The sequence below is a fragment of the Paraburkholderia sp. RL18-101-BIB-B genome, from assembly GCF_046026985.1.
Taxonomy (GTDB): Bacteria; Pseudomonadota; Gammaproteobacteria; order Burkholderiales; family Burkholderiaceae; genus Paraburkholderia.
The window spans coordinates 1-50576 of the sequence record NZ_JARESV010000056.1; the positions used below are offsets into that span (position 1 = coordinate 1).

General features: G+C 61.7%; 45 protein-coding genes. 29 read left to right on the top strand and 16 right to left on the bottom strand.

Annotated elements, in window-relative coordinates:
• Window positions 1-244: 244 nt before the first annotated feature.
• On the bottom strand, window positions 245-688 hold the full coding sequence (locus tag P0D73_RS39780; protein ID WP_408289484.1) for a CBS domain-containing protein: 444 nt from the start codon (window positions 686-688) through the stop codon (window positions 245-247).
• A gap of 270 nt (window positions 689-958) precedes the next feature.
• Here P0D73_RS39780 and ribA point away from each other — a divergent pair, with 270 nt between their 5' ends.
• Complete coding sequence (gene ribA / locus P0D73_RS39785) at window positions 959-1609, top strand: GTP cyclohydrolase II (protein WP_116121574.1); 651 nt, start codon at window positions 959-961, stop codon at window positions 1607-1609.
• A 128-nt stretch (window positions 1610-1737) separates the two neighbouring features.
• Here the strand turns inward: ribA and P0D73_RS39790 are convergent, their stop codons facing one another.
• Entirely contained in the window at window positions 1738-1941 is a 204-nt protein-coding gene (locus tag P0D73_RS39790; RefSeq protein WP_408289487.1) for a hypothetical protein, read from the bottom strand.
• A gap of 14 nt (window positions 1942-1955) precedes the next feature.
• Window positions 1956-2873, bottom strand: coding sequence for an NmrA family NAD(P)-binding protein (locus tag P0D73_RS39795; RefSeq protein ID WP_408435472.1), 918 nt, complete (start codon window positions 2871-2873; stop codon window positions 1956-1958).
• Between the two features lie 205 nt (window positions 2874-3078).
• Between P0D73_RS39795 and P0D73_RS39800 the strand changes: the two genes are divergently transcribed.
• A complete protein-coding gene (locus P0D73_RS39800; protein ID WP_408289493.1) occupies window positions 3079-4017 on the top strand; it encodes a helix-turn-helix domain-containing protein in 939 nt (312 codons plus the stop codon).
• 89 nt (window positions 4018-4106) lie between these two features.
• Here the strand turns inward: P0D73_RS39800 and P0D73_RS39805 are convergent, their stop codons facing one another.
• The 3 genes from P0D73_RS39805 to P0D73_RS39815 all read right to left on the bottom strand — a co-directional run bounded on the left by P0D73_RS39805 (window position 4107) and on the right by P0D73_RS39815 (window position 6322).
• Window positions 4107-4934: an anti-sigma factor family protein gene (locus P0D73_RS39805; protein ID WP_408181906.1), complete on the bottom strand. Its 828-nt coding sequence runs from the start codon at window positions 4932-4934 to the stop codon at window positions 4107-4109.
• Window positions 4931-5449 (bottom strand): sigma-70 family RNA polymerase sigma factor, encoded by a 519-nt coding sequence (locus P0D73_RS39810; RefSeq protein WP_012426855.1) that lies wholly within the window; start codon window positions 5447-5449, stop codon window positions 4931-4933. The genes P0D73_RS39805 and P0D73_RS39810 overlap by 4 nt, the downstream gene beginning before the upstream one ends.
• A 150-nt stretch (window positions 5450-5599) precedes the next feature.
• Window positions 5600-6322, bottom strand: coding sequence for an anti-sigma factor family protein (locus tag P0D73_RS39815; RefSeq protein WP_408181905.1), 723 nt, complete (start codon window positions 6320-6322; stop codon window positions 5600-5602).
• Between the two features lie 280 nt (window positions 6323-6602).
• Here P0D73_RS39815 and P0D73_RS39820 point away from each other — a divergent pair, with 280 nt between their 5' ends.
• The 3 genes from P0D73_RS39820 to P0D73_RS39830 all read left to right on the top strand — a co-directional run bounded on the left by P0D73_RS39820 (window position 6603) and on the right by P0D73_RS39830 (window position 8612).
• The gene (locus P0D73_RS39820) at window positions 6603-6872 is read left to right on the top strand and encodes a DUF4148 domain-containing protein (RefSeq protein WP_408181903.1); all 270 of its coding nucleotides are present in this window, start codon (window positions 6603-6605) and stop codon (window positions 6870-6872) included.
• A 112-nt stretch (window positions 6873-6984) separates the two neighbouring features.
• Complete coding sequence (locus P0D73_RS39825) at window positions 6985-8076, top strand: catalase family peroxidase (protein ID WP_408289498.1); 1092 nt, start codon at window positions 6985-6987, stop codon at window positions 8074-8076.
• Entirely contained in the window at window positions 8073-8612 is a 540-nt protein-coding gene (locus tag P0D73_RS39830) for a cytochrome b (protein ID WP_408289501.1), read from the top strand. The genes P0D73_RS39825 and P0D73_RS39830 overlap by 4 nt, the downstream gene beginning before the upstream one ends.
• Before the next feature lie 7 nt (window positions 8613-8619).
• On the opposite strand, the gene P0D73_RS39835 is transcribed toward P0D73_RS39830, so the two are convergent.
• Window positions 8620-11115: a GcvT family protein gene (locus P0D73_RS39835; RefSeq protein WP_408435474.1), complete on the bottom strand. Its 2496-nt coding sequence runs from the start codon at window positions 11113-11115 to the stop codon at window positions 8620-8622.
• Between the two features lie 273 nt (window positions 11116-11388).
• On the opposite strand from P0D73_RS39835, the gene P0D73_RS39840 reads away from it, so the two are divergent.
• From P0D73_RS39840 to P0D73_RS39860, 5 genes are all read left to right on the top strand, one after another.
• Complete coding sequence (locus tag P0D73_RS39840) at window positions 11389-12171, top strand: DeoR/GlpR family DNA-binding transcription regulator (protein ID WP_132383069.1); 783 nt, start codon at window positions 11389-11391, stop codon at window positions 12169-12171.
• 124 nt (window positions 12172-12295) lie between these two features.
• Window positions 12296-15754, top strand: a complete 3459-nt coding sequence (locus P0D73_RS39845) for a DEAD/DEAH box helicase (protein WP_132383071.1) — start codon at window positions 12296-12298, stop codon at window positions 15752-15754.
• Between the two features lie 239 nt (window positions 15755-15993).
• Window positions 15994-16212 (top strand): hypothetical protein, encoded by a 219-nt coding sequence (locus tag P0D73_RS39850; protein ID WP_408289513.1) that lies wholly within the window; start codon window positions 15994-15996, stop codon window positions 16210-16212.
• A gap of 319 nt (window positions 16213-16531) precedes the next feature.
• Window positions 16532-17344, top strand: a complete 813-nt coding sequence (locus tag P0D73_RS39855; RefSeq protein ID WP_408435477.1) for a peptidoglycan DD-metalloendopeptidase family protein — start codon at window positions 16532-16534, stop codon at window positions 17342-17344.
• A 100-nt stretch (window positions 17345-17444) separates the two neighbouring features.
• Complete coding sequence (locus tag P0D73_RS39860; protein WP_408435479.1) at window positions 17445-18059, top strand: septal ring lytic transglycosylase RlpA family protein; 615 nt, start codon at window positions 17445-17447, stop codon at window positions 18057-18059.
• Between the two features lie 504 nt (window positions 18060-18563).
• Here the strand turns inward: P0D73_RS39860 and P0D73_RS39865 are convergent.
• Window positions 18564-21302 carry an MGH1-like glycoside hydrolase domain-containing protein gene (locus tag P0D73_RS39865; RefSeq protein ID WP_408435481.1) on the bottom strand — a complete coding sequence of 913 codons (2739 nt, stop codon included), beginning with the start codon at window positions 21300-21302 and terminating at the stop codon, window positions 18564-18566.
• A gap of 794 nt (window positions 21303-22096) precedes the next feature.
• Here P0D73_RS39865 and P0D73_RS39870 point away from each other — a divergent pair.
• From P0D73_RS39870 to P0D73_RS39885, 4 genes are all read left to right on the top strand, one after another.
• Window positions 22097-22363, top strand: coding sequence for a hypothetical protein (locus P0D73_RS39870; RefSeq protein WP_408435483.1), 267 nt, complete (start codon window positions 22097-22099; stop codon window positions 22361-22363).
• Between the two features lie 148 nt (window positions 22364-22511).
• Window positions 22512-23960, top strand: coding sequence for a DUF3300 domain-containing protein (locus tag P0D73_RS39875; RefSeq protein WP_408435485.1), 1449 nt, complete (start codon window positions 22512-22514; stop codon window positions 23958-23960).
• 12 nt (window positions 23961-23972) lie between these two features.
• Entirely contained in the window at window positions 23973-24887 is a 915-nt protein-coding gene (locus P0D73_RS39880) for a DUF2950 domain-containing protein (RefSeq protein WP_408289529.1), read from the top strand.
• On the top strand, window positions 24887-25228 hold the full coding sequence (locus P0D73_RS39885; protein ID WP_408181887.1) for a hypothetical protein: 342 nt from the start codon (window positions 24887-24889) through the stop codon (window positions 25226-25228). Before P0D73_RS39880 ends, P0D73_RS39885 begins: the two co-directional genes overlap by 1 nt.
• A gap of 88 nt (window positions 25229-25316) precedes the next feature.
• Here the strand turns inward: P0D73_RS39885 and P0D73_RS39890 are convergent, their stop codons facing one another.
• A complete protein-coding gene (locus P0D73_RS39890) occupies window positions 25317-27053 on the bottom strand; it encodes a SulP family inorganic anion transporter (RefSeq protein WP_408181886.1) in 1737 nt (578 codons plus the stop codon).
• A gap of 37 nt (window positions 27054-27090) precedes the next feature.
• Window positions 27091-27906 carry a polyphosphate kinase 2 gene (gene ppk2 / locus P0D73_RS39895; protein ID WP_408435487.1) on the bottom strand — a complete coding sequence of 272 codons (816 nt, stop codon included), beginning with the start codon at window positions 27904-27906 and terminating at the stop codon, window positions 27091-27093.
• A 647-nt stretch (window positions 27907-28553) separates the two neighbouring features.
• Between ppk2 (P0D73_RS39895) and P0D73_RS39900 the strand changes: the two genes are divergently transcribed.
• The 4 genes from P0D73_RS39900 (at window position 28554) to P0D73_RS39915 (ending at window position 33673) form a co-directional block, all read left to right on the top strand.
• Window positions 28554-30146: an aspartate:alanine exchanger family transporter gene (locus tag P0D73_RS39900; protein ID WP_408181883.1), complete on the top strand. Its 1593-nt coding sequence runs from the start codon at window positions 28554-28556 to the stop codon at window positions 30144-30146.
• Window positions 30147-30199: 53 nt separating this feature from the next.
• Window positions 30200-31195 (top strand): 2-hydroxyacid dehydrogenase, encoded by a 996-nt coding sequence (locus P0D73_RS39905; RefSeq protein ID WP_408181882.1) that lies wholly within the window; start codon window positions 30200-30202, stop codon window positions 31193-31195.
• Window positions 31196-31280: 85 nt separating this feature from the next.
• Window positions 31281-32315, top strand: coding sequence for an amino acid ABC transporter substrate-binding protein (locus P0D73_RS39910; RefSeq protein WP_408435489.1), 1035 nt, complete (start codon window positions 31281-31283; stop codon window positions 32313-32315).
• Window positions 32316-32332: 17 nt separating this feature from the next.
• Window positions 32333-33673 (top strand): ArsB/NhaD family transporter, encoded by a 1341-nt coding sequence (locus tag P0D73_RS39915; RefSeq protein WP_408435491.1) that lies wholly within the window; start codon window positions 32333-32335, stop codon window positions 33671-33673.
• A gap of 761 nt (window positions 33674-34434) precedes the next feature.
• On the opposite strand, the gene P0D73_RS39920 is transcribed toward P0D73_RS39915, so the two are convergent.
• Both P0D73_RS39920 and ppk2 (P0D73_RS39925) read right to left on the bottom strand, forming a co-directional pair.
• The gene (locus P0D73_RS39920) at window positions 34435-36018 is read right to left on the bottom strand and encodes a DUF3300 domain-containing protein (RefSeq protein ID WP_408435493.1); all 1584 of its coding nucleotides are present in this window, start codon (window positions 36016-36018) and stop codon (window positions 34435-34437) included.
• Window positions 36019-36305: 287 nt separating this feature from the next.
• Window positions 36306-37121 carry a polyphosphate kinase 2 gene (gene ppk2, locus P0D73_RS39925; RefSeq protein WP_408289542.1) on the bottom strand — a complete coding sequence of 272 codons (816 nt, stop codon included), beginning with the start codon at window positions 37119-37121 and terminating at the stop codon, window positions 36306-36308.
• A 446-nt stretch (window positions 37122-37567) separates the two neighbouring features.
• On the opposite strand from ppk2 (P0D73_RS39925), the gene P0D73_RS39930 reads away from it, so the two are divergent.
• From P0D73_RS39930 to P0D73_RS39955, 6 genes are all read left to right on the top strand, one after another.
• Window positions 37568-38248 (top strand): hypothetical protein, encoded by a 681-nt coding sequence (locus tag P0D73_RS39930; protein ID WP_408181875.1) that lies wholly within the window; start codon window positions 37568-37570, stop codon window positions 38246-38248.
• Window positions 38249-38875: 627 nt separating this feature from the next.
• Window positions 38876-40333, top strand: coding sequence for an ATP-binding protein (locus P0D73_RS39935; protein WP_408289546.1), 1458 nt, complete (start codon window positions 38876-38878; stop codon window positions 40331-40333).
• The gene (locus P0D73_RS39940; protein WP_342960743.1) at window positions 40330-40953 is read left to right on the top strand and encodes a response regulator transcription factor; all 624 of its coding nucleotides are present in this window, start codon (window positions 40330-40332) and stop codon (window positions 40951-40953) included. Before P0D73_RS39935 ends, P0D73_RS39940 begins: the two co-directional genes overlap by 4 nt.
• Window positions 40954-41118: 165 nt before the next feature.
• Complete coding sequence (locus P0D73_RS39945; protein ID WP_408181871.1) at window positions 41119-41505, top strand: response regulator transcription factor; 387 nt, start codon at window positions 41119-41121, stop codon at window positions 41503-41505.
• A 318-nt stretch (window positions 41506-41823) separates the two neighbouring features.
• Window positions 41824-42585: a bestrophin-like domain gene (locus tag P0D73_RS39950; RefSeq protein ID WP_408181870.1), complete on the top strand. Its 762-nt coding sequence runs from the start codon at window positions 41824-41826 to the stop codon at window positions 42583-42585.
• Between the two features lie 248 nt (window positions 42586-42833).
• Window positions 42834-43118 (top strand): hypothetical protein, encoded by a 285-nt coding sequence (locus P0D73_RS39955; protein WP_408181868.1) that lies wholly within the window; start codon window positions 42834-42836, stop codon window positions 43116-43118.
• Between the two features lie 177 nt (window positions 43119-43295).
• Here the strand turns inward: P0D73_RS39955 and P0D73_RS39960 are convergent, their stop codons facing one another.
• The 4 genes from P0D73_RS39960 to P0D73_RS39975 form a co-directional block, all read right to left on the bottom strand.
• Window positions 43296-44087, bottom strand: a complete 792-nt coding sequence (locus P0D73_RS39960; protein WP_408314136.1) for a hypothetical protein — start codon at window positions 44085-44087, stop codon at window positions 43296-43298.
• Between the two features lie 11 nt (window positions 44088-44098).
• Window positions 44099-44971: a DUF2092 domain-containing protein gene (locus P0D73_RS39965; protein ID WP_408183706.1), complete on the bottom strand. Its 873-nt coding sequence runs from the start codon at window positions 44969-44971 to the stop codon at window positions 44099-44101.
• Between the two features lie 46 nt (window positions 44972-45017).
• Window positions 45018-45314: a hypothetical protein gene (locus tag P0D73_RS39970; RefSeq protein ID WP_132383115.1), complete on the bottom strand. Its 297-nt coding sequence runs from the start codon at window positions 45312-45314 to the stop codon at window positions 45018-45020.
• Window positions 45315-45524: 210 nt separating this feature from the next.
• A complete protein-coding gene (locus P0D73_RS39975) occupies window positions 45525-45692 on the bottom strand; it encodes a hypothetical protein (RefSeq protein ID WP_408435496.1) in 168 nt (55 codons plus the stop codon).
• Between the two features lie 1309 nt (window positions 45693-47001).
• Between P0D73_RS39975 and P0D73_RS39980 the strand changes: the two genes are divergently transcribed.
• The 5 genes from P0D73_RS39980 to P0D73_RS40000 all read left to right on the top strand — a co-directional run bounded on the left by P0D73_RS39980 (window position 47002) and on the right by P0D73_RS40000 (window position 50429).
• Window positions 47002-48147 carry a sensor histidine kinase gene (locus P0D73_RS39980; protein WP_408183549.1) on the top strand — a complete coding sequence of 382 codons (1146 nt, stop codon included), beginning with the start codon at window positions 47002-47004 and terminating at the stop codon, window positions 48145-48147.
• A gap of 5 nt (window positions 48148-48152) precedes the next feature.
• Complete coding sequence (locus P0D73_RS39985; RefSeq protein ID WP_132383119.1) at window positions 48153-48788, top strand: response regulator transcription factor; 636 nt, start codon at window positions 48153-48155, stop codon at window positions 48786-48788.
• 163 nt (window positions 48789-48951) lie between these two features.
• Window positions 48952-49338, top strand: coding sequence for a response regulator transcription factor (locus P0D73_RS39990; RefSeq protein WP_408183547.1), 387 nt, complete (start codon window positions 48952-48954; stop codon window positions 49336-49338).
• Window positions 49339-49490: 152 nt separating this feature from the next.
• The gene (locus tag P0D73_RS39995) at window positions 49491-50066 is read left to right on the top strand and encodes a lipid-binding SYLF domain-containing protein (RefSeq protein WP_408183545.1); all 576 of its coding nucleotides are present in this window, start codon (window positions 49491-49493) and stop codon (window positions 50064-50066) included.
• An 87-nt stretch (window positions 50067-50153) separates the two neighbouring features.
• Window positions 50154-50429 (top strand): hypothetical protein, encoded by a 276-nt coding sequence (locus tag P0D73_RS40000; protein WP_408289565.1) that lies wholly within the window; start codon window positions 50154-50156, stop codon window positions 50427-50429.
• Window positions 50430-50576 lie beyond the last annotated feature (147 nt).

The window sequence follows — 50576 nt, forward strand, 5'->3', positions numbered from 1 at the left end:
CCGGCCCCCATGCTGTTTCCGGGCGTTCCCCCCCGGCGCGCCCCTGGCCGGCCCCCCACGCTTCCGATCGTCGAATTGATTCGAGCGCGACGCGGCAGCAGCGCCGCGAGCGCCACAAGACAGCCGGGCCGCGCGAGTCGCGGCCCACAAGTCAAGGAACCTCCGCTGCCGCAAGGTAGCTTCGCCCAACCGTTTCACGGATTGGGCTTTTTTTGCGCGTCGGTTCCGCGGCGTGCGTATCAGGTCAGGGCCGCTCGCCGTGAATATAGAACTCGAGCTGCTGAATGGTGAACTGCTGTTCGGCGATGATGTTCTTCACCAGGTCGCCGATCGATACCATGCCGACCAGCCGGTCATTGTCGATCACGGGCAAGTGGCGCATGCGCCGCTCTGTCATGAGGGCCATGCAGTCGTCGGTGGTCTGATCGGGGCGGACAAAGCGCACGGCCTTGCTCATGATGTCGCGCACCGGCGTGGCCTTCGACGAGCGGTCCATCAGCACGACCTTGCGCGCATAGTCGCGCTCCGTGACGATTCCGGCGATGCTCTCGCCGTCCGTGACGACCAGCGCGCCGATGCCCTTTTCGGCCATCAGCTTGATCGCTTCGTAGACTGAGTCGTCGGCCCCGACAGTGAAAACAGTGGTGTTGTTCGGTTTCGTTTTAAGAAGCTGTGCAACGCTTGTCATGGAGCGGCTCCGTTTCGCAGTGCAGCACGCCGGCGCGGCGCGCTGTCGTGAGGGACAGGCCATTCCAGTATAGGCGTGACGCGCCACCGGGGTACTTCGGGAATACCTGTGGCGCGCGCTGCGTTTAACTCGGGTAGCGGCGCACCGCGACAGCGGTTCCGTGCTCCATGCAAGGGCATACGGGTGCGGCAGGCCGATTAGCGGTAAACTCCCAGTCCGTACCTTATTCCCGGTTTGATCGGGTTCATGTCAGCACCATTGTCTAACGCCATGCTCACGTCTCACGATCCGTCGCCCGCAGTAGACGGCGCACCCAACGGCGAATGCGTCATTCTCGACGCCACCGCCACGCTTCCTACGCGCTACGGCACGTTCACTTCCTACGTGTTTCGCGTATGCGAGAGCGGCGCCGAACATCTCGCGCTCGTGATGGGCGACGTCGCCAACCAGTCGTCCGTGTTGACGCGCCTGCATTCCGAGTGCCTCACCGGCGACGTGCTCGGCTCGTACCGCTGCGACTGCGGCGAGCAGCTCGACCTCGCGCTGCGCTACATCGCGGCGGAAGGCTGCGGCGTGCTGCTGTATCTGCGCGGCCACGAAGGGCGCGGCATCGGCCTGTCGAACAAGATTCGCGCGTATGCGCTGCAGGAGCAGGGGCGCGACACCGTCGAGGCCAATCTCGATCTCGGCTTGCCGGACGACTCGCGCGAATACGATTCGGCCGCGGGCATTCTGCGCACGCTGAAGGTCACGTCCGTGCGTCTGATGAGCAACAATCCGGAGAAGTTCGACACGCTGTCCAAGCATGGCATTCCGGTGTGCGAGCGGGTCGCGCTGGCGATTCCGATGCGCGAGGAAAACGAGCGTTATATCCGCACCAAGCAGGTGAAGTTCGGTCATTACTTCGACGAGAACGAATGAACCACGTGCCTGTGCCGGCCGCCGTGTGTGAACGGCAGCCGGCGTTGTAGCGGCGGATTCGTCGATATCTTGCGCCCGGCATGCCGGGCGCTTTGCTTTGCGCCTTCGATACATCGAAGCGCGGCGGATCAGAACAGGCTGAAGTCGTCGTTGCTGTCGGGAATTGCGTTGAGCACGTCTTGCAGCGCGCGCCAGCCTAGCCATCCCACAAGACTTGCCGATATCGCCAGCCAGCGGTGCGCGCGCGTGTTCATGCGCGTCGATCGCGTTCGATGTTGGGACGCGACCTTGCGCGCGTCGACCGATGTACGTAGCAAAGGGCAGGTATGCATGCGGTCTCTCCTCTCTAACGAGCGGTGCCGTCGGCGGTTGCCGCAGCCGTGGCCACGCGCGGCAGAATCGCTGCCAATACTTCACCTAGCGTCGTCGCGCCAAAGCGACGTTCGCTGATATCCGCTTCGACATCGATACGACCCGCGTTGTGCGCGTCGTAGAGATCGGTGATCAAACGCGCGTGGCCTTCGCCGAGCCCCGCGCCTTGCAGCACCGTGGCCCATTCGCCGCGCGGCACTTCGCGTGCTACAACGGCACGGCCTGCCAGTTCGCTGATCGTGCGCGCCACGTCCAATGCGCTGATGCGCTCATCGCTTTCGATGCTCACGACACGCGGCGAGACCGGCTGCACTCGATCGTCGAGCAACAGTTCGGCGGCCAGCACGCCCACGTCCTGTGCGGCGACGGTGGGAAAGCGTTTGCTCAACGGATGATGCAGACTCGGCAGCGCGCCTTTCGCGAGCGCGATCGGCAGCACGCGTGCCCAGTTATGCATGTGTTCGGCGGCGCGCAGAAACGTCAACTGCGAGTCCACCGTTCGCAGTTGCGTTTCAAGCTCGTGAAACAGCGTGGTGATGCCCGTGCCGGCCGCATGTTCCGCGCCGTAGTCGGAGAGCGCGAGAATGCGAGAGGGCGGATCGGCGCGCAATGCCGCGACGCTCACGTCGATCATGCGCCGCATCGCCTGTGCGGGATCGGCGTGTCCCCGTGGCAACGGACACAGCAGTTGGACGGCATGCGCACCTTCGATTGCGCGCGCCACCGTTGCGGCGTCGAGCAGATCGGCAACGGCGATCTCGCAGCCGATCCCGGCGAGGAATTCGCCCTGTTTTTTATCGCGGACCACCGCACGCACGTTGCGGCCCGCCCGGCGCAATGCCGCCGCGCTCACTGTGCCGACATTGCCGGCTGCTCCAAAAATCACGAACACGTTGCGCTCCTTGTTGGCTCGGTACGGCCTTATCTTAGAGGCGCGGCAGCGGGGAAACGCGCGGGCAAGGATCACACCGCGCAGATTCGGATGACGGTTTTACCTGCCGCGCCGCAGCAGACGCGTTGAATCTCGTAGAGTCGAGCGAAGCGGCGCGAAACGTCGCACAATGCAGGCACACTCGAAGTCATCCACGAGGGCAGCAATGAATGCAGTGACACCGATACCTGGACTGCAACCGCAGCCGCATAGCGGTTCCCGCGTCGTATTGCGTTCGAGCAGGCTGCTCGGCTGGCAAGGCTTCGGCGCGGAGCTGGTCAACGTGTCGGCCGGGCTGCACCGTATTCCCGCGTTCAAATATCACCGGGTGGGCGTGCATGTCGGCGCGCCCGTCAAGGCACGCTGCCTGTGCAACGAGCGCCGCTACTCGCGAATCCAGGCGCATGGCGACGCCGACGTCATTCCCGCCGGACTCGACGGGCAGTGGAGCGATGAAGCCGCCTGCACGATTTTCAGCGTGTGGATCAGCGAAGCGTTCGCGCAGCGGACCGTCGAGCAACTGTCGCTGAAATCGAGCGATGCGCAACTGCGCCCGCAATTCCAACTGCGCGATCCGCGCTTTCAGCATCTCGCCTGGGCCTTACGCGCCGAACTCGAAGCGGACGAGGCATCCGATCCGCTCTACGCCGAAAGCCTGTGTACGGCGATGGTGGTGCGATTGATCGGCGGTGCGCCGACGCTCGATAACAAGCGGCGCACGCTCGCGCCGAAAACGGCCGCGCGCGTGATCGAGTTTATCGAAGCGCATCTGGACCAGCGTCTCACGCTGAGCGAACTGGCCGCACTCGCCGAGTTGAGCGTGCCGCATTTCAAGGTGCTGTTTCGCGAGACGCTCGGCATGCCGGTGCATCAATACGTGGTGCAGCGGCGCGTGGAGCGCGCGCGAACGCTGCTGCTGCAAGGCAAGCTCAACGCGAGTCAGATCGCGCTCGATACGGGCTTCGCGCATCAGAGCCATATGGCGCATTGGATGGGCCGCTTGTTGGGTGTGACGCCGCGCGAGCTGATCAGGTCGAGTGCGAACTCAGGCAGCATTGTCGAGTTCGATTCGAGCCATTCCCGCCGCATTGCTACGCCGCGCTAGACCCTCGCAACGACGTTATGCGCGCGGCCTCACTGGATCGAGGCCGCGCGCCGGGAAGCTGAAACGCACACCGTAGTGCAGGGCACCGATCAACCCGGCGCTGCGCCCGTCAACTGCGAATAGACGTCATGCGACAGTTGCAGCAACTGCTTGCGGTCGATTCCGCCCGACACCGCATAGCCGAAATCGCCGTCGATCCAGTAGAACACGTTCACTGGGCCGTCCTGATACAGCTTGAACGCGGTCGTGTTCGAGTTCTGCTGGCGACGCGAGATGCACAGCGTGACGCGCTCGCCGTTCGGCCCGCGATACATGAACTGCGCGGTCGGTCCGTCGGCGCCGGGCAGCAGCCGTCCGCCCGAGAGATTGAAACCGCTCTTCGACAGAATCGGCGGATGCACGTTGGTGCCGAGACGGTTGGAGAGCCACTGCACGAAATCCTGTTCGTGATCGTCGGTGCTCATCTCGGTCGGCCGGTCGACGGCGGGCATGTAGACCACATGCGCCACCGCCGCCTGCCGCGCGAACATTTCCGAGCTGTCCGCGCTGACAGGCCGCGTGTCCGAGTGGCCACTTGCAACCGGCGCGATCACGTCCTGTCCCATATGCGTGCCCACGCCGATGCCCACGCCCATCACCAGCGCCGCCGCCATTCCGGCGAATTGCGGCCAGTTGGCGGCAATTCGCCAGCGGCGCGGCGCAGGCGCCTGCAGGCGCTTCGGCACGGGCTCACTCAGCACGCGGTCGTAGCGCTCGTGGAACATACTGTTCAGCGAAAAATAATCGCTGACGCGCGCGGCCAACTCCGGGTTCTGTTCGAGCGCGCGCTCGACATCGGCACGGCGTTCGTCGGACAGCGTGCCGTCCACGTACGCATGCAGGTCTTCTTCGCCGATCGGCATAGTTTGGTCGCTCATCGCACCACCTGTAATTTTGCACCGGGCTGCGTGCCCGCCATCAACGCCCGCAACCGTTCGCGTCCGCGCGACAGCCGCGACATCACCGTGCCGAGCGGAATGTTCAGCGCGAGCGCCACGTCGGCGTAGCTCATTTCCTCGAGCCCCACCAGCAGCACGACTTCACGCTGCTCCATGGGCAGGCGCTGCAGCGCGTAGTCGAGGTCGCGCATTTCCAGCGAGCGGGTCTGCTCGGAGGGCACGGCGAATTCGCTCTCGGACACGCTTTCGTCGTCGACCGCCACGTGGACGGCGCGCGCCGAAGCCTTGCGCGCCTGATTGGCGAACACGTTGTGCATGATCGTAAACAGCCACGCGCGCAGGTCGGTGCCCGGCTGGAACATGCCGGTGCGGCCGAGCGCGCGTTCGAGCGTGTCCTGCACCAGATCGTCGGCGAGGTCGCGATTGTTGATCAACGCTCGTGCATAGCGCCGCAAACGCGGTACATGCTCCATCAACTCGTCACGGACATCCATTTTGTATCCCAATCGTGGAGTTTTTCCGCGGGCAAGAAGGCGTTCTCTTGCCGCGCGAAAAGACGCATTCGAGATGCGAACACACGTGCGCGCATTTTATTCCGCCGTGGTGTCTGAGAGCGTGAAATGCGTGCCGCACTCAACACCCCGTCATCGCATGGTCATCGCGTCGGCGGCGCGCATCAGGCCGTGGGTGCGGGCGTCGCCGGCGACCACGAAACGCTGCCGCTGCGCGGTCCACAGCAACAGGCGAATCTCGCCGATGCGTCTCGCGGACCACTGCGCCTGCGCCGGCGCGAACAATGCCAAAGCCGACAGCAGCACCACCGGTTGATTGTCGCCGTTCAGATAGATGAATTCGCTGACCCGCTGAAGCGGGCCCAGCGCCACCACTTTTTGGTCCACGAGGCGCAACCCGATCGCCGAAAGATTTGGCGCGGACGGATCGGCGCGCGTTGGCGACGCAGCGGAAAACTGCCCGGCGGCGCTTTCGGCCAATGCCATCACCGCGGCGTTGTTCAGCGCCTGGGCGGACACCTGAGTCGCGGCGAGCCAGCCGCTTGCCACCGCCAGCGTCAGCGCGAGCGCCGCCAGCGTGTTGACCACCTTGCGGGTCCGTTTTCCCGTGTTGATGCGCTCCAACACGCGGCGCCATCCTTTGACGCGGCCCGGCACGGGTTCGTCAGTTGTTTGGAAAGCCTGCTGAATCTGCGCGTTCAGCCTGCCGTAAAACGCCACCCGGCGCGCCTCCGCTGGATCCTTGCCCAGATAGTCCCGCAGAAATGCCGCGCGCTCAGGCGTCAGCGTGCCGTCGGCGTAGGCCTGAATGTCCGCTTCGGAAAGCGGCGAATCGGAAGGGGCGTCAGTGGTCATGATGTCGGCGTGCGAGGGAGTTCGGCTAGCGAAGGGGCGAACACGCACACACCCAAGTTTATTCCATATGTTCGCACGCCAATTTCAACGCCGCAGGGCGGCCGCGAGCGCACATTCATGCGCCCCTCAGCGCGCTGCCGAAGCACGAGCTAACCCGATTGCGCGCCGGTTTATTCCCGCTTCCGGATATGTTTTTTCTGACGCTTCGAGGCAGGAATAAAAGCCATGGACCCGTGGTTCTCCCTCATGCAAACCCGCACAAAACTCACTGGAGTTCATCATGAAGAAGATCGCTTTTGCCGCATTGTCCGTTGCTGTTCTCGCTGCTTCGTCGAGCGCTTTCGCGCAAGGCAAGACGCGTGCTGAGGTGTACCAGGAATTGATCCAGGCCCAGCAGAACGGCCTGAACTACGTCACCGATGCATCGTATCCCGAAGTGAGCCCGGTGTTCGCGCAGCAGGTCGCGCAGCACAAGGAAGCACTCGCCAAAGAAGCGGCGGCCGCCAACCATGTTGCGAGCCAGGACGCGCAGGCAGGCAGCGTCAATTGAAGTGCCGATACCCCGGCGCGCGACTGGAACGGGCGCGCCGGATATCGAATGGAATAGATCGCTGCATCGCGTGTTAGCCCGGTAAGCGCATCTATCCGAGAGAGGAGTTTTCGTGGCAAAACCATCCGTTCCCAATCCCGGGCCTGTCTGCGTGCCCTGCCGACTCATCGCGATCGGCGCGGCCGTGCTGGTGCTCGCCGGCGGCTTCGCCTTCACGGCGGGCTGGCTGACGCCGGCGCGTCTCACCGCACCGCGTTTCATCAACACATTCGAGGCCGTGGCCGGCCAGCCGCATCCCGGTTATCGGCGCAATCATGCCAAGGGCCTGTGTATCGAGGGCTATTTCGACAGCAACGGCGATGGCGCGGCGCTGTCCAGCGCGGCCGTGTTCGCGCCCGGCCGCACGCCGGTCACGGGCCGCTTCGCGGTGCCCGGCGGCAACCCGTCCGCGCCGGATACCAGTTCGCCCGTGCGCAGCCTCGCATTGCTGTTCCAGTTGCAAAACGGCGAGCAGTGGCGCACCGGGATGAATTCGACGCCCGTTTTCGCGGTGCACACGCCCGAGCAGTTCTATCAGCAACTGGTGGCCGCCAAGCCCGACCTGGCGACCGGCAAACCGGACCCCGCGAAACTCAAAGCGTTTTACGCGGCGAATCCCGAGACCCAGCCGTTTCAGGCGTGGGTGAAGGCCCATCCGCCTTCGTCGAGTCTGGCGAATGCCGCGTACTACAGCATCAACGCATTCCGCTTTACCGACGGCACCGGCAATACGCATGCCGTGCGCTGGGCGATGGTGCCCGAGACGCCGTACGCGCCGATCACGGACGCCGAAAAAGCCGAGAAGAATTTTCTCGAAGCCGACCTCGATCAGCGCCTGCAAAACGGCCCTCTGCGCTGGCATCTGATCCTGACCGTCGCGAAGCCCGGCGACCCCACCAACGACGCCACGCTGCAATGGCCCGACGATCGTCAACAAGTCGACGCCGGCACGCTCGTGATCGATCACACGACGCCGCAGGCAAACGGCACGTGCCGCGACGTCAACTTCGATCCGACGATCCTGCCGGCCGGCATCAAGCCGTCGGACGATCCCTTGCTGGCCGCACGCTCGGCCGCGTACGCACTATCCTACAAGCGCCGCACACGCGAGGAAGCGTCGCATCCCGCGGTTCATCAAGCCCAGACAAACGGAGACCACTCATGAGGCCGACGCGCACCCATTTCAGTCCGCTCGCGCGCCTGTTGCATTGGACGATGGCGCCCCTGATTATCGCGATGCTGTTCATCGGCGTGGGCATGGTCGCCACCGTCTCGAGCGCGCACAACACGCTGATCGCGATTCACCGGCCGCTCGGCATTGCGTTGCTGCTGCTGGTGGTGCTGCGTGCGGGCGTGCGCCTCACACGCGGCAGCCCGCCGTTGCCCGACGATATGCCCACGCCGCAGCGGTTCGCGGCGAAGGCTTCGCATCTGGTGCTCTATGTGTTGATGGCGGCAATGCCGTTGATCGGCTGGGCGATGCTGTCCGCCGCGGGTTATCCGGTCACGCTCTACGGTCCGCTGCACTTGCCGCCGATCGCGCCGCATAACGTCGAGTTGTTCGCCTTGCTGCGCGCGTTGCACACGTGGCTCGCGTTCGCCTTGTTCGCCACCGTGCTGCTGCATCTCGCGGCGGCACTGTTTCATGGGCTGATCCGACGCGACGGCGTGTTTTCGAGCATGGCGCGCGGCGAGCGTTAGTTCTTCTTTAGCGCTTCACGCGTTCCGAGCGCGGATCGTAAGGCGCTTTCAGATGCAGCGTTGCCGGCAGCAGTTCGCCGGCGACGTCGATCGCATAGCTGCCGCTGTTCAGATAGGCGGCATCCGCTGCGCCCTCGGGATTGTTCACATAGCCCATCGCCACAGGACAGCCGAGCGTGTGGCCGAACGCCGCCGAACTCACGAAGCCCACCGGCTTACCGTCGCGCAGAATCGCTTCACCGCCCCATAGCATGCGATCCGCGGCGCCGTCGGCGGTCAGCACGACCATGCGTCTGCGTGGCGGTTCGGCGCGCAATTTCAGCAGCGCGTCGCGGCCGCGAAACGCAATGTTCTTGTCGAGCTTGCACGCGAACGACAGTCCCGCTTCGAACGGATTCGTATCCGGCGTGAGTTCGCGGCCCCATGCGCGATAACCTTTTTCGATGCGCAAGGAGTCGATTGCATAGTAGCCCGCGTTGACGAGGCCGAACGCTTTACCCGCGGCGCGCAGCGTCTCGTACACGCCTACCGCGAATTCCACCGGCACATACAGTTCCCAGCCGAGTTCGCCGACGTAGGTGAGGCGAGTGGCCCGCACCGTTGCGTAACCGAGGTCGACCTCGCGGCTCTGGCCGAACGCGAACGCTTCGTTGCTCCAATCCGCTTTCGACACGCTTTGCAGCAGTTCGCGCGAACGCGGGCCCATCACGGCGAGCACGGCATACTGGCCGGTCACGTCGACGAGCGTGCAGTGTTTGTCGTGTGGAATGGCCTTGTCGATCATGTCGAAGTCGCGCGTGGTTTGCGCGGTGCCGGTGACGAGCAGGTATTGATCGTCGGCGAGGCGCGTGAGCGTAAAGTCCGATTCGTAGCCGCCGCGCTCGTTGAGCATGGCGGTGTAGACGGTGGTGCCGGTCGGCACATCCACGTCGTTGGCGACGATGCCTTGCAGCACGCTTTGCGCGTCGCGTCCCTTGACGAGAAATTTGGAGAACGACGTCATGTCGAACAGCGCGACGCCTTCGCGGCACGCGCGGTGTTCGGCGCCGCTCCAGGGCAGCCAGTTCTGCTGGCCGAATGCGTACTCGATCCTGGCCTCTTGCGGCGAAGGCGCAAAAAAGTTGGCGCGCTCCCAGCCCATCTTGCTGCCGAAACACGCGCCTTCGTCACGCAGCAGCGAATACAGCGGCGAGCGGCGAAACGGCCGCGCGCTGTCGAGTTCGCGATTCGGCCACGGCATCGCGTAATGCAGGCCGAGCGTTTCCTTCACGCGGTCGTGCAGCCACGTGTCGTTGCCGTTGAAGCGCGCGAAGCGGCGAATGTCGACCGGCCACAGATCCATGGTCGGCTCGCCCGCCACGATCCATTCCGCGAGTGCCATGCCGGCGCCGCCCGCCGAGGCGATCCCCATCGAATTGAAACCCGCGCCGACGAAAAAGCGCCGCAGTTCGGGCGCTTCACCGAGCATGAAGTTGTTGTCCGGCGTGAACGATTCGGGACCGTTGTAGAACTGCTTCACCTGAGCCGTTTCGAGCGCGGGCACGCGCTGCAGCGCATTTTCCATCAGGATTTCGAACTGATCCCAATCGTCCGGCAGCAGTTGAAACTCGAAATTCTCGGGGATGCCGTTCATGCCCCACGGCTTCGCATCCGGTTCGAAACCGCCCATCACGAGGCCGCCCACTTCTTCCTTGAAGTAGATGAAGCCGTCCGGGTCGCGCATCACCGGCAGGTCCGGATGCACGCCAGCAATCCGTTCTGTCACGATGTAGTAGTGCTCGGCCGAGTGCAGCGGCACGGTCACGCCGCACAAGCGTCCGACGGCCTTGGCCCACTGACCCGCGCAATTCACCACGATGTCCGCGCCGAGCGTGCCTTCCTCGCCATCCTTGTTGCGCCACGCTAGGCCGCTGACTTCGCGCGCGCCGCTCGTTTTGCCGTCTTGCGCGGTGCGCGTGTGGATCGCCGTCACGCGGGTGTTTTCGACGATGCGCGCGCCGCGCTGGCGGGCGCCGCGGGCGAGGGCCTGGGTCAGATCGGTGGGATTCGCCTTGCCGTCGCCGGGCAGCCAGACCGCGCCGAGCAGGTCGTCGGTGCGCATGACCGGCCACTGGTCGCCGGCTTCGCGCGGGCTGATCACGTCGCAGGCCACGCCGTAGGCGCGCGCGACGGCGGCGGTGCGTTTGAGCTGCGTCATCCGCTCGGACGTGCGGGCCACCGAGAGCGAGCCGCATTGCTTCCAGCCGGTGGCGAGGCCGGTGTCCGCTTCGAGTTCGGCGTACAGCGCGGTCGAATAGCGGATCAGCTTCGTCATGCTCTCCTGGGCGCGCAACTGGCCGACGAGCCCGGCCGCATGCCAGGTCGTGCCGCACGACAGTTGGCCCTGTTCGAGCAGCACCACATCGGTCCAACCCAGCTTCGTCAAGTGGTAGGCGACCGAGCAGCCGATGATCCCGCCGCCGACAATGACGACGCGAGCGTGAGTGGGAATGGATGTGGACATGTGTGGATATGCGTGGATCGGGTGCGTGTAGATTGCCGTAAAAAGACACGAAATGCAACGAATACACAGCCTTGTTGTGATTCGGGCGGCGTCATGCGGCGGTCATACGACCGTGCGCCTTCCGGAAGGGTACGACTGCTTCGGCCTTGTTTCAGAAGGAGAAAGCTCATAGTGCGCCTTAAAAATGTGGTTTTAGTTGGAAATGTGTGGCTATTCAATCCGTAAAACTGTGCCTTTTGCTAGACTGCAGTGAATCCTCACCGCCCAATCGCCATGTTCTCCAACCAGCGCCAAGCCGAAATCCTGCGACTCGTCCGCGAGCAGCGCACCTGCACGATCACCGATCTCGCCGGCCGTTTCGCCGTCTCCGACGAGACCATCCGCCGCAACATCAAGCCGTTGATCGCGGACGGCCTGCTAATCAAAGTTCACGGCGGCATCATGCTGCCGGAGCGTCTCGACGAGCCGCCGTTCCAGCGGCGCATGACGGCGAGCCTCGAGGGCAAGCGGGCGATCGGCGCGCGGATCGGCGAACTGGTGCGGGACGGCGATTCGCTGATCCTTGAAGGCGGCACGACGTGCCTGCATATTGCACAGGCGCTCGCTGCCCGTTCGCGGCTCACGGTCGTGACCAATTCCATCGAAGTCGCGCGCGTGCTGGCGCCGCGCAACGGCAACCGGGTGTTCGTCGCGGGCGGCGAGCTGCGGCCGGACGACTGCGCCGCGGTTGGCGACAGCGTGCTGGCGTTCCTACGCCAGTTCCACGTGCGCTACGCGATCGTCTCGGTCACCGCGATCGACATGCAGGGACGTTTCATGGACGCGCTGCCCGCCGACGTGGCGTTTTCGCTGGCGGCCTTCGCCCAGGCCGAACGGCGCGTGGTCGCGGCGGATCACGCGAAGTTCGGCCACAGCGCGCTGGTGCACGCGTTCGGCGCGGACGCCGTCGATCTGCTGGTGACGGATGAAGCACCGGCGCCCGCATTGGCTCAGGTGTTCGCGGCGGCGGGGGTGGATGTGGAAGTGGGCACACAGCCAATTTCGTCCAACGCGTAAAATGGCCGGTTATCACAGGCAATCGATGCCGCACAGACATTCACCGGCCGGCGCCAGCCGCGCTCTGTCGAGCTGATTCTGTCCGCGCGCTTGCCCAAGCCGGCTTGAATAGGATTGGACGCTGATGTCGTCAGTTTTCTTTGATCGGGAACGGATTGCAGAATGGCTGGGGGACCACACCGTCGCCAAAGCGCGCTCGGTCGGCCCCATCGCCAATGTGAAATGGCACGGCGCCACGCTGAGCGGCGACGTGCAGGGCACGCGGACGCTTCCCTACAAAACGCGGGTACGGTTTCGCACCGACGGCGGTTCCCCTTGGGCGCAGAGCGACTGCACGTGTCCGGTCGGCCGCAACTGCAAGCATGTCGCCGCGCTGCTGCTCGCCGAGCTCGACTATCACGACGAGATGGACCACATCACCCATGTCGAACTCGACGACGGCGACTCGGCGCGCGACCTGCCGCCGAAGCCGATGGCGCACATGGGACAGCCTTCAGGCGTGCGGCCCGAACTGGTCAGTTGGCTCGAACGTTTTCGCGCCCGCGCCGAGGCTGCGGATGCCGACGCCCAGAAGGCGAGCGCCCCGCGCACCCAGACGCTCGCATACCGGCTGAACTGGTCCAACTTCCACATGCGCCACGAGGTGGTGCTGTACCGCGCGCGCTGCAATCCGGACGGCGCGGTTGTCGAAGTGGACGAACCTTGGGGCAATGTCGAGACAGCGCTGCTCAAGCAGCCGAAATTCGTCTCCGACGAAGATCTGTCGATCCTGCGCGGCCTGTGGCTCGGCCGCTCCCGTGAGGACTTCGGCCAGTTCATCCTGCGCGGCACGAGCGGCGCGGAGATGCTGCAGAAACTGATCGCGACGGGGCGGCTTTTCGTCGACTTCAATCCCGCGCCCGGTCAAGCAGGACCAACAGCGCTCTCGCGCGGCGCCGACCGGCCCGGCCGGATCGAATGGGAGCCGCTCGCCGACGAGCGCCTGCGGCCCGTGCTGTGCACCGAGCCGCGCGCCAGCATGGTGCTGCCGACCGAGCCGGTCTGGTACGTGGACGGCGTCGCGAATGAGGCGGGCATCGTTCAGTCGTCGCTGCCGTTCCAGCAGTTGCCCGACTACCTCGCCATGCCGCCGATCTCGCTCGCCGAAGCGCCGTTGGTCGCCTCGGTGCTGCGCGAGATCGCGCCCGAGTTGCCGCTGCCGCCCACGCACGACGCGTCCGCTATCCGCGTGATCGACGTCGAGCCCGTGCCGGTGCTCTCGCTCAACAGTCATGCGCTGCCGTCGTCGGCGAGCAAGGCGGGGCTGCGTCAATCCGGAGCGGTCGAGTTGGCCGGCGTGAGTTTCGATTACGACGGCGTGAGCATCAACGTGGACAGCAGCGTGACGCTCGTGCCGATGCCGGGTGGCGACGTGATTCATATCCGCCGCCGCTACGAGGCCGAGAAAAAACGTCTGCTCGAACTGCGCAAGACGGGTTTGCAGAAGGTGCCGACCAGCCGGGTCTACGCATCGCGCCTGCTGCCCGACACCATGCTCGGCCTGCCCGATGCCGAGGCGTGGTCAGCGTTCGTCAACGACGCCGTGCCCGACCTCGTGAGCAAAGGCTGGCGCGTGACGATGGCGCCGGAGTTCCGCTACAACGTCATCGAGATCGACGCGATCGAAGGCACCGCGCATCAGGCCGGCGACGGCTGGTTCGATCTGGAGATGGGCATCCGCATCGGCGAGCGCAACGTGCGGCTCGAGCCGCTGCTCGCCGACCTGTTCCGGCGCGACCGCCGCTGGCTGAGCGGCGCGCTCGAAAGCATCGCCGACGACGAACCGATCGAGCTGAAGACCGAGGAGAACAAGCGTCTGCGCTTGCGCGCCAACCGTCTGAAGCCGGTGGTGCGTGTACTCGTCGATCTGTTCGACGCGCTAGGCGGCTCGCTCGCGGAGGGTGCGCCGCTGCGCGTGGCATCCGTCGACGCCGGTCGACTGGAAGCGTTGAACGGCACGGGCCGCTGGCAATTTCGTGGCGAAGATTCGATCCGGCAACTCGCGCAGCGTCTGCAAGCCGGGCCGGGTTTGCGCGAGGTGCCGGTGCCGCGCGGCCTGAAGGCCGAACTACGGACCTATCAGCACCAAGGCCTGAACTGGATGCAGTTTTTGCGCGAGCAGAACCTCGCCGGCGTGCTCGCCGACGACATGGGTCTGGGCAAGACCGTGCAGACGCTCGCGCATATCCTCGCGGAAAAAGAAGCGGGCCGTCTGACGCGGCCGGCGCTGATCGTCGTGCCGACCACGCTCGTGCACAACTGGCGCGAAGAAGCGCGCCGCTTCGCACCCGAACTCAAGGTGCTGGTGCTCAACGGTCCGCAGCGCAAGGAGCGCTTCGAACAGATCGCCGGGCACGAACTGATTCTGACCACGTACGCGCTGCTATGGCGCGATCAGAAGGTGCTCGCCGAGCATGACTATCACTTGCTGATCCTCGACGAAGCGCAGTACGTGAAGAACGCCACCACCAAAGCCGCGCAGGCGATTCGCGGGCTGCGCGCGTCGCATCGGCTGTGTCTGACGGGCACGCCGCTGGAGAATCATCTCGGCGAGCTGTGGTCGCAGTTCGATTTTCTGTTGCCGGGCTTTCTCGGCAGCCAGAAAGACTTCACCAAACGCTGGCGCAATCCGATCGAGAAGAATGGCGACGGCGTGCGCCGCGCGTTGCTGGCGCGCCGCATCCGGCCGTTCATGCTGCGCCGTCGCAAGGACGAGGTCGCCAAGGAGCTGCCGGCCAAGACCACGATCCTGTGCTCGGTGGACCTGGAAGGCGCGCAACGCGATCTCTACGAAACCGTGCGCACGGCGATGCAGGAGAAAGTGCGCGCCGCCGTCAGCGCGCAAGGTCTCGCGCGCAGCCACATCATCGTGCTCGATGCCTTGCTGAAGCTGCGCCAGGTGTGCTGCGATCCGCGACTTGTCCGGACGCTCAAGGCGGCCGGCGAGGCGGGTGAGGCAGGCGAGAAACGCGACAGAACGGACCGGGTCGAGAAGGGCGCGCGCGCCATGCGTTCGGCCAAGCTCGACCTGCTCCTGTCGATGCTGCCGGAACTGATCGAGGAAGGGCGCCGCGTGCTGCTGTTCTCGCAGTTCACGGGCATGTTGGCGCTGATTGCTGAAGCGCTCGAAGAAGCCGCGATTCCCTATGTGATTCTCACCGGTGACACGACAGACCGCGTCACGCCGGTCGAGCGTTTTCAGCAGGGCGAGGTGCCGCTGTTCCTGATCAGCCTCAAGGCGGGCGGTGTCGGCCTGAACCTGACCGCCGCCGACACGGTGATCCACTACGACCCGTGGTGGAATCCGGCGGCAGAGAATCAGGCAACCGATCGCGCGCATCGGCTCGGGCAGGACAAGCCCGTGTTCGTCTACAAGCTGATTGCGGCGGGCAGCATCGAGGAAAAGATCGTGGAGTTACAGGAGCAGAAGGCCGGGCTTGCGGACAGCATTCTTTCCGAAGACGCCGCCGGCGCCGCCAAGTTCTCGGACGACGATCTCGACGCGCTGTTCGCGCCGATGCCTGAGATCGAAGGCGGCCGGTAAGAACGGGCGTTCCAGAATCCATCTCGAAACGTCCGGCGCGCATGCCGCGCCGCGCGACGTTACGCCCGTTCGCGGGCGCTCAAATATCTCCAATTTTGATGGTGCCGTGAGCGAAAGCGTGACAAGTGGTCAAGGAACGTCCTGTTCCCGGCGATGCCGTCAACGCTTTGTCCTGACACTCGTTGAACACGCGGCCGTGAAGCGGTCAGTCAACGCAGTTCGTTAAGGAAATACCATCCATGAAGAAGCACATTTTCGCCGTTACCGTCGCGGGTCTGTTCTCTATCGGCGCATTCGCCCAGGCATCCACGCCGGTCGACGCATCGTCGCAAGCAGGCGTGGCTACGCAGGAAGCCTCGGCGCCGGCTGCGAAGCATCACCACAAGAAGAAGCATCACAAGCACGCGCATCGCCATCAGGCTGCGTCGAATGACGACGCGGCGCCAATCAAGCCGTAAGCATCGGCCGACGATGTGAGGATGCGGGCCGATGCAGGTCGTCGGCCCGTCCTTCATCGCTGTTGGAATCGCGAGGCGTGAGGCGAAAGATCAGCGGCAAATCGATGCGAGCTGCAATCACGCATCGCTTGCACGCGCGCCGCTTGTTGCCCGTTGGACCACGCGACGAACCACGGATGCCGATGCTTTGCGAGAACCGTCACGCGCGCCACCGAATGAATAGCTGGCCGCAATAGCAACGCACGCCGACACCACACCGCATGCCTGCAGTCGCGGCAAGCGCGGCTAGCCACCCACGCGATTTACCCGGATCTCCCCGATGAAAATCTGTTCGTCCCGCTTTGCCAAATCGGGCTCTTCCATGCTATTCGCGCTGTTGCTGGCCGCGTCGTTGGCGGGTTGCGCGCTGGCCAGACCGGGAGCACAGCCGGCCGCTCCGGTCTATGCCGTTGACGCGCCGGCGCGCGTGTCCGCGCCTGCGCCTTTTCCTACGCCCGCATCCATTTCGCAAGTCCCTGCCGGCTTCTACCGCGTCAATCCCGGCGACACGCAGATCGGCGTTTCCAAGGCGTTCGGTCGCGAGGCTTCGGCACTCGCGCAGTGGAACCGCTTGTCGCCCGCTGACGGCCTGCGTGTCGGCCAGGTGCTGCGCGTCGCGCCGCCGCTGGGTGCCGGTGCCTCGCCCGCAGCCAGCGCGCCATCGAACTCACTCGCGCAAGCGCGCGCGCTCTTCGCGGATAGCCCGAGCGAGGCTGCGTCCACAAAGGCACGACTCGCGTGGCCCGTGAGTGGCGCCGTGACCGCGCCGTTCGTGTCGGGCAAGACGAAGGGGATCGTGATGGGCGGGCGCGTCGGCGAACCGGTGCGGGCGGCATCGGGCGGCCGCGTGGTTTATGCGGGAGGCCGGATCGCGGCGTACGGCAAGCTGATCATCATCAAGCACGACGCGCATGTGTTGACCGCATACGGCAACAACCGCGCGTTGCTCGTCAAGGAAGGCACGGACGTCAAGGCAGGCGAGGTGATCGCAGAAATGGGCGCGGACGACAAAGGCCAGGCATCGCTGCGCTTCGAAGTGCGCGCGGACGGCAAACCGGTCGATCCGCTCAAGTACCTCCCGAAACGCCAGTAACGCGGCGCGTTCGCGGCCTCGCCGCTCATCTGACCTTGACCTTGAACTCGAACGCGACGCGGAGCCTGCCGCATGCAGTGCGCCGCGCGACGTGATGCTTATGAATTTCTATCTACATTGCTTTGGCACGGGCCGGCGCGCGTCGACAGTCTTGCTGCTCGGCGCGTTGCTCATGCTTGCCGGATGTGCGCAGCCCGGTGTCGGTCGCGAATCGCTCAGTGGCGGCGCTGCCGCCGCACGCAATGGTCAACGTGCAACAACACCACATGCGGCACGAACCGGCGACATCGACACATCGCGCGCATCGGACACTGCGAGCGAGGGATCGTCACCTGGTCCTTTGGCGAACGACGATGCCGCATCGACCACGCCCGTCTGCGCGTGCGGCAACACTTTCCGGCAAACGGGCATAGCAACGTGGTACGGCAAGCGGTTCCACGGACGCCGCACCGCGAGTGGCGAGCGCTACGACATGCACGCGCTCACCGCGGCGCATCGCACTCTGCCGTTGGGCGCCTGCGTGCGCGTGACGGCGCTCGGCGGCGCGCGCTCGGTGATCGTTCGCATCAACGATCGCGGCCCGTTCGTGCGCGGACGGATCATCGATCTATCGTATGCCGCCGCGCAGGCGCTTGGCGTCGGTTCGGCGGGCAACGCGCAGGTGACGCTGGAACGCGTCGTTGCGGCACGCCGCTGCATGGAAACCGGCGCCTGATGCTGATCGTGATTACGAGAGAAGGGAAGCCCGAACATGTGGCCAATTGATTAAAGGCCGTCGTCGTATTGCGAGCACCGCGTCGACTGTAACAAAACCTCTGCGTATGTAAATTATCAGTTGCGGGCGCTTCAATTCATACGATTTTCAGCGCAGATGGCGCAACGTTTCTATTCGGCCGCGGTTTACGTCCGACGTAATAACTACCTGGCCGCCAGTTACAAAAGCAGTTCTTTCATCTTGAGGTCAATTTTCTGACCGGCTAATTTGTGTTCACTCGTGCGGCTAGACCCCCGCGAGCGTGTGATGTTTTGAGCGGCGTCGGCCTCCGGATTGAGACGACGCCGCATTTTTTTGACTGGATCGCGAGCCTGGTGGATTAGCAATCTTTCAACAATTGTGCAGCGCCTTTTTGAGCAACGATGCGCGAGATAACGCACTGAATCAGATACGTGTACTGGCTAAGACAACGCCCGGAAACGTACGTCGGAAATGGTTGCTCCGTCACCTTTGATTTGCGGCTTCTCCGCCAATCTGTTCTTTGACGACTCTTGCCATTAGCTGCACGCGTTCTGTTTCAAGCAGAGACTTTGCATCGATGCGTCCAAACAGATCGAGGAGAGGGGCCGCCAGCCCCGTCCATCCGGTCTGGTGGCTGGCGCCAAGGCCCGCGCCGTTGTCACCGTGGAAGTACTCGTAGAACAGGATCAGATCGCGCCAGTGCGGATCGTGCTGAAATTTCGCCGATCCGCCATAGACCGGCCTTTGTCCATGCTCATCTCGCAAGAACGTGCCGGTGAGCCGCCGAACAATCTCCTGGGCTACCTCGAACAGTGTCATCTGTGGCCCGGTACCCGTGGGACATTGAACCTTGAACTCGTCGCCGTAGAAGCTGTACAGATTCACCAGCGCCCGAACGATGAGCATATTGACCGGCATCCAGACCGGACCGCGCCAGTTGGAATTGCCTCCGAACATGCCGGTATTCGATTCGGCAGGCAGGTACTGTACTTTGTATTCCTGCCCACCGACATTGAGAACGAACGGATGCTCCAGGTGATAGCGCGAGAGCGAACGAATGCCGTGTGGCCCAAGAAATTCGTTCTCGTCGAGAAGATAACCGAGCACACGCTCGAGTTTCTTTTTATTGAGGATAGACAACAGGCGCCTTTCCTTATAGCCGATGAAACCCGCTTCCGTCGGGGCAATCTGGGCAATCAACTCGGGGTGACGTGTTCGAAACTGAGCCATCAGTTCCATCAGCTTCGGATAGCGAGTGGCGGAATCCGCTTCGAACACCGTCGACGCGCACAGCGGCAACAGTCCTACCATCGACCTCACTTTCAAGCGGGTCGCCTGGCCGTCAGGGAGGCGCAGTAGATCATAGAAAAAGCCGTCTTCCTCGTCCCACATCTCGTCGTGATGTTCGCCGCGGCGGTCCATCGCATAGGCAATCCACATAAAATGCCGGACAAACTTGAAGGCGATCTCTTCGTAGATGGGATCGTACTCGGACAGGATGATGGCCATCTCCAGCATGTTCTGGCAATAAAACGCCATCCACGCCGTGCCGTCCGCCTGCTCCAGCACCCCACCGGTCGGAAGCTGCGCGCTGCGGTCGAAGACACCGATGTTGTCGAGACCGAGAAAGCCGCCGGCGAAGACGTTGCGTCCGCTGGGGTCCTTGCGATTGACCCACCAGTTGAAATTGAGCATCAAACCCTGAAACGATCGCTCGAGGAACCGCGGATCAGCCCGGCCCAGCTGTTTCTCGTATTTGTATAGCCAGAGTGTCGCGGCGGCGTGCACCGGCGGATTCACGTCGCTGAAGTTCCACTCGTAAGCCGGAATCTGCCCGCTCGGATGGAAGTACAGGCTTCGCAGCATCAGCAGCAGTTGCTCCTTGGCGAAATCGAAATCCACCAGCGCCAGCGAGATAGTGTGGAAGGCCAGATCCCAGGCCGCGTACCAAGGATATTCCCACTTGTCCGGCATGGAGATCACGTCGGCGTTCAACATGTGGAACCAGTCTGTGTTGCGCACATCGCGACGGGCGGTCTCGAGCAAAGGATGGCTCTTGTGCTCACGCAGCCACTTGTCCAGATCGAAGTAGTAATACTGCTTGCTCCATAACATGCCTGCCAGCGCCTGGCGGTGCACTCGGCGTTGATCGTCTGTCAGCGATTTTGGTGCAATCCGTTGGTAAAACTCATCGGCGTCGGCGATCCGGCTCTCGAATATCCCGTCGAAACCGTCGAAGGGCTCGTTCATTCTGGTTGCCGTCAGCCGTAGGCGGAGCGTCCTGCTTTCCCCACCAGCCAACTCGACGATATAGTGAGCGGCGGCCTTCGTTCCCGTCTTTGCTGGACTTACCGCGTCGGTCTGCTTCGAGATAATGTAGTTGTGAAAAGCATCCTTGACGTAAGGAGACGCGTTGGGCTCGCCCCACAGATGCTGCGCATTACTCTCGTTCTCGGTAAACAACGACTCCGGATCTCCCTCGCAATAGAGCCAGTACTGGCCCAGTTCATGATGGGTTCCGCAAATCGTACCCGCTCCATCTTCACACAGCGACGGCTTGCGGGCATCGTCTCCCCAGGACCAGGTATTGCGGAACCATAGCGTTGGCAATACTCTTAACGGGACGCGCTCCGGCCCGCGGTTGTGCACCGAAATCCGGACAAGGATGTCGTCAGGATCTGCCTTTGCGTATTCGACGAATACATCGAAATACCGGTCATCGTCGAAGACACCGGTATCGAGCAACTCGTACTCAAACTCTTCCCGTGAACGCTTCCCGTTGGTCTCGACCAGGTCCCGGTAGGGATACTCCCGCTGCGGGTACTTGTAGAGGTACTTCATGTAGGAGTGGGTGGGCGTGCTGTCGAGGTAGAAGTAATACTCCTTGACGTCCTCTCCATGGTTGCCCTCGCCATTCGTGAGGCCGAAGAGGCGCTCCTTCAGAATCGGGTCGCGCTCGTTCCATAGCGCCAGTGCAAAGCACAGCCGTTGCTGGTCGTCGCACAGTCCGCCGAGTCCGTCCTCTCCCCACTTGTAGGCGCGTGAGCGCGCCTCGTCATGAGTGAAGTAATTCCAGGCGTCGCCGTTATCGCTATAGTCCTCTCTGACCGTTCCCCACTGCCTCTCACTTAGATAAGGCCCCCACTTTTTCCACGGGATTTGTGCCTCGCGCGCTTCGTTCAAACGTACTTGCTCCGTCACATCCACAACTTCCGCGGCCATGGCTTTTCCTCCGCTACGGGTGAACGAATCCGGCTCGACATCCCAAGAAGATCAGGGCGTTTCAGGCGAACGTACGGCATGCCGGCCAGCGCCGGTCTCGTTGACCCCGACGATTGCGTTCGAACTCGATCTAAAGGCTTGCGGAACGCTGATCGTCGAGGCTTTCCATACTTAACCGGATTGGTGTCGCTTGAATGACACGGGCCTGCGAACTGAATGACACAGGCGTCTCGCTACCATGAAAAAAAACAGTCGCGATGCCGTTCATCCGAATGGTCGTTGAATCCATTTAGATTCCTAAATGATCAACCATGACGTGGGTACGGACAATAAGACTTTGGTCGCACGGTTTATCGAATATTTCAGTTCCCTTCCATCGAGAAGCGGCAGCATTTCCGAAGTGGGACGAGGCGATCAAAAAAGCGGATCGACCAGGAAGGGCGACGTCTCGCTGCAACGCAGAATCGCAGATTGGCAGGCCGTACGAACCGTCCCGCAGGATCTGTTTCCTGGGACTGTGCGCAAAGCTGCGTACTGTGGCAGCCAACTGATCCTTACATTTTGCGTCGGGCCAGTATGGGACCAAAGGCTCATTGTCACTGAACAATCCCGTGTCCGATAATGAAGTGTGAGAGGCCCGCGAGGCAAAAAGATCACGCGGTTCGAAATTACGTTTCCATACAGGTGACTGACGTCCGTCGTTCTGGCGGTCGAAGTCATGGTTTTCACCTGGCGGAGCGAATTTGGCCGGTCGGCCTACCGTCGCCCTGCAACCCGTCCAGTTCGAGGTTCCCGTGAAGAAAATCATTGCAACGTTCCTGCTGTGCACCGGCGTGCTTGCCACGACGAGTTGGGCACAGACTGCCAGTGGGCCCGCGGCGAACGCGGCATCAGGCGGCAATTCGGATGAGATCGTGAAGATGCATCAGCAGGTTGCCGCAGCCAACAGAGCGTATGACCGGAAAGTCAGCGCAGCGAAAAGAGTCTACAACGAGCAGAAGGCAGCTGCGGCAAAGGTCCGCGACGAAGCCATTGCTGCGGCCCATAGCGGCGTGGATTAATAGACCAGTTCGGTTGCCGCTCAGCGACCCGTCATCTATCCATCGAAGGGGAAAAGTCCACAGCTTCGAAAAATAACACTACCCCGTGCCAGGCATGGGCGATGCAAACGACCGATGTTCGCGCGGTTGTGGGTTGGAGGGAGTAGCCATGAATCGGTGGAGTGAAAGACTGTCGCAAGCGGTCTGCATATGGTTCGTCGCTGTCGTGATGATGGGTTCGAGCGGGGTGAGCGCCCAGAGTCCACCGCAGCAGCCGACCTTCAAGCCAGAGGAGATCGAGGCGCTGGTTGCACCAATCGCACTCTATCCCGACTCTCTTTTATCTCAGGTACTGATGGCCTCCACCTATCCACTGGAGATCGTGCATGCCGCGCGCTGGGTCAAGTCCAATCCGAACATCAAAGGTGACGCCGCAGTGAAGGCGGTAGAGGGGCAGCCTTGGGATGTCAGCGTGAAATCGCTGGTCGCGTTTCCGCAGGTACTCGAGCCGATGAACGACAAGCTCGACTGGACCCAGAAACTGGGCGACGCCTTCCTCGCGCAGGAAAGCGACGTGCTCGCTGCGGTACAGCGACTGCGCTCGCGCGCTGAGAAATCGGGCAACCTGAAGTCCAATGAGCAACAGAAGGTGATCTCGGAGCCTGCGCCGGCGGGTGGGCAAGCCGCGCAGACCATCGTGCGCATCGAACCGGCGAACCCGGAGGTGATCTACGTGCCGGCCTACAACCCGACCGTTGTGTACGGCGCATGGAGCTATCCGACCTATCCTCCGTACTACTGGCCACCGTCCCCGGCTTACTATCCCGGCGCCGCACTCGCCACTGGATTTGCCTGGGGCGTCGGCCTTGCCGCGGCGGGAGCAATCTTCGGCAACTGCAACTGGGGTGGTGGAGACGTCAATATCAACGTCAACAAGGCCGCCAATATCGATCGCAACTTTGATCGCACCAAAGTTCAGGGCGGCGGCAAGTGGCAGCATGATGCCAGCCATCGTCAGGGCGTCGCCTACCGGGATAACGCGTCCCGCGAGAAGTTCGCCAATAATGTCTCCGGCGCCGACGCGCGCGGTGACTTCCGTGGCCGCACCGGTGACGCAGGCGACCGGGCCGGCGCCGGCAACCGCGCGGGCGGCGCGAACAATGCCGGCGTAGGCGACCGCGCAGGTGGCGCGAACAACGCCGGCGTAGGCGACCGCGCAGGTGGCGCGAACAACGCCGGCGTAGGCGACCGCGCAGGTGGCGCGAACAACGCTGGCGTAGGCGACCGCGCAGGTGGCGCGAACAACGCCGGCGTAGGCGACCGCGCAGGTGGCGCGAACAACGCCGGCGTGGGCGACCGCGCTGGTGGAGGGCCGACTGGAGGCGTCGGCAATCGTGCTGACGGAGGGAATACTGCCGGTGCCGGCAATCGCGCGGCAGTGTCCGATCGGGCCGGTACCGGAGCCGGGCGCGACAGTGCCTTCCAGGGTGTGGGTGGCGGTGGCGCCTCACAGCGAGACTTCAACCGGGGCCAAGCCAGCGCGCGGTCTTCGGGCTTCAACAGATCGGGCGGCGGGGGCGGGATGCGCTCGGGTGGTGGCGGACGTGGCAGACGCTAGGGAGGCACGAGCATGAAGTCATTACTACGATTTCCTGCGGCTCGGCTCGCCGCGATCGGCGGTTCAGTCGTGGTTGCGCTGGCACTCTGCTTCGGGGCGCCTCCTGCTGCATACGCGCAGACGGACTTCAAGTCGCCGGAAGAGGCGATGACGGCGTTCGGCCACGCTGTTGCCAATAACGACGAGGCAAGTTTAAGGGCTTTGCTGGGCGTCGACTTTCGGGAACTCATCCCTCCGGTCGGCGCCGAGATCCGAAGCCGCTTTCTGAAGGCTTGGGACACGTCGCATGCGATTCAGGCGACGGACAGCGAACGTGCCGACATCCTGGTGGGCAACGATGGCTGGACTCTGCCCATCCCCATCGTGAAATCGGCCAAAGGCTGGCATTTCGACACGCGCGCCGGAGTCGAGGAAATGCGCTTGCGCCGCATTGGCCGAAACGAGCTTGCCGTCATCCAGACAATGCTGGCGGTCTACGATGCGCAGCGCGAATACGCCGAGACGGACCATGACGGCAGTGGCGTGCTCGCCTATGCGAAGAAGCTGTCGAGCTCGCCCGGCAAGCAGGACGGCCTGTACTGGCCAACCGGCCCCGATGACAAGCCAAGCCCGCTTGGGGCCGCCTTCGTGACGGCGGGCGCGCGCACCGGGCAGGCAGGCTATTACGGCTACCACTACAAGCTGCTCACGTCGCAGGGCCCTCACGCCCTTGGCGGGGCGTACGACTACGTTGCCAAGGGCAAGCTCTTTGGCGGCTTCGCCGTCGTTGCCTGGCCTGTTCGCTACGGGGATACCGGCATCAAGAGCTTCATGGTCAGTCACGACGGGCAGGTCTACGAGCGTGATCTTGGCCCCGACAGCGCGAAGAAAGCTGCGGCGATGCAGTCATTCGACCCCGGCCCCGGGTGGGCGCAGGTGGCACATTGATGCGCCTTCTTCTACTCGCGGCTGCCTGCGGCGTGCTCGTCGCGCTATCGGCATGCCCTTACTACGCGGTCCCCGCCGGCACGGTGGTGATGACGCCAGCCAGTTACGATCGCTCGTTTGCCGCCGCGGCAGGCGCCATGCGCGACGAAGGCCTGGCCATTACCGTACAGGATCCGGCGAACGGCACCGTCGTTGGAAATTTCGGCAGCGTCATCGTGACGGCCGGCGTGCGCCAGCAGGCCGATGGGAGCGTACAGGTGCGGTTCGACTCCAGTGACGCACGCGACCCGACTTTGCTTCAGCGCATCTCGCGCAGCTACGACCGTCGTATGGGACGATGAGCGAGGCCAGGGTAGGGCGAAGCCTCGCGCCAAGCACGCGACGTGCGGTCAATCTAACGTGTCGCTTTCTCGATTTGGATGGGTGGTGTTAATCGTGAGCCTGGTCGGTCTGATACCTGGCAACCGCCATGTCCATATTGAAAAACATCCTGTCGTTCCCGAGCGCCTCTCCCAGCGGACAGCGCCGCACCATCGCAAGCACGTCGGGATTGAGACCGACGAGCCAGAGCACGACTCCCTGCTCCTCACGAATTTTCCTTTCCGCATCGGTCAGCATCTTTAATGCCGTGTATTCGAAGTCGAATACAGCAGAGAGATCGAGCACCACCACTTTCGGTTTGGGCTCGGCAATTAGCAGTCTCAGCTTCTCTCCGACGCGCATGGCATTGGCAAAGAAAATGCGTCCCTGCGGCCTCAGCATCAGTAGGCCGGGGAAGGTCTCGTCGGCGGGGTTGTCGGTCGAGCGCGGACGGAAGACGTTCGTGCCGGGCTTCCTGCCCAGTACATAAACCGGCGGGTCCGACATCTGATGAGCGAGCGCGGCCAGCGACACGATGATCGCGACGACAATCCCTTCGAGCGTGCCGACCACGGCCACGCCGACCAGCGCGACCAGCGCCCAGATGAACTCCGTGCGACGTACCTTGAGGATCTCCCGGAATTCAGCCGGCTTGATCAGTCCGATCGAATAGACGATGACCACCGCTGCCAGTGTCGCCTCCGGCATCAACCCGATGAGCGGTGCCAGAACGAGCATTGTGCCGAGCGCGGCTAGCGAGGTGACCAGTCCGGAAAGTTGGGATCGCCCACCCGAGAGCCGGTTCACCGCGGTCTGCGTCGTCCCGCCGCCAGCGGCCATGGCGCCGAAGAAAGCGCCGCCGAGGTTTGCCAGTCCCGTCGACAGCAATTCCCTGTTCGGCTGTGGAGTCGGCTCGCCGCTTTGCGCAAACGCCCGTCCTGCCGCGATGGATTCGGTAAAGCTCATGAGTGCTATGCCCAGCGCAGGGGGCCAAAGCATCGTCACCATCTGCAGATCCGGCGGCGTAAAGGGAGGCAGTCCCGTGGGGACGTGGCCCACCGTCGCCACACCATACGCCGGCAAGGCGAACAGTTTCACGGCGGCAATGCCGGCCGCCACCGCGACCAGGGGTGCGGGCGCACGGGGGAGGAAGCGCTCCATGGCGACCAGCAGGACGATCATGACCGCGCCGACGGCCACTGTTGCCCAGGACGTTTGCGGGATCTCATGAACGATGGCGAGCAGGTTGTGAAACAGCGCGCCTTTCTGAAAATGGATGCCGAGTAGCTTCGGCACCTGGTCCACGACGATGACAATTCCGATGCCGGCCTTGAAGCCAATGAGCACCGGTTCGGAAATAAAATTCGCGATGAAGCCCAGCCGCAGCAGTCTCGCTACGATAAGAATCGCCCCTACCAGGCATGTCAGCGTCGCCGAAGCCGTCAGCAGGCTGGCCGGATCGTTCGCGGACGCCACACCGCCGAGTGCCGCCGCGACCAGGATTGCGATCGTGGTCGTCGTACTCACGCTGAGGACACGCGAAGATCCCAGCAAAGCGTAGATCAACATGGGAACGAAGGCGGTGTATAGCCCGACCTGAACCGGAAGGCCGGCAATGGTCGCATACGCCAGTGCCTTCGGGATCACCACCGCGGCTAGCGTCAGGCCGGCAATGATGTCGGGCCTCAGCCACGCTGCCCTGTAGTCGCCAATCCATTCCGGGAAGGGCAGGCGGACGCTGCCGGCCGACCGCCTTAGTGGAGGTCCATTTCGCTTTTCCCGGCGGGACGACTGTTCCTGTTTCATGGCAACGATGGCCTTCGTCTACAGTGAGCTCCCGAGGTCAGAATCGCTCAGCGATGTACTTGAACGGATAGTCCGGTTCCTCATAGCCTTCCGTTTTTTGCCGCTTGGGAAGCGTCACTTTCTGGCGAGGCATCGCCGCGTAGGGAATCCGGTGAAGCATATCGCTGATGATGTTGAGCCGCGCGCGACGTTTGTCATTCGAATTCGCCACGTACCACGGAGCGATCTCGGTGTCCGAGGCCTCGAACATTGCGTCGCGCGCACGCGAGTAGTCATACCAGCGGCTATAGGATTTCAGGTCCATATCCGTGAGCTTCCACACCTTGCGCCCGTCGTGGATGCGTGCTTCAAGACGGCGGGTCTGTTCCTCGGGGCTGACTTCGAGCCAGTATTTGAGCAGGATGACGCCGGATCCGACGATCGCCCGTTCGACGAGCGGCACCGCCTTGAAGAAGCTCTGCACGTCCTCATCGGAGCAGAAACCCATCACCCGCTCGACTCCCGCGCGGTTGTACCAGCTGCGGTCGAAGATCACGACTTCTCCAGCGGCGGGCAGGTAGGGCAGGTAGCGTTGCACGTACATCTGGCTCTTTTCGCGCTCGCTCGGCGCGGGCAGCGCGACGACGCGAAAAATGCGTGGACTCACACGCTCGGTGATCGCCTTGATGGTGCCGCCCTTGCCCGCGCCATCGCGTCCTTCGAAAACGATGCAGATCTTGCTGCCTGTTTGAATCACCCATTCCTGGAGCCTGACCAGTTCGACATGCAACTGGAACAACGCCTTCCGATACTCCTTGTAGGAGAGCGTTTTGTCTGCCCCGGACGGGTCTTTTTTCGCTTGTGTCTTCGCCATTACCATGTCTCCATGCGCACGTTGACCTGAGTAATTTTCCGAAGATCCCCTACCAATGTAGGCTTCGGCGTGAAGCAACGCCATACAACCTTGGTCCAATATCGTCGCCACATCGAACGCCGTATGCTGCAAGCGTCTGCTCGTAGTCAGCCGATCCGAAGGTCGCCATGTCACCGGCATGGTTCGGTTCGATCGCCGCCATCGCACCAGGCACACGCCGCTCGATGTGGCATTTCCAGCGGCTGTCGGAACACCGGGCGCCGGTGTTGCCGTATTGGAATGTTGGCGGGCTTGTTCACGGATGCGCCACGGTTTCCCATGTGTCGCCGGCTGGCTTGGACAGGCGATCCCATTCAGCTTGAGACCGTGCTGTGCGGTGCTCAACACTCGCTGATCGACCTGCCCGGCGCTCGGGAGGAAATTCGAAAGAGTGCGGCCATTGTCGCGCGGGGTCCCAGCATCGAACATTATTCGCTCAAGCCGGCCTTGCCCTGACCGGTGTCAGGCGCTGCCAGTATCCGTCGAGCAGCACACCGCGTGCACATGCCATGCAGACACGGCAGCCCGATCGAATCCTGAGCACGTGGGAGTAAGTTCTTCTTCGCATCGTCGCGCTATCGTGCCGGTCGTCTAACAACGAGGCCGTTATGGATACACTCAGGGCTCTGCTCGAAACTCAGCCGTTGTTCACGCTGTTCCTGACTATCGGATTGGGTTATGTCGTGGGCGAGTTCAGCATAAAGGGCGTCTCGCTCGGATCGGGCGCGGTCCTCTTCGTGGGACTGGTGATCGGAGGATTCGCACCCAAGTCGTCACCGCCTGCCCTTCTCGGAACCCTTGGTTTGCTGCTATTTCTTTATGGCATCGGCATCCAGTACGGGGCCCAGTTCTTTAAGGGCCTCACCAGCGCCGATGGACTGCGCGCCAATGCGGCAGCCGCTCTGGGAGTCGTTGGCGCGGGATTCGTGTCTTTGGCTCTCGTTCCGATGTTTGGCGTCAAACTCGATGAATCACTCGGGATGTTCGCGGGCTCGGGTACCAGCACAGCGACCTTGCAGGCGATCATCGCAGCGACAAAAAGCGACGGCGCCGCTGTCGGCTATAGCGTAGCCTACCCGTTCGGCGTTGCAGGTCCCATCCTGCTCATTTACATGCTTAGCGCACTGCTAAAAGTGAAGGTCGAGCAGCCGCCGGAAAAGCTCATAGAAACCGCTGAAATTGCGCTGAAAAACGGCGCATTCATCGGTCTCAGGTTTTCCGAGTTGACGGCACGACTGCCGGCCGGTGTGGCAATCGCGGCCGTGCGTCGCGAACACCACAATCTCCTGCCTGGGGACGACCTCGTCCTGCACACGGATGATGTCCTGCTTGCCACTTCTATGGACCCCGCGATGCTCAAGGACGCAGCCGCTCTTGTCGGAGAACTGCAGCCGGGGAGGATGACCAGTCACCGGGAGGATCTCGACTATGCGCGCGTATTTGCGTCGAGCCGGGCCGTGGTGGGGCGATCGCTTCGGGACATCGCCTTCCCTGAAGGCGTGATCTGCTCGATTGCTCATGTACGTAGAGGTGATGCCGACATCTTGCCCAGTTCCGACCTGATCCTCGAGTTCGGCGACCGGGTCGGCCTGCTCGCCAATCGAGCTCAGATGAAGGCGATCCGTAGATTCTTCGGCGACTCTATCAAGGGCACCGCGGAGCTAAGCTTCATCTCCATCGGCGCCGGCGCAGCCGTGGGACTACTCATCGGCATGATCCCGATCCCTATTCCGGGGGTCGGCAAGCTGACCCTGGGGCTGGCTGCGCTGCTGCTGGTTGCGCTCTACCTCGGCAAGATTCGCCGCTCTCCACCATTCGTCTGGACCATGCCTCTCTCGGCCAATCTGGTCCTGCGCAATTTCGGCCTGACGATCTTTCTCGCCCAGGTGGGGATCGCTTCCGGGCCGAAGTTCTTTGCGACAGTCGGCGCGACCGGCATTTCGTTTCTCCTCTGTGGCGTGGCGATTCTTCTCGCACTGGTGCTGATTACAGCGTTCTTCTGCCTGTGGGTTTTCAAGCTGCCGTTTGACGCGACGGTGGGAATCATCAGCGGCGCGACGGGGAATCCGGCCATCCTGGCCTTCGCCAATCGCGTTGCTCCCACAGACAGGCCGGACGTCGGTTACGCAATGATTTTTCCTTCGATGACTATTGTGAAAATCCTGTTCGCGCAGATCGCTGTTGCATTGGTCGGTGGATAGCCGACCAGGCTTTTGGCGAAAAGCCGGACCTCCATGAAACCGGGAGACACGCGATGAAAATTGCCGTATTCAGCGCCAAGCCCTACGATCGCGAATTTCTCAATGCCGCGAACGTTACCGAGGGCCATCAACTCAAATACTTCGACGACCCGTTAGAACTGGAAACCGTCGAACTTGCCACGGGCAATGACGCCGTCTGTATCTTCGTCAACGACACTGCGGATGCAGCGGTCCTCGACGCACTCAAGCGCGGGGGAACACGCCTCGTCGCGCTGCGCTGCACCGGCTTCAATAACGTGGATCTCAAAGCCGCCGACCGTCTCGGGGTGAGGGTGGTTCGAGTCGTGGATTACTCGCCCAACTCGGTTGCGGAGCATGCGGTTGCATTGCTGCTGGCGATCAATCGGCGGATCCACCGGGCCTATAACCGAACGCGAGATTCCAATTTTGCGCTGGACGGGCTGATGGGTTTTGATTTTTGCGGCAAGACAGTGGCCGTGGTCGGTACAGGCAAGATTGGCCGTGTCTTCACCAGGATCATGCTTGGTTTTGGATGCAAGGTCATCGGCTACGACAAATTCCCGTCACCCGAATTCGAGGCGTTAGGTGCCAGCTACGCGCGTCCGCTGGAAATTGGTTCGAGCGCGGACATCATTTCGCTGCACTGCCCGCTGACTCCGGAAACCTTTCACATCATCAATGCCGACAGTCTGGGCAGGGCAAAGCGCGGGGCATTGCTGGTCAATACCAGTCGTGGTGGGCTGGTGGACACCGAAGCGCTGATCGAGGCACTCAAAAGCGGGCAACTGGGAGGGGCGGCGCTCGACGTGTACGAGCAGGAAGCAGAACTTTTTTTTCGCGACCTTTCCAGCACCATCATTACCGACGATGTGCTTCAACGCCTGATCTCGTTCCCGAATGTCATCGTTACCGGTCATCAGGCGTTCCTCACGCGTGAAGCCGTGACGACGATTTGCCAAACAACCCTGCGAAGCGTCACCGAGTTCGAAACGGGCCAACCGCTTTCGAACGAAATCAGGACATCCTGAACCTCACCTCAGGCGTTCGTTCGACGATGAGGGTGAATAGAACATCGCGCACAGCATCACGCCACACGGACGGAGGGATGACGTCATGGCAACGACAGGCCGAATCGTGAGGGCGATATGGCTGCTGCTGCTCGCTGTGATGTGCCTGCCGTCGCGAGTCGAAGCGGCGGACGGGCAAACCCTGATGATTGCGAAGGCGCGCGGTGCGCTGCGCTGCGGCGTTAGCGAGGGGATTGTCGGCTTTTCCGTACGGGATGCCGCGGGACACTGGTCGGGTATCGATGTCGACTTCTGCCGCGCCGTGGCGGCCGCCGCCCTCGGCGACCCCGCACGGGTCGCATTTGTTCCGCTCACGGCGTCAGCGCGTTTTCCGGCGCTTTTGACGGGTGAGGTCGATCTGCTCGCGCGCAACACAACGTGGACCCTGCTTCGTGAAGGGGCTCTCAAGGTCCAGTTCGCGGGTGTTCTGTTTTACGACAGCCAGGCATTCATGGTGCCGGGGCGGGGCGGAGCACAGTCGGTTGCCTCGCTCAAGGGTGCCACGGTGTGCGTACAGAAGGACACGTCCACCGAAGAACATCTGCTTGCCTACTCGGCGGCGAACGGGCTCGACATCAAGCCGCTCGTGCTGAAATCCGCGATTGAACTGGAACAGGCGTTCTTCGCCGGGCGTTGCAGCGCATACACGGCCGACGCGTCCTATCTGACTGCCATACGCTTGCATGCGCCAGGCGGCGCGGCATCGGTCGTCATCCTTCCGGAGCGGATCTCGAAACAGCCACTTGGCCCGGTTGTCCAGGGCGGTGACGTCTCCTGGCTGATTCTCGTGCGCTGGGTGCTGTTCACGCTGATCGCAGCAGAAGAACTGGGCGTGACCTCTGAGAACGTGCAGGAACGGATGAGCGATCCCCTTGTTCGGCAGGCGCTTGTTCCCGACGATACAGTCGCCCGCGCGATCGGTGTCGAACCCGAGTGGACACTTCGGGCGTTGCGAAGCGCCGGTCACTATGGAGAGATGTTTGACCGAAACCTCGGCGCGCGCAGTCCGCTGCGGCTCGAACGCGGGATCAACGAATCGTGGACGCATGGCGGGCTGATGTATGCGCCGCCGATGCGCTGAACCCAGCGAGGCGCGTCATGAGCGAACTGCAGGTCTATATTGTCCTCGGCGTGTTCGCGACGGTCATACTGGTGATCGCGTTCAACGTGATCGATATGGCCGTCGCCGCGCTTGTCGGCGTGAGCGTTCTGATCGCGCTGCGCATACTCGACGAACAGGACATGCTGAGCGCGGCCCGAACCGCCGCGGGTCCGATCAGTCTGTTGTTCGGCGGCATGGTGGTCGCGCGCATCCTGTCATCCACGGGTCTGTTCGACCTGGTCGGCGACCTGTATCTTCAGGCCACCGGCGGAAGCGGTAAGCGCTTCCTGCTGCTCCTGATTGCGATTGTCGCGCCGCTGTGCGCGTTCCTGCCGAACGCGACCACGGTCGTCCTGCTGGCCCCCATCATCATCCGGGTGGCCGTGGCGCTCGAGGTGGACATCGTTGCTCCGATGGTGCTGACCGCCATCGTCAGCAACTCAGCCGGACTGCTCACGCTGGTCGGCGATCCGGCGACGTTCCTCGTCGGCAGTTCGATCGGCATGACGTTTGGAGAGTACCTTCGGCGCGTCAGCCTGGGCGGTGTCGTCGCCGTTGGGGTCGTGGTGCCGATGCTTCCGCTCCTGATGCGCGACATATGGCAGATCCGGCGGACCTTGCCGCCCCGTGAGCCGCGTGCGCGGCTCCAGCGGCCTATTTATGCGGGCGTGTCGCTCGTCGTGCTCGCGACGATGATGGCGCTGTTCGTGTTCGGCGAGGACTTGCCCACGCGCATCGTTCCGCCGGCGGTTGCACTGATTGCCAGCGCACTGGCGTTGCTGGTCGGCTACGCGTCCAGGGTCGAGTCTACCGATAGCGTGCTGCGGGAGGTCGACTGGAAGACACTGGTGTTCCTCGGCGCGGTTTTCTGTCTGGTTCAGGCGATGACCAGGACGGGTCTGCTTCAGGTCATGGCACTCCAGCTCTATCAGCAATTCGGCACCCAGTTGTCGCTCGTCGCTCTGGTGATGATTGCCGGAATTGGACTGCTGTCGTCGTTGCTCGCCAACGTACCGGTTGCAGCGGCGTCCATTGTGATGGTCAAGGGATACCTGGTGGCGGCGGAGTTCGTACCCGACATTGCGTTGTCCGACCAGTTCACCCAGTGGCCGCCAGTCACCATTCCGGTGTTCGTCGGGATGATGTTCGGCGCGACGCTCGGAGGCAACGCCACACTCATCGGTGCGGCCGCGAACATCGTATCGGCGGGTATCTGCGCACGCGAAGGCAGGCCCGTGACGTTCGCGACGTTTCTGCGCTATGGACTGCCTGTGACACTTGTGCAGCTCGCAGCGTCTGCGCTCTACGTGCTCGTGCTGGCGCGGGTCTCGCACTGACTCGCGAAACTGACCATGGGGGCAGGGCGGCTTCGACACCGCGTGTGGATCCGCAGGATCTGGGCTGGATCGTTTCGAGGGGCGGGCGTCTTTGTTGAACATCTGCGCGCAACGTACGCGAGGCCTCGCGTGCAGTTCACAGCCACTGCGCGTGCAACCCTGTCGACGCATCGATCAGTTCGCGCGCGATGACTGTTTATTTCCTGGCCGCGCCGGTGACGCGTGACCCTCGTTGTCCGTGGAGCCAGGTTCTCGCGTTGAACCGACTGAGGAGAAGTAGCCGCCGCAGTGTTCCCAGCTACGCAAGCCACGTAGCGAGACTAGCCGCCCAACCCCGCAATCCCCAGTGCTATAGTTGTCCCGTCATTCTTCTGCGATCCTGACTCCCATGTTTTGCGACGCGTGCGAGAGAATGCTGCAAAGCGCTATTCCTGCGCCCCATCCACAGTTGCAGAAATCAGACTGTTCGACGAGGCTGCGTCCACTGGGTCGCCGCCCGCTCGAAGTGTGCAGATATCGCTGTCTTCAGTGCGGGGTCAACTGGATGCTCGAAACCGACATGTCGAACGCGGGCGAGCACGAGTGGATCTGTCTTTACCATTCGTCGAGCATTCTCGAGCCAGGCAGCGCTTCGGCGCCCACTTCGCAGGTGGAAACGGATTCTCCAACAGTTGCGCGGGTGAACGCCGCTTATGCAGTGGGCCCAGAAAAGCCGTATCAAATGTTGATTCAGCTGGGATCGCTTCCCTTCGTATGACGAACTAGCGCCGGCCGCCGCCGCCGCCGCGTGCGCCTCCGCCACCGCCGCCACCACCACGGGCTGCGCCGCCCCCACGATTATAGTTCGAGGACTGCGCGCTCGCTTGCCCGCGATTGTAGTCGCGCTGCGTCGCGGTACCTCCGCCGACGCCCTGGAATGCCGAGTCGCGGCCACCTCCCGAGTAACCGCCGCCGCTTCTGTCGAAGGTTTGTGCGTTTGACGGAGCGGCACGAGTGGGCGTTTGCGCACGATTGCTCGCCGCCGTACTTCGGTCGGACGCCTGTGCGCGATTGCTCGCCGCCATACTTCGATCGGACGTCTGTGCGCGATTGCCGGCTGCGGCGTTGCGGTTGGACGTCTGTGCCCGATTGCTGGCTGTAGCACCTCGATCGGACTTGTTGGCCCGATCGCCGGCACCCGCGGTATTCGTTCGGCCTGTACGGTTGGCGGCGGTCGCGTTGTTCTGGCGACCCGTGCGATTTCCGGCTTCCGCGCGGTTGGCGACGCTCGCACGCTCGGTAGCGCCGCCGGTGCGACCGCGATAGTCGCGTCGCGCATCGGCGCCCTGCGTACCCTTCGAGTACCTGTCACGCGTCGCGTTGTCGCGATAGGCGACACCCTGACGATGTCCCGCGTCGTGCTTCCACTTGCCGCCCTCTACCTTGGTACGGTCGAAATTGCGGTCGATGTTAACGGCCTTATTCACGTTGATGTTGACGTCATTGTTATTCCAGTTGCAATTGCCGAAGAGTGCGCCCGCAGCCGCGATGCCGACCCCCCATGCGAACCCGGTCGCAAGAGCGGCGCCGGGGTAATAAGCCGGATACGGCGGCCAGTAGGTCGGCGGGTAAGCGGGAGCGCTCCAGGCGCCGTAGACGACGGTCGGATTGTAGGAGGGCACGTAGACGACCTGGGGATTGGATGGCTCGATGCGCACGATGGTTTGCGGCGTCTGGCCACCTTGTGGGCGCTGGCCGCCTTCGCTCGGGGCCGGCGCTTCGACAACCACCTTCTGTTGCGCGTTAGACGTCAGGTGTCCGGCTTTTTGCGCACGCACCCTTAATCGCTGCACAGCGTCGAGCACGTCCTTTTCATTCGCAAGGAACGCATCTCCGAGCCTCTGGGTCCAGTCGAGCTTGTCGTTCATTGGTTCCAGCACCTGTGGAAATGCCACCAATGACTTCACGCTGACGTCCCACGCCTGGTCCTGCACCGCTTCCACAGCAGCTTCACCCTTCAGATCCTTGTGCGTTTTCACCCAGCGGGCAGCATGCACGATTTCGAGCGGATAGGTCGACGCCATCAGGATTTGCGATAACAGCGAGTCGGGATAGAGCGCGATCGGCGCGACCAGCGCCTCGATTTCCTCCGGTGGAAATTGCTGGGCCTGAGGCTCGGGCGCCGAGGCTGGGAGTGGCACGGACGCTGCGGCCGCAACAGAGGCTGCAACCGGGGCAGAGGCCGGCGCTGTGGCCGGTGCTGAAGCGGGCTGCGTCTGAGCCTGCTGATCCTGTTGCTTCGATGGGCAGCCCGTCAACACGACGACGAGGCTGATGCTTAAGAGCCGTGCAATCCTTCTCGTCATGGCCGCTCTCCGTTCGTTCCGTCAGGCAGCGAGTTGTTCGTGGGCTTCAATCTCACCGAGGCGGATGATCAGGCGGATGATCCGGTGACTGGTCGCGCGCGGCTACGTTGCACTGTGCGCAGATGATGGAATACATATTGGACTAGTGCTCGCCGTACGATCGGTACAGCCGGGTCTTCCAACTGCGGGCCGACCGCCGTGGTGGAGGTCCATTTTGCTTTTCCCGGCGGGACGACTGTTCCTGTTTCATGGCAACGATGGCCTTCGTCTACAGTGAGCTCCCGAGGTCAGAATCGCTCAGCGATGTACTTGAACGGATAGTGCGGTTCCTCATAGCCGTCCGCTTTTTGCCGGCTGGGAAGCGTCACTTTCCTGCGGGGCATCGCCGCGTAGGGAATCCGGTGAAGCACATCGCTGATGATGTTGAGCCGCGCGCGACGTTTGTCGTTCGAATTCGCCACGTACCACGGAGCGATCTCGGTGTCCGAGGCCTCGAACATTGCGTCGCGCGCACGCGAGTAGTCATACCACCGGCTATAGGATTTCAGGTCCATATCCGTGAGCTTCCACACCTTGCGCCCGTCGTGGATGCGTGCTTCAAGACGGCGGGTCTGTTCCTCGGGGCTGACTTCGAGCCAGTATTTGAGCAGGATGACGCCGGATCCGACGATCGCCCGCTCGACGAGCGGCACCGCCTTGAAGAAGCTCTGCACGTCCTCATCGGAGCAGAAACCCATCACCCGCTCGACTCCCGCGCGGTTGTACCAGCTGCGGTCGAAGATCACGACTTCTCCAGCGGCGGGCAGGTACGGCAGGTAGCGTTGCACGTACATCTGGCTCTTTTCGCGCTCGCTCGGCGCGGGCAGCGCGACGACGCGAAAAATGCGCGGACTCACACGTTCGGTGATCGCCTTGATGGTGCCGCCCTTGCCCGCGCCATCGCGTCCTTCAAAAACGATGCAGATCTTGCTGCCTGTTTGAATCACCCATTCCTGGAGCCGGACCAGTTCGACATGCAACTGGAACAACGCCTTCCGATACTCCTTGTAGGAGAGCGTTTTGTCTGTCCCGGACGGGTCTTTTTTCGCTTGTGTCTTCGCCATTACCATGTCTCCATGCGCACGTTGACCTGAGTAATTTTCCGAAGATCCCTTACCAATGTAGGTCTCGGCGTAAAGCAATGCCATACAACCTTGGTCTAATATCGTCGCCACGTCGAACGCCGTATGCTGCAAGTCTGCGCTCGTGGTCAACTGATGAAGGCGGTGAGGAACCACATTCGTGCCGCGCGCGCGGAATGCCGCAGGGCGGGGTAGTCATCCGATCCTGATGAACCTGTACAAGCGTCACGCATCCGACAGCTAGATGAAGCGTGAATATCCGCGCTCCCCGTTCGCTACGCCGCATTGCCCGTTTCCAATCCGCGAGAGGAGGCCTCCTCGCTCAACGGCATTCGCTCGGCGCGAGGTGTCGAACGCCACGTGCCGATTCGGCAGGGTAGTGAGTACGATCAGAGTACGATCACGCGCTAACCGCAATCGGAGAGTTCATGTACGCTACTGGTCCGACGGATGAGGAAGACGTCGAAGCGCGCGAGCCGGTTCTGGATACCGTCGACCGGGTGTCGGAACTGTGTTTTGGTCTGTTTATGGCGCTGACGTTCGTCGGCGCCGTGTCGGCCGTGACAGCAGGCGAAGACGCTGGGCGAAAAATGTTCTACACGGCACTTGGCTGCAACCTCGCGTGGGGCCTGGCGGATGCTGTGATGTTTCTCATACGCACGCTGACCAATCGCGGCAGACGGCTCACACTCGCGTCGACGGTAAGAAGCGAGCCGGACGCGGCCGCCGGAGTTCGCGCCCTTCGCGACGCGTTGCCAAGATGGATCAAACCCTTGATTGCCGATACGGAACTGGAACTCATCCGCGCGCGCCTCGCTGCCATCACTGCTTTGCCGCACCGCCCGCGCCTCGTGCGCAATGACTTCATCGGCGCGGTGGGCATTTTCTTGATCGTGGTCTTCTCGACGTTTCCGGTTGCATTGCCGTTCATCCTGTTCAGGGATGTCCCGACTGCCTTGATCGTGTCGCGTGCACTCACCCTTGCCATGTTATTTGCCAGTGGCGTGGCGCTAGGCCGCCACGCCGGCTACGGCGGATGGAAAACAGGATGCGCGATGGTTGCGCTCGGCGTCGCGCTGACCATGGCAATCATTGCATTGGGTGGGTGATGCCTGGTCGGCTCCGCCGGATTGCCCAGCTCCCGCCTGACCCGCACGAGTTGAGCGTTGATCGACAATGAACGGGTACCCTGCATGCACATATAGAAGCCAGAGTGCACGAATACATCGACAGGCAAACGCATCAGGATCAAGAAACTGCTTCAGCTTTGCGCTCATTCATCCGCGCTTCACCTGTAGCCTGTATGGGCGGCTGGGTGATTGCGGTGCGATGTAACCCGCGAGACTTCTGTTCGCCATGGAAAAACACGGTTGTGCGCGAGCGTCGTCGATATATGAAGTTTGTCGATCCCGCGACACCGGCGCTTGCGCCATCGAACCACCTGGATGACATTATGATAATTAACTGGGTACGAAATGAAACTGTTCGGGTCTACCCTATTTGCTGATCTATGTCAGAAAATGCAGGATGCCTTAGCCTATAGTGATCCAGCCGATCGGGAAAAATGACGCAAAGTCCCCGGTAAATAATTTGCGGCGGCCTATACTAAATTACAGCTATTACCTTGCCGAATGTTCACGGCAACTTTCGCGAAGTCAACTAGGTCGTTGAATCCAGTAGATCAGGCGCCGCAGCCGTATTGGTTGAATCAGCGCGAACTGGGTACGGAGATACCGATGATCAATCCGATCATGCAGGGGAGAGACCGGGTGATAGACGTAGTTACAACGTCAATAGCTTGGTTCGCACAACAACGCTATTTTCTTCAAAGCTTTTCCCCCGACATACGTGCTTTCCGAACTAGTGGCGCCACGATTCGCGAACGACACGATTCTCATTCAACGACGTCGACGCAGGTCTTACTCCCATCCCTTCACTGTGACATTGGCGTGTCGAGCATGCAGGCCACGGCCGACCCCCTTGAGGATCCTGATTCGGCGCCGGGATGGAGAGGGCGTGTTGTCACGTGCGTGTCGTGGTTACTGGGAGGCGGCCGTGGTACGCGCCGGATGCTCAACGCAAGGATTCCTTTGCGGGAGGCGCTTGAAATGATGCCGGTCCCGATCGTCACCGTCGACCATCGGAATCAGATCACCTTTGCGAACGCTCGAACGATAGAACTGTTCGGCTACACCAGAGAACAGCTGGCCGGCGCGTCGACGGAGATTCTATTCCCGATTCGTGGCGTGGGTGGCGACCATTTGGAAGTCGAAGAGCGTGGCGAAGCAAGCCAAATCGCCGGCGTTTCAACGACACAGGTGCTGGTCGCGCGGCGGCGTGATGGAGTCGGTTTTCCCGCGGAAACCAATACCACGAAATACACGGTTCACGACCAGGTACTGCGCATCATCGCAATATCGGATCGCAGTGCCTCCCAAGAAGTGGATCGAAACCGGAAGGAACTCGTACATCTGGCGCGCGTTTCGTCTCTGGGGGAGCTCGCCGGATCGCTTGCACACGAGTTGAAGCAGCCACTCACCGCCATTTTGTTCAACGCGCAAGCGGCACAGAAATACATGGAGTCGGAGACTGCCGACAAAGCGGAGCTCCGGGGCGCGCTAGAAGATATCGTCACGGATAACCGTCGGGCGAGCGAAGTCATCCAGAAGATCCGGACATTGGCGCGGAAAGGCGATATTGAATTGCAACCGCTGGACGTCGGCAACGTCGTACGCGACATTGCTGTTCTTGTGCATAGCGACGCCCTGACTCGCGGCGTTCGCACCCGCTTCGACATTTCCGAAAATCTGGCGATGGTTTGGGGTGACAAGGTTCAACTTCAGCAGGTCGTACTGAACCTGCTGTTGAACGCTTTCGATGCGGTCAAGGAGTGTGCTCCCGCGGAACGTGTGGTCGAGACAACCGTGCGCGAAGAACCGGATGGAGGAGTGCGGATTACGGTGAAAGACAACGGGCTGGGCCTGACCGTCGACAAGATGGACAAGATTTTCAGGGCTTTTTTCACTACCAAACTTCAAGGACTCGGGCTGGGTCTTTCCATCAGCCGCACGATCATCACCGGTCACGGAGGCAGGATATGGGCGGAGAACAACAATGGCAAGGGAGCATCGTTCCACGTAACGCTGCCCCAGGGAACCGGCTTGCGACAGGGCTGCGGCCCACAGTCACCATGAGCCAGCCCACAACCCGTGTTTTCGTCGTGGACGACGACGAACGGGTAGGATGCGCACTCACCCGCTTGCTGCGCGCCTCGGGCTATCACGTCGAATGCTTTGACAGTCCGGAAGCGTTTCTGGATAGAACCGATCTGGCGAGCACACCCGCTTGCCTCGTTCTCGATTTGCAGATGCCCGGCATGACGGGGCTGGAGGTGCAGCACAAGCTTGATCAGCTCCTTCCCATCGTGTTTCTGACGGGGCACGGCGACGTCGTCTCGAGTGTGGATGCGATGAAAGCCGGCGCATTCGACTTTCTAACCAAGCCGGTAAGCGAATCGCTCATGCTCGCTGCGATAGATCGTGCGCTTAAGCGCGCATGTATAGAGTTTGCGAAAAGAACCCAAAGGGCGGAGATCGAGGAACGGGTTAATCATCTCACGCGCCGCGAGCGCGAAGTCATGGCGCTCGTATTGACAGGTCGATTGAACAAACAGGTTGCCAGCGATCTGGGCGCAGCCGAAAAGACGATCAAGATTCATCGGGCCCGAGTGATGGAGAAGATGAAGGCGAGATCAATTGTCGAACTCGTTCGGCTCGCGGAAAAGGCCGGTGTGCACGCGGCCGACGACGAGTGATCCCCGCGCGGTCTGATCGACACCTCATACGATGCCTGCTCGGCCTCAACCACTGTGGTCGACGCTGCTAGTGGACCAAAGCCCTATATCTCATTTTGCTATCTCCCGGTAGGCTGAAGCTGCAAAAATCTACTAGCGAGAGCGATTGCGTGGTCGCATCGTAATATGGTCAATCCCAACCAAATCGTTGCTGTGGTCGACGATGACGAATCGGTTTGCCGCGCCATCAGGCGTTTACTGCAGTCTGTCGGTATAGAGGCAGAAACGTTCTCCAGTGGTGAAGAGTTTTTGGACACGCTTTCGGCGATTCCGTCATATCGGCCTTCTTGTGTGGTTCTGGATATCCAGATGCCGGGAATCAGCGGCTTGGAGGTCCAGCGTCAGCTTGCGCCGATCGGACTGCCTATCATCATGATTACCGCACACGACGAGCTTTCCGCTCGGCAGACCGCGCTTGTGTCAGGCGCTGTCGCGTATCTGCGTAAACCATTGAACGGCGCCATCCTGATCAAAGCCGTGGAAATGGCGGTAGGCGGTACGCCGCTGACCTGAAGCATTTTCATGAACCTTTGACATCTTGGCGAGCAACGTTTTCGTTTCCGCCCATCCGCTTTTCAGGTCATCCATAACAGTGACGCAGATCTAGAAAGATAGGCGCGCCGCCGCAGTATGCTATTGGACCTTGGTTCAATTGCATACTGCGGTGCTGCGCGCAAGATGCGGATTGGGGGTGGGTGTGGCCGAGCTTCGTCAGTCGTGCGCTTTCATGAAACACGAGGAACGTCGGCCCACGGCAGCACGGGCGCGGCAAGCGCGTCGCTTCGAAGACCGGGGCGTTTACCCCTATTATCCGGGACGGAGGATTGCAGGATGAGCCACCTCGTCGTCGCACTGATTGTATTCATCGTTGTTCTCGGCAGCGCACTAGCATGTTCCTACCTGCGCGACGTGCTGCCGCAACACCACTTAAGCGACGAATCGATCAGTATGGTGAAGTTGACGACCGGCCTTCTCGCTACTCTTGCCGCGTTAGTCCTTGGTCTGCTCATATCATCGGCGAAAGGCTCTTTCGACACGACGAACGGGGAGCTTGTACATAGCGCCGTCAACATCGTGCGTCTTGATCGCGTGCTGGCCAGATATGGACCGGAGACACGCGATATCCGCGCCCAGCTTAAACACATCACCGCTGCGTCGATCGCGTTACTCGCTGACGGTGATGCGGCACAAGTCGTGCGAATGACTGGCCCGGAGGCAATAGCCAGGACAGAAGAGTTTCAACGCCAGGTGGAAAACCTCTCGCCGCACAACGCAGCGCAAAGTCAATTGCAGACCAAGGCGCTGCAGATTGTCGATGAAGTCTACACCACGCGCTGGCTGGCATTGCTCCAGGAGAAAGCCTCCATCCCCACGCCGTTACTGGTTGTTCTGGTGGTGTGGCTGGGCATCATTTTCGGCACATTTGGCCTGTTCGCCCCTCGCAACGGCACAACGATCACTGTCCTGGTCATGGGCGCGCTGTCGGCGGCCGGCGCAATTTTCATGATCATGGAAATGAACACACCGCTCGATGGGGTAGTCAGAGTCTCCCTTGGACCCATGCGCGCCGCGCTCACCATACTTGGGCAGTGACCACTCGATCGCGGAGGTATTTGTTCGCTGGTCACCTGCTCAAGACTCACCAGCGATTGAACCAGCGTGATGTGCGAGTTGACGTATAAGGGGCTGAATCATCGCTGCTCGCAATAGGACTTGAGGACTCGAAGTGCAATATGCGCGGGAGTGAATGCGACTAAACTGGAATATGCATCAGTCCGGACGCATCGTCCCGTCGGGAGGAAATCGCAAGAATCTCACGCTGGTCACATCAGGAGGTGAGTATGAAGATTCTGTTCATGTTGATATGTGTAGTGCTGTCTTCGACTGCGTTCGCGGAGTGCGTCACCAACGCTCGTGGCGTGACAGCGTGCAACAACGCACAAGCGGCCGGCGGCTATAACGCAAATACGGGCAACGCGTGGAAGGCTCAAAAGAATCAGAACGGCGTGACGACGACGCAAACCAGCAAGGGTGGAGAGGCCAAGACGAAGAACGGCAAGGGTGTCTACAAGAGCCCGAGTGGAAAAACATGCTATCGCAGCGCCAACAGTCAGGGTTGCAATTAAAAATAGAAAATGGGATGCGAATGCGGAGCGGCTCATCTCAACGGACGTGGCTGCAAATGCTATGGGCGCCGCGCGCGCACCAGCATGCCGGTCCCCCGATTCTGCCCACACAGCCGCAGCGGCGCGGGTTATCCGGATGCTTCGCGAGAGCGAGTGCACCGGGTCAGCGGCGGCAGTTTATGCGGGCGGCGGTATCACTCGGTAGTAGACGCCATTCGCACCATAGGACGGTTGGAACCACGTATTGCCGCACAAATAGTAAGTGCCACCCTGAACCTTTGGGGAGATACAGCCCGCTGGCAGCGCTGCGTAGACCGAACCCATCGCGAACTGTGTGCTGGCAACCGCAGCGGTGTTGTACGCATTGGCGCTGCCGGCTGCGACACCGGCGTTGTATGCGTTAGATGTCGCGGCTGCCGTGTTGGCCGAAGCAATGGCGGCGCCGGCTGCTACACCGACTACTGCGCCCGCGGCGGCTGCGCCTGCTGTGGACCAGCCGCCGCAGTTGTAGCAGCCGGACCCGTAGTTATTCACGACGACCGGCGGATGGTACGCAGGATAGGTCGCACCGTAGTAGGGACTGTGATAGGCCGTCGCGCCCGATGAGCTCGTGTACGTCGTGTAACCGGATCCCGTAGCGTGGGTTGCCGTGCCGCCGTAAGCGCTGGTCGCGGTGGTGCCCTGACCATATGTATGGGTCGCGGTCCCGCCGTAACGATTGGTAGCGGTCGTTTGCCCCGATCCTTCCTGGTGGGTCGCAGTACCGCCATAGCGGCCGGTTGCGGTCGTGCCTTGCCCGTATGTGTGCGTTTCGCTGCCACCCCAGGCATTGCTGCGGGTTGTGGAATCCGAACCGGCCGCGTGCGATGTACTACCTCCGCGATAGTTCGCATGCGACCACGCGCCGGCTGGATCGGTGACGAGCGCCGCAACGAGCACACTCAGGAGACGGATGACGACGGTCTTCATGATGCGTGTCCTTATTGGGTCCCTGGCGGCTTCGTCTTTGGCGGCGGCTTCATTCCTGGGGCGTCGGTCTCGTCCGGGCGCGCGAACGCGATGCGCGCCGCACCGGTCGCTTTGGCCGAAGCAAAGGCATCCGCGGGGACGGTCACATCGAGTTGCCAGTTGGACAGTTCCAGCACGTGACGCAGCCTGGTCCGGTCGTTAAGGTAGACGGCATAGATGCGCCGCGGCAGTTTGTCCTGCGTGCCGATCCAGATCTGCACGAACACATCCCCGGTGATATACGCGACCATGTCTGTCGTCGTATCGCCGACCACGCGCGATTGACCAATATAGAAAGCGACCTTCAGTCCGTCGGCAATGTCCTTATAGGGATCCGCGACGACCACATCGGTAAACGGGAAATAAATCGCGGCGGAATCGTAGGCGAGCTGTAGCGCGGCGTCGATCGTCGGTGGCGCGTCGGCGACGGCAACCAGGTTTTCCGCCGGCTCGAACGCCATCATCGCCTTACCGTCGTAATAGAACTCCGAGGGCGGCCCGTCGCCGAGGGTGATGACCTTGAGCTTGTCCGGCCGCTGCAGTGTCACCTCCGATCTGGTCGAATAGACGAGGGGAGGACCGAGGCGGCTCGGACTCTCATAGGAGACGACGGCCGTGAATGCCATCGATCGGGCGGCGGCCAGGCGGGCGCACGCCGCTTTGAGCACCTCGATCGCGCGTGGTTCGAGTCCTGGCTGGAACGCCGGAGCGGCAGCCTTCGCGGGCCTGGCCGCTGCCTTAGCCGTGTGCTGTGTTTTCTGTGGCTGCTGGGTGTGGCCGCTCGCGATCATGCCCAGGCCAAGCGCGGCGACGGTCACGCAGCACAGGAATTTCGCGTAGGTCATCGTGGCCTCGATGAGTAGTCCAGTTCAGCGGCATACCCGGCGATGATCACGGGATCATGCCGCACTCGAACATCTTGCTGGCAATCGGAGCAGCCACTTTGTCGATGAACGCGGCACGCATCTGCGGATCGCTGCGGAGCAGTTCTACGGCCTGTTGTTCCTTCTCCGGCTTGGGTCGGCCTTTTTGCTGGGCCTTTTCCTGCCACAACTGCTCGCATGACGATTGCTGATATTTTTGAACGAGCTTGCCGGCAACCATATCCAGAACCGGGTATTGCGCAGCTGCGGTACCCGCGAACAGCAGCGCCGGTGCGATCGCAAAGCATAAGAGACGCTTGTTCATGACATCGCCCTCACATAGCCATCAAACGGTTATCAGCGAGGAAAAGTGTCGCGACCACCGCTTTCGTAACACTGACCTGGTTCCTGATTTCCGCAGGCCGAGCTCTGGAAAGGGCAATCAAACGCGCGTGCCCAAGAGACAGAATAGGGGACCCGTGCGGACACCGATATTGAACCTTGGTCTAACGTGTGTGCGCAATCCGCGGCCTCGTTACACGTGCCCGAACGTGACCGATCGGGTCGGTGCGTTCAGCGAAGCCGGCGTTGCCAGGGGAAACATCGGGATGTCACTCGCTTCGCAGCAATACATGCCGACGTCGAATCGCACGATGCCCAATTCACGCAGGCACGACTCAATGGTTTTGAGGCGCTTGAACATGCGCGCCGCTGCGCTGCCAGGTTCGACTGGCGGACGCGCGGCGTTGTCACCGGCCCGTCATACTCGCTAGCCACTTACTTCGACATCGTTGACAGGGACGTCGAGGTATAACAGGGTGGGCCTTCGTCATGACTGTCCCAAGGCGGGAATACCTTGTAGCAACCGTACAGTATCGGGCATGCGCGAGCAGACTGATTCGCAATCAGCCATAGAGCCATTGAGCAATGGAGCACGACCCGTTTCGTCCTGCTCGGCGTGCGTTTATCAAGCGGTTCTCTGTGCGGATGCAATCGCCACTAGCGGGACCTCGTCGCTGCACATAACATCAATGGTGAATCTAATTGTTTTCTTTTCCCATTCCGACGTATGCAGGTTTACCAGTAACGTGCGGATGCCGGGGCAAAACAGGTCCTTGCTGATTCGAATCTCACGTCATTCAGATTACAAGCGACGCCGCGCGTGAACAATTGCCCTTTGGTTCAATCCAGGTGTTGTTTCAGCGTTAGCGAATCGGCATTTTATTGCATCGATTGAAGAATGCACGAACTCGGCATTTACTAATGCTTGCATCAGGACTACGATTGATTTACCGGCCAGTTCTATGTCGTGTGTAGTAGTTACCTGGCTAGTCATACGGCTGGCCATGCGTGCGTTGTCTCCTGCGCTGGCCGATTTCACCGAATCGTCGCAAGCGACCTGCTATAGAAGTGACGGACCACAATCTGGCGAACACGCTGCCTGAAAAAACTCGTTGGCGAGCGAATCACGATCCTGACTTTCCGGCCTGCTGCACATATACGTAGCGGCGAAATCAGCCTTCGGGTCAGGCGCGTTATCTCTCGTCGAAATCCAGAGCGAGCTTTTCCGTCAGCCCATCTCTCGGCGCAAGCTCTTGAGAGGAATCCCGGTCATGAGCATCGTCATGCCAGCGATCATTGTTCTGGAAACCGCCATCATTCTGTGGCTGTTGATGGTGTTTGCCAGTCGCCGGCGAATTGCGCTAACAAGTCGTAGTCTTAAACCGCCAAATCTTGCGGATTATGTCGAGCGCGCGATGGCGTGTCTGGCTGCGATGCGTCCGCAGGTTTTCACAATGTCGGCTGGTGCCGGTTCGCGCGACGTCGTATCACGAACCGGTTCGTCAGCAGAGAGGCGCGTGGAGCAGCATCAAATGGCGGAAGAAGCGAATTCACCGGAAGCAGGTCAGCGTGCACGCGCGGGGCGTCCGATAACGGAGAGGGACCATGCCGCGGCTTCCGCACGACCGGTTCGGCGCCAGTCTCATGAAAGTGGCGGACGATCCGCGGGGTTGAACGATTCTCACGTGCTCGTGATGGAAAAAGGAAGCGGCGAAGCGTACTTTCGCGAGGCGCTCGCGCTTTTGCCTATTTCGATTCTGATGCTCGACGAGCGTGGCCGGATTTTGATGGTCAATCCGCAAACCGCCCGGCTGTTTGGATATGAATGCGACCAGTTGATAGGCAAGCCAGTTGGGCTGCTTGTGCCCGCTCTGCGTGCGGACACCGATGTTCCGCTCAGAGCCGACTTGTTCGCATTGCCGGAATCTCATGAAAGGACGCCATTGCGCGAGTTGTCTGCGCGGCGCAACAATGGCACGGAATTTCAGGTGGAGATCAGTCTGAATGCGTTTCGCTTCGACGACGGCAGCGTAACGCTCGCAATCATCGTCGACAGAACCGAGCGATACGAGCTGGAGCGCAACCGGCGGGATCTCGCGCATCTGACGCGCGTGTCCACAGTGGGCCAGCTTACGGCATCTCTGGCCCATGAACTGAACCAGCCGCTGACGGCGATCCTGAGCAACGTGCAGGCCGCGCAGCGCTTTCTCACGGCGGACCCCATCGATCTGGATGAAGTGCGAGAGATTCTGAACGACATCGTACAGGCTGACTATCGCGCGAGCGAGGTGATCCGGCGCATTCGCGCGGTCGTCAAGAAGGGCGATCTGGAAGTCGTATCACTCGATCTCGCGGGCATCATTCGCGACGTGGTCCTGCTGGTACGCGGCGACGCGATCGTGCGTGGCACGCGCGTGACGCTCGACGTCGAGGACGATCTGCCGCCCGTGCGTGGCGATAAGGTGCAGTTGCAGCAGGTCATGCTCAATCTCCTGCTCAATGCGTTCGACGCGATGAACGATATGCCGCCCGCTGACCGCGTAGTGTCGGTGACGCTCATGCGCGAGAGCAGCAATACGATTTGCATCGCCATCAGGGATCGCGGCCATGGACTGACTGTCGACAAGCTGGACAAGATCTTTAAGCCATTCTTTACGTCAAAACCCCAGGGTCTCGGGTTGGGATTGTCGATTAGCCGCACCATCATCGACATGCACCACGGGCGACTCTGGGCTGAAAACAACATTGACCGAGGCGCGACATTCTTTGTCACATTGCCTGTTGGGAATGCGACGGAGCAGGATGAGTCGCGATAGAAACCATGACAGATTCTGCTTCGCTTGTATTCGTCGTCGACGACGACGACTCCGTGTGCGGCGCGCTGGCGCGTCTGATTCGGTCAGCGGGCTATCGGGTGGAGACATTCGGTTCGGCACGCGCCTTTCTCGACAGGATGCCGGTCGATGCCTGTCCCGCGTGCCTCGTGCTGGATATCGAGCTGCCGGATCTGAGCGGACTGGAACTGGCGCGCGAACTCAATGCGGCGCTGCCGATCATTTTCATCACGGGGCATGGTGACATCGCGATGGGTGTCGGCGCGATGAAAGCGGGGGCAACCGATTTTCTGCCCAAACCGGTGTCCGATACTGACCTGCTGCGAGCGATTGATCAGGCGCTCGCGTGCGCGGTGCGAATGCGAGCGACCCGGCTTGAGTTCGACTCGCTTCGTGATCGCGTCGAGCGGTTGACGCCGCGCGAGCGCGAAGTGATGTCACTCGTCGTGATCGGCCTTCTGAACAAGCAGGTGGCAAGCGAACTCGGAACGGTCGAACAGACGATCAAGGTTCATCGCAGGCGCGTGATGGCCAAGATGGAAGTCACATCGCTGGCCCAACTCATTCGCATCGCGGACAAGGTCGGCCTTTCAGGCGTCGCGCATTCACACGCGGATCGCTGAGCGGCTGCAAGCGGCCTGACCGGCGTGTCGTCCGGGGATGCCATGAGGCCTTTCGGCGTCCACATTGCACCAAGGTCCACTATCGGCATTTGCGCCTGACTCATAGTCTATGGTTTGGGGGAGTGCACTGCCCCGTGCATTCCCGGACACCGGACTATGTGCAATGGGAAAACTCAAATCATTCGTTGTCGTCGTCGATGACGATGAATCGGTGTGCCGAGCGATCAAGAGACTTCTGCGCTCAGTCGGCATCGCTGCCGAAACCTTCGCAAGTGGCGACGCCTTTCTCGACGTGCTGTCATCCATGCCGTCATATCGTCCTGCCTGCGTCATTCTCGATGTGCAGATGCCGGGGCTCAATGGACTCGAGGTCCAGCAGCGTCTTTCAGGCAGTGGCACGCCTGTCATTTTCATCACTGCCCACGATAACATCAGCGTGCGCGAACAAGCCTTTGCAGGCGGTGCGGTCGCCTACATTCTCAAGCCGTTCAACGATGACCTGTTCATCAGGACCGTACGCGCGGCCCTCGAAGGAGGACAGCCGCCGTAGTCTGAACACGTGCGGATTCGCCCCGTATTGGACCAAAGTTCAATTGCCATCGGACAGATCTGCTACCAATACTACCGGTACCTGAAGCGCGCGGTGCACGCCGCTCCGGGACCCGGTCACGCAGTGACTCTTTTTGAATGGAGCGTCCTATCATGTTCAAGCTTGTCCGCCTGATGGCAATGATTCCGGTTCTGCTCGCGGCGGTCGCCTGCTCGAGCATGAACTCATCCCCGTCTGCGTCGACGTCCGGGTCATCACGTCCTGAGCTGGAACAGAAAGCGCGTGATGCATATCGGTCACTGGTTGCAACAACGCCAAAGGCGGGGGAACTGGGGACCAAGGCCACTGCCGTCCTCGTGTTTCCGGACATCCTGAAGGCAGGGTTTCTTGTCGGAGCGCAGGGAGGAGACGGCGTGATGTTCGGCCCGGACGGCAAGGTGCTGGGCTATTACAACGCTACGGCACTGTCATACGGCCTGCAGGCTGGGGCACAGAGCTTCCATCAGGCGATGTTCCTGATGACACCGGCGGCGCTCAGTTATCTGAACAGCAGCGACGGCTGGTCCGTCGGCATGGGACCGAGTGTCGTTGTCGTCGACGAAGGCAAGGCGAAGTCGATGACAACGACCACGTTGCAATCCGATGTCTACGCATTCATCTATGGCCAGGAAGGCCTGATGGCGGGCCTCGGCGTGCAAGGACAGAAGATCACCAAGATCAAGCCATGAGTCCGCGACTTTACGGCGCTTTCTCACATCGGCGTCGGAGTGCCGTGAGTCGGTGCCGGAACTGGATTGTCCAGGAGGCGTTTCGCCATGCAACCCCTGATGCGAGTTTCACCCGGGCTTGTGATGTCGGCGCTGGGATGCTCAGTGGCAGCCCGGCAACCCATCATTTACCCGGCTAAAGGCCAAAGCCCTCAGCGTCAACAGAACGACACCGCCGATTGCCGGTTATGGGCGAAGCAGACCACGGGTGTCGATCTTGTTGTGCTCGCGCAGCAGGCTTCCGAGGCTCAGGTATCCCAGCCGTTGGCCACGTATCACCGCGCGACGGCTGCGTGCATGACTGGCCGTGGGTACACGGTGTAGTAAAGATCGCAAGCAGCATGAGAGGGACCCATGAACAGAAAATGCGTACGTCTTCCGCTGGCGGCTATAGCGGTGTTGAGTGGGCTCTGTTCGGCCACGTTGTGCGCTGCCGAATTCGACGGCAGCAAGCCGCTGCTATGCGCCACG

Coding starts and splice junctions, on each gene's coding strand:
- P0D73_RS39830 (WP_408289501.1), top strand. CDS start 8,073: ATGAGGCCGACGCGCACCCATTTCAGTCCGCTCGCGCGCCTGTTGCAT.
- P0D73_RS39915 (WP_408435491.1), top strand. CDS start 32,333: ATGAGCGAACTGCAGGTCTATATTGTCCTCGGCGTGTTCGCGACGGTC.
- P0D73_RS39920 (WP_408435493.1), bottom strand. CDS start 36,018: ATGACGAGAAGGATTGCACGGCTCTTAAGCATCAGCCTCGTCGTCGTG.
- P0D73_RS39845 (WP_132383071.1), top strand. CDS start 12,296: ATGTCGTCAGTTTTCTTTGATCGGGAACGGATTGCAGAATGGCTGGGG.
- P0D73_RS39820 (WP_408181903.1), top strand. CDS start 6,603: ATGAAGAAGATCGCTTTTGCCGCATTGTCCGTTGCTGTTCTCGCTGCT.
- P0D73_RS39985 (WP_132383119.1), top strand. CDS start 48,153: ATGACAGATTCTGCTTCGCTTGTATTCGTCGTCGACGACGACGACTCC.
- P0D73_RS39905 (WP_408181882.1), top strand. CDS start 30,200: ATGAAAATTGCCGTATTCAGCGCCAAGCCCTACGATCGCGAATTTCTC.
- P0D73_RS39965 (WP_408183706.1), bottom strand. CDS start 44,971: ATGACCTACGCGAAATTCCTGTGCTGCGTGACCGTCGCCGCGCTTGGC.
- P0D73_RS39910 (WP_408435489.1), top strand. CDS start 31,281: ATGGCAACGACAGGCCGAATCGTGAGGGCGATATGGCTGCTGCTGCTC.
- P0D73_RS39960 (WP_408314136.1), bottom strand. CDS start 44,087: ATGAAGACCGTCGTCATCCGTCTCCTGAGTGTGCTCGTTGCGGCGCTC.
- ppk2 (WP_408289542.1), bottom strand. CDS start 37,121: ATGGCGAAGACACAAGCGAAAAAAGACCCGTCCGGGACAGACAAAACG.
- P0D73_RS39950 (WP_408181870.1), top strand. CDS start 41,824: ATGAGCCACCTCGTCGTCGCACTGATTGTATTCATCGTTGTTCTCGGC.
- P0D73_RS39940 (WP_342960743.1), top strand. CDS start 40,330: ATGAGCCAGCCCACAACCCGTGTTTTCGTCGTGGACGACGACGAACGG.
- P0D73_RS39995 (WP_408183545.1), top strand. CDS start 49,491: ATGTTCAAGCTTGTCCGCCTGATGGCAATGATTCCGGTTCTGCTCGCG.
- P0D73_RS39790 (WP_408289487.1), bottom strand. CDS start 1,941: ATGCATACCTGCCCTTTGCTACGTACATCGGTCGACGCGCGCAAGGTC.
- P0D73_RS39780 (WP_408289484.1), bottom strand. CDS start 688: ATGACAAGCGTTGCACAGCTTCTTAAAACGAAACCGAACAACACCACT.
- P0D73_RS39840 (WP_132383069.1), top strand. CDS start 11,389: ATGTTCTCCAACCAGCGCCAAGCCGAAATCCTGCGACTCGTCCGCGAG.
- P0D73_RS40000 (WP_408289565.1), top strand. CDS start 50,154: ATGCAACCCCTGATGCGAGTTTCACCCGGGCTTGTGATGTCGGCGCTG.
- P0D73_RS39850 (WP_408289513.1), top strand. CDS start 15,994: ATGAAGAAGCACATTTTCGCCGTTACCGTCGCGGGTCTGTTCTCTATC.
- P0D73_RS39805 (WP_408181906.1), bottom strand. CDS start 4,934: ATGAGCGACCAAACTATGCCGATCGGCGAAGAAGACCTGCATGCGTAC.
- P0D73_RS39880 (WP_408289529.1), top strand. CDS start 23,973: ATGAAGTCATTACTACGATTTCCTGCGGCTCGGCTCGCCGCGATCGGC.
- P0D73_RS39875 (WP_408435485.1), top strand. CDS start 22,512: ATGAATCGGTGGAGTGAAAGACTGTCGCAAGCGGTCTGCATATGGTTC.
- P0D73_RS39855 (WP_408435477.1), top strand. CDS start 16,532: ATGAAAATCTGTTCGTCCCGCTTTGCCAAATCGGGCTCTTCCATGCTA.
- P0D73_RS39935 (WP_408289546.1), top strand. CDS start 38,876: ATGATCAATCCGATCATGCAGGGGAGAGACCGGGTGATAGACGTAGTT.
- P0D73_RS39860 (WP_408435479.1), top strand. CDS start 17,445: ATGAATTTCTATCTACATTGCTTTGGCACGGGCCGGCGCGCGTCGACA.
- P0D73_RS39955 (WP_408181868.1), top strand. CDS start 42,834: ATGAAGATTCTGTTCATGTTGATATGTGTAGTGCTGTCTTCGACTGCG.
- P0D73_RS39865 (WP_408435481.1), bottom strand. CDS start 21,302: ATGGCCGCGGAAGTTGTGGATGTGACGGAGCAAGTACGTTTGAACGAA.
- P0D73_RS39815 (WP_408181905.1), bottom strand. CDS start 6,322: ATGACCACTGACGCCCCTTCCGATTCGCCGCTTTCCGAAGCGGACATT.
- P0D73_RS39900 (WP_408181883.1), top strand. CDS start 28,554: ATGGATACACTCAGGGCTCTGCTCGAAACTCAGCCGTTGTTCACGCTG.
- P0D73_RS39930 (WP_408181875.1), top strand. CDS start 37,568: ATGTACGCTACTGGTCCGACGGATGAGGAAGACGTCGAAGCGCGCGAG.
- P0D73_RS39990 (WP_408183547.1), top strand. CDS start 48,952: ATGGGAAAACTCAAATCATTCGTTGTCGTCGTCGATGACGATGAATCG.
- ribA (WP_116121574.1), top strand. CDS start 959: ATGCTCACGTCTCACGATCCGTCGCCCGCAGTAGACGGCGCACCCAAC.
- P0D73_RS39885 (WP_408181887.1), top strand. CDS start 24,887: ATGCGCCTTCTTCTACTCGCGGCTGCCTGCGGCGTGCTCGTCGCGCTA.
- P0D73_RS39810 (WP_012426855.1), bottom strand. CDS start 5,449: ATGGATGTCCGTGACGAGTTGATGGAGCATGTACCGCGTTTGCGGCGC.
- P0D73_RS39800 (WP_408289493.1), top strand. CDS start 3,079: ATGAATGCAGTGACACCGATACCTGGACTGCAACCGCAGCCGCATAGC.
- P0D73_RS39890 (WP_408181886.1), bottom strand. CDS start 27,053: ATGAAACAGGAACAGTCGTCCCGCCGGGAAAAGCGAAATGGACCTCCA.
- P0D73_RS39970 (WP_132383115.1), bottom strand. CDS start 45,314: ATGAACAAGCGTCTCTTATGCTTTGCGATCGCACCGGCGCTGCTGTTC.
- P0D73_RS39945 (WP_408181871.1), top strand. CDS start 41,119: ATGGTCAATCCCAACCAAATCGTTGCTGTGGTCGACGATGACGAATCG.
- ppk2 (WP_408435487.1), bottom strand. CDS start 27,906: ATGGCGAAGACACAAGCGAAAAAAGACCCGTCCGGGGCAGACAAAACG.
- P0D73_RS39835 (WP_408435474.1), bottom strand. CDS start 11,115: ATGTCCACATCCATTCCCACTCACGCTCGCGTCGTCATTGTCGGCGGC.
- P0D73_RS39975 (WP_408435496.1), bottom strand. CDS start 45,692: ATGTTCAAGCGCCTCAAAACCATTGAGTCGTGCCTGCGTGAATTGGGC.